This is a genomic window from Dermacoccus sp. MPR-E5 (genome assembly GCF_058809565.1).
This window is the reverse complement of record NZ_JBXASS010000014.1, coordinates 1-40,887: the sequence shown is the minus strand read 5'-3', so window position 1 is coordinate 40,887 and position 40,887 is coordinate 1. Positions and strand designations below refer to the sequence as shown.

The 40,887-nt window shown below is 70.1% G+C and carries 34 protein-coding genes, 2 tRNA genes, 1 pseudogene and 1 riboswitch; of the genes and pseudogenes, 23 read left to right on the top strand and 14 right to left on the bottom strand.

Translation table 11 applies throughout. The features are described from left to right. Positions 1 to 61 precede the first annotated feature (61 nt). Both AC1RS9_RS11375 and crcB read left to right on the top strand, forming a co-directional pair. Positions 62 to 448 carry a FluC/FEX family fluoride channel gene (locus AC1RS9_RS11375; protein ID WP_235181999.1) on the top strand — a complete coding sequence of 129 codons (387 nt, stop codon included), beginning with the start codon at positions 62 to 64 and terminating at the stop codon, positions 446 to 448. Further along, positions 445 to 795, top strand: coding sequence for a fluoride efflux transporter CrcB (gene crcB, locus AC1RS9_RS11370; protein ID WP_235181998.1), 351 nt, complete (start codon positions 445 to 447; stop codon positions 793 to 795). Before AC1RS9_RS11375 ends, crcB begins: the two co-directional genes overlap by 4 nt. A gap of 70 nt (positions 796 to 865) precedes the next feature. Here the strand turns inward: crcB and AC1RS9_RS11365 are convergent, their stop codons facing one another. Both AC1RS9_RS11365 and AC1RS9_RS11360 read right to left on the bottom strand, forming a co-directional pair. Continuing rightward, the gene (locus AC1RS9_RS11365) at positions 866 to 2,392 is read right to left on the bottom strand and encodes a sensor histidine kinase (protein WP_136788798.1); all 1,527 of its coding nucleotides are present in this window, start codon (positions 2,390 to 2,392) and stop codon (positions 866 to 868) included. Beyond that, complete coding sequence (locus tag AC1RS9_RS11360; RefSeq protein ID WP_038566843.1) at positions 2,389 to 3,117, bottom strand: response regulator transcription factor; 729 nt, start codon at positions 3,115 to 3,117, stop codon at positions 2,389 to 2,391. The genes AC1RS9_RS11365 and AC1RS9_RS11360 overlap by 4 nt, the downstream gene beginning before the upstream one ends. Positions 3,118 to 3,428: 311 nt before the next feature. On the opposite strand from AC1RS9_RS11360, the gene AC1RS9_RS11355 reads away from it, so the two are divergent. Further along, positions 3,429 to 4,493: a DUF8548 family protein gene (locus tag AC1RS9_RS11355; protein WP_131940510.1), complete on the top strand. Its 1,065-nt coding sequence runs from the start codon at positions 3,429 to 3,431 to the stop codon at positions 4,491 to 4,493. Here AC1RS9_RS11355 and AC1RS9_RS11350 read toward each other — a convergent pair. After that, a complete protein-coding gene (locus AC1RS9_RS11350; RefSeq protein WP_286697371.1) occupies positions 4,484 to 6,775 on the bottom strand; it encodes a bifunctional metallophosphatase/5'-nucleotidase in 2,292 nt (763 codons plus the stop codon). The genes AC1RS9_RS11355 and AC1RS9_RS11350 overlap by 10 nt on opposite strands. A gap of 267 nt (positions 6,776 to 7,042) precedes the next feature. Between AC1RS9_RS11350 and AC1RS9_RS11345 the strand changes: the two genes are divergently transcribed. After that, complete coding sequence (locus AC1RS9_RS11345) at positions 7,043 to 8,092, top strand: pirin family protein (RefSeq protein WP_286697372.1); 1,050 nt, start codon at positions 7,043 to 7,045, stop codon at positions 8,090 to 8,092. An 81-nt stretch (positions 8,093 to 8,173) separates the two neighbouring features. Here the strand turns inward: AC1RS9_RS11345 and AC1RS9_RS11340 are convergent, their stop codons facing one another. Further along, positions 8,174 to 8,815 (bottom strand): hypothetical protein, encoded by a 642-nt coding sequence (locus tag AC1RS9_RS11340; RefSeq protein WP_492921547.1) that lies wholly within the window; start codon positions 8,813 to 8,815, stop codon positions 8,174 to 8,176. A 254-nt stretch (positions 8,816 to 9,069) separates the two neighbouring features. Here AC1RS9_RS11340 and AC1RS9_RS11335 point away from each other — a divergent pair, with 254 nt between their 5' ends. Genes AC1RS9_RS11335 through AC1RS9_RS11325 form a run of 3 tightly spaced genes read left to right on the top strand, consistent with a single transcriptional unit; the run spans position 9,070 to position 10,461 of the window. Then, positions 9,070 to 9,534 (top strand): hypothetical protein, encoded by a 465-nt coding sequence (locus tag AC1RS9_RS11335; RefSeq protein ID WP_492921545.1) that lies wholly within the window; start codon positions 9,070 to 9,072, stop codon positions 9,532 to 9,534. Beyond that, positions 9,531 to 9,965 carry a lysoplasmalogenase family protein gene (locus tag AC1RS9_RS11330; protein WP_492921543.1) on the top strand — a complete coding sequence of 145 codons (435 nt, stop codon included), beginning with the start codon at positions 9,531 to 9,533 and terminating at the stop codon, positions 9,963 to 9,965. The genes AC1RS9_RS11335 and AC1RS9_RS11330 overlap by 4 nt, the downstream gene beginning before the upstream one ends. Before the next feature lie 10 nt (positions 9,966 to 9,975). Next, positions 9,976 to 10,461, top strand: coding sequence for a hypothetical protein (locus AC1RS9_RS11325; RefSeq protein WP_062255792.1), 486 nt, complete (start codon positions 9,976 to 9,978; stop codon positions 10,459 to 10,461). Positions 10,462 to 10,633: 172 nt separating this feature from the next. Here AC1RS9_RS11325 and AC1RS9_RS11320 read toward each other — a convergent pair whose 3' ends face one another. Together AC1RS9_RS11320 and AC1RS9_RS11315 are read right to left on the bottom strand one after the other, a co-directional pair. Next, entirely contained in the window at positions 10,634 to 11,047 is a 414-nt protein-coding gene (locus tag AC1RS9_RS11320) for a YqfO family protein (RefSeq protein WP_082740386.1), read from the bottom strand. Between the two features lie 6 nt (positions 11,048 to 11,053). Beyond that, positions 11,054 to 12,100 carry an ATP-dependent 6-phosphofructokinase gene (locus tag AC1RS9_RS11315; RefSeq protein WP_006945748.1) on the bottom strand — a complete coding sequence of 349 codons (1,047 nt, stop codon included), beginning with the start codon at positions 12,098 to 12,100 and terminating at the stop codon, positions 11,054 to 11,056. 212 nt (positions 12,101 to 12,312) lie between these two features. Between AC1RS9_RS11315 and AC1RS9_RS11310 the strand changes: the two genes are divergently transcribed. From AC1RS9_RS11310 to AC1RS9_RS11300, 3 genes are all read left to right on the top strand, one after another. Then, positions 12,313 to 16,485 (top strand): Pls/PosA family non-ribosomal peptide synthetase, encoded by a 4,173-nt coding sequence (locus tag AC1RS9_RS11310; RefSeq protein WP_492921540.1) that lies wholly within the window; start codon positions 12,313 to 12,315, stop codon positions 16,483 to 16,485. Beyond that, entirely contained in the window at positions 16,485 to 17,864 is a 1,380-nt protein-coding gene (locus AC1RS9_RS11305; protein WP_062255798.1) for a M1 family metallopeptidase, read from the top strand. The genes AC1RS9_RS11310 and AC1RS9_RS11305 overlap by 1 nt, the downstream gene beginning before the upstream one ends. A 97-nt stretch (positions 17,865 to 17,961) precedes the next feature. Beyond that, positions 17,962 to 18,804 (top strand): thioesterase family protein, encoded by an 843-nt coding sequence (locus AC1RS9_RS11300; protein WP_115296585.1) that lies wholly within the window; start codon positions 17,962 to 17,964, stop codon positions 18,802 to 18,804. A 23-nt stretch (positions 18,805 to 18,827) separates the two neighbouring features. On the opposite strand, the gene AC1RS9_RS11295 is transcribed toward AC1RS9_RS11300, so the two are convergent. The 3 genes from AC1RS9_RS11295 to AC1RS9_RS11285 form a co-directional block, all read right to left on the bottom strand. Next, complete coding sequence (locus AC1RS9_RS11295; protein WP_006945740.1) at positions 18,828 to 19,991, bottom strand: ABC transporter ATP-binding protein; 1,164 nt, start codon at positions 19,989 to 19,991, stop codon at positions 18,828 to 18,830. Between the two features lie 140 nt (positions 19,992 to 20,131). After that, entirely contained in the window at positions 20,132 to 21,805 is a 1,674-nt protein-coding gene (locus tag AC1RS9_RS11290) for an ABC transporter permease (protein WP_492921537.1), read from the bottom strand. A 10-nt stretch (positions 21,806 to 21,815) separates the two neighbouring features. Further along, positions 21,816 to 22,910, bottom strand: a complete 1,095-nt coding sequence (locus tag AC1RS9_RS11285) for a thiamine ABC transporter substrate-binding protein (RefSeq protein ID WP_286697381.1) — start codon at positions 22,908 to 22,910, stop codon at positions 21,816 to 21,818. A 55-nt stretch (positions 22,911 to 22,965) separates the two neighbouring features. Beyond that, a riboswitch (TPP riboswitch) is annotated at positions 22,966 to 23,074 on the bottom strand. A gap of 270 nt (positions 23,075 to 23,344) precedes the next feature. Here AC1RS9_RS11285 and AC1RS9_RS11280 point away from each other — a divergent pair. From AC1RS9_RS11280 to AC1RS9_RS11265, 4 genes and pseudogenes are all read left to right on the top strand, one after another. Next, positions 23,345 to 23,680: a DUF4235 domain-containing protein gene (locus AC1RS9_RS11280; protein ID WP_006945679.1), complete on the top strand. Its 336-nt coding sequence runs from the start codon at positions 23,345 to 23,347 to the stop codon at positions 23,678 to 23,680. A gap of 288 nt (positions 23,681 to 23,968) precedes the next feature. Beyond that, positions 23,969 to 24,733, top strand: a pseudogene (locus tag AC1RS9_RS11275) (DUF72 domain-containing protein). Positions 24,734 to 24,757: 24 nt separating this feature from the next. Beyond that, complete coding sequence (locus AC1RS9_RS11270; RefSeq protein ID WP_492921534.1) at positions 24,758 to 26,287, top strand: circularly permuted type 2 ATP-grasp protein; 1,530 nt, start codon at positions 24,758 to 24,760, stop codon at positions 26,285 to 26,287. A gap of 198 nt (positions 26,288 to 26,485) precedes the next feature. Continuing rightward, the gene (locus AC1RS9_RS11265) at positions 26,486 to 27,769 is read left to right on the top strand and encodes a DUF4921 family protein (RefSeq protein WP_040014711.1); all 1,284 of its coding nucleotides are present in this window, start codon (positions 26,486 to 26,488) and stop codon (positions 27,767 to 27,769) included. Between the two features lie 12 nt (positions 27,770 to 27,781). On the opposite strand, the gene AC1RS9_RS11260 is transcribed toward AC1RS9_RS11265, so the two are convergent. Next, a complete protein-coding gene (locus AC1RS9_RS11260; protein ID WP_040014727.1) occupies positions 27,782 to 28,213 on the bottom strand; it encodes a nucleoside deaminase in 432 nt (143 codons plus the stop codon). Between the two features lie 64 nt (positions 28,214 to 28,277). Here AC1RS9_RS11260 and upp point away from each other — a divergent pair, with 64 nt between their 5' ends. Then, positions 28,278 to 28,928, top strand: a complete 651-nt coding sequence (gene upp, locus AC1RS9_RS11255) for a uracil phosphoribosyltransferase (protein WP_006945708.1) — start codon at positions 28,278 to 28,280, stop codon at positions 28,926 to 28,928. 106 nt (positions 28,929 to 29,034) lie between these two features. On the opposite strand, the gene AC1RS9_RS11250 is transcribed toward upp, so the two are convergent. Beyond that, positions 29,035 to 30,126, bottom strand: coding sequence for a small ribosomal subunit Rsm22 family protein (locus tag AC1RS9_RS11250; RefSeq protein WP_062255809.1), 1,092 nt, complete (start codon positions 30,124 to 30,126; stop codon positions 29,035 to 29,037). 192 nt (positions 30,127 to 30,318) lie between these two features. Here AC1RS9_RS11250 and AC1RS9_RS11245 point away from each other — a divergent pair, with 192 nt between their 5' ends. The 8 genes from AC1RS9_RS11245 to AC1RS9_RS11210 all read left to right on the top strand — a co-directional run bounded on the left by AC1RS9_RS11245 (position 30,319) and on the right by AC1RS9_RS11210 (position 36,998). Beyond that, positions 30,319 to 30,495, top strand: coding sequence for a hypothetical protein (locus tag AC1RS9_RS11245; RefSeq protein WP_006945715.1), 177 nt, complete (start codon positions 30,319 to 30,321; stop codon positions 30,493 to 30,495). A 4-nt stretch (positions 30,496 to 30,499) separates the two neighbouring features. Then, a complete protein-coding gene (locus AC1RS9_RS11240) occupies positions 30,500 to 31,534 on the top strand; it encodes a PH domain-containing protein (RefSeq protein ID WP_165583816.1) in 1,035 nt (344 codons plus the stop codon). A 39-nt stretch (positions 31,535 to 31,573) separates the two neighbouring features. After that, positions 31,574 to 33,142 (top strand): APC family permease, encoded by a 1,569-nt coding sequence (locus AC1RS9_RS11235; RefSeq protein WP_062257539.1) that lies wholly within the window; start codon positions 31,574 to 31,576, stop codon positions 33,140 to 33,142. A 257-nt stretch (positions 33,143 to 33,399) separates the two neighbouring features. Continuing rightward, complete coding sequence (gene def / locus AC1RS9_RS11230; RefSeq protein WP_006945693.1) at positions 33,400 to 33,975, top strand: peptide deformylase; 576 nt, start codon at positions 33,400 to 33,402, stop codon at positions 33,973 to 33,975. A gap of 59 nt (positions 33,976 to 34,034) precedes the next feature. Continuing rightward, positions 34,035 to 34,910: an SMP-30/gluconolactonase/LRE family protein gene (locus AC1RS9_RS11225; protein WP_006945667.1), complete on the top strand. Its 876-nt coding sequence runs from the start codon at positions 34,035 to 34,037 to the stop codon at positions 34,908 to 34,910. A gap of 359 nt (positions 34,911 to 35,269) precedes the next feature. After that, positions 35,270 to 35,342, top strand: a tRNA-Arg gene (locus AC1RS9_RS11220). A gap of 106 nt (positions 35,343 to 35,448) precedes the next feature. Next, positions 35,449 to 36,168: a sulfite exporter TauE/SafE family protein gene (locus AC1RS9_RS11215; RefSeq protein WP_115296591.1), complete on the top strand. Its 720-nt coding sequence runs from the start codon at positions 35,449 to 35,451 to the stop codon at positions 36,166 to 36,168. A gap of 194 nt (positions 36,169 to 36,362) precedes the next feature. Continuing rightward, positions 36,363 to 36,998 carry a hemerythrin domain-containing protein gene (locus AC1RS9_RS11210; protein WP_006945733.1) on the top strand — a complete coding sequence of 212 codons (636 nt, stop codon included), beginning with the start codon at positions 36,363 to 36,365 and terminating at the stop codon, positions 36,996 to 36,998. A gap of 221 nt (positions 36,999 to 37,219) precedes the next feature. On the opposite strand, the gene selB is transcribed toward AC1RS9_RS11210, so the two are convergent. The 3 genes from selB to AC1RS9_RS11195 all read right to left on the bottom strand — a co-directional run bounded on the left by selB (position 37,220) and on the right by AC1RS9_RS11195 (position 40,829). Continuing rightward, a complete protein-coding gene (gene selB, locus AC1RS9_RS11205) occupies positions 37,220 to 39,037 on the bottom strand; it encodes a selenocysteine-specific translation elongation factor (protein WP_006945707.1) in 1,818 nt (605 codons plus the stop codon). A gap of 118 nt (positions 39,038 to 39,155) precedes the next feature. Beyond that, positions 39,156 to 40,511: an L-seryl-tRNA(Sec) selenium transferase gene (selA, locus tag AC1RS9_RS11200; protein WP_492921528.1), complete on the bottom strand. Its 1,356-nt coding sequence runs from the start codon at positions 40,509 to 40,511 to the stop codon at positions 39,156 to 39,158. A gap of 225 nt (positions 40,512 to 40,736) precedes the next feature. After that, positions 40,737 to 40,829: transfer RNA gene (locus AC1RS9_RS11195), tRNA-Sec, on the bottom strand. Between the last annotated feature and the right edge of the window lie 58 nt (positions 40,830 to 40,887).

The window sequence follows — 40,887 nt, the reverse complement described above, 5'->3', positions numbered from 1 at the left end:
GCGGCTCACCCGCGCATCAGGTGAGCCGCCGGCGTCATGCGTCATGGCCTAGGCTCGGGCCGTGAGTTCGCCCGCCTTGCATCGTCGCGTCTCGATGGTCGCTCTCGTCGCCCTGGGCGGCGCAGCGGGGGCGATGGCCCGCGCCGGTGTTGCGGCCGCGATGCATGCGCCGTGGGCGACGCTGACGGTCAACCTCGTCGGCGCGTTCGTCCTCGGCGGGCTGCTCGAGTTCTTCACCCGCGCAGGCGACCGCCCGGCCTGGCGTCTGCTGCTCGGCACCGGGTTCTGCGGGGCCTTCACGACGTACAGCACGTTCGCGCGAGAGGTCGCCGAACGCTCCGCTGGGTCGGGAGTGGGCCTCGCCGCCGCGGAGGTCGCGCTCGGCCTCGCAGCCGCGGCGGCGGGGGCCGTCGTCACCGCCCGTTGGGCACCTCGGAGCAGCGCATGATGACGTGGCCGCTCATCGCCCTCGGTGGCGCTGTCGGAGCCGTCCTGCGCTTCGTCCTCGACGGAGAGATGAAGGCCCGCGGCCCACGCACGTGGCCCCACTCGACGTTCGCCGTCAACCTCCTCGGCTCGTTCGTGCTCGGCGTCCTCACCGCGCATCCTCGCCCAGGATGGTTGAGCGCCCTCGTCGTCACCGGCGTCTGCGGCGGCTTCACGACGTTCTCCACCGCGAGCGTCGAAACGCTCACCCTGCTGCGCGCACGGCGCGCGGCCACTGCTCTCGGGTACGCGGTGGGCAGCGTCGTCGCGTGCGTCGCCGTCATCCTGTTGGCCCACCGCATCGCCTGACGGCCGGGCTCGGGCCGGCTGTCGAGCCGCGCGGCGCGCATCCGACACCGCGACCGGCTCGAACCGAAGCTCACTCAGCCCCGAGCGCTGCGGGGCGGCGCGGCAACGTCACGATCGCCGTCGTGCCGGCAGTGCTGGAGTCGAAGTGGATGCTCGCCTCCATCGACTCCGCGAGTGCCATCGTGATGGCGAGGCCCAGCCCACCGCGACGACCGGTGTCCGAACGCGCCGCCCCCTTGAAACGTCGCCCTGGTTCGGCGGCGACGGACGCGGGCAGCCCCGGCCCGTCGTCGGCCACCTCGACGACGACGCTGTCGCCGGCGTCGCGCACGCTGAGCTGCACGCGCGTACCAGCGGGCGTGTGGCGTCGCGCGTTCGTCACCAGATTGACGATGACGCGGCGCACCCCGTTCTCGTCGCCCACGATCTCGCACGCCTCGTCCGGCGCGTCGAACGCCCACAGGTGCTGCGGCGCCATCAGTTTCGCGTCGGACAACGCCTCCAACGCGAGGAACGTGACGTCGACGCTCTCCTGTGCCGCGCGTTGGCCGGCGTCGAGGTGGGCGAGGAGCAACAGATCCTCGACGAGGCGCGCCATCCGGATGCTCTCGCGTTCGATGCGACGCAGCGATGGCGCCAGCTCGAGCTCGAGCGCGCGGACGTCACTCGCCGCCCTACGTCCGTGGTCAGCGCCGCCATCCTGGCCCTCAACGCCCGAGAGGCCCGCGCCGGCAGAGTCGCCCGCCGCCTCGGATCGCTCGGCCTCTACGGCGCGCGTGAGCATCGACGCGGACAGCTCGGCATGCGATCGCACGACGGCCAGCGGCGTGCGCAGTTCATGGCTGACGTCGGCCAGCATGGTGCGCAGGGCGGCCTCGCTCTCGTCGCGGCGCGCGAGGGCCGCCTCGACCTGACGCAGCAGATCGTTGATGGCGTGCGTGAGCACCCCCACCTCGTCGGCGGCTCGTCGCGGTTCGGGCACACGGCGGCTGACGGCGTCCTCCACCGATTCCGCGGGTGTCTCGGCGATACTGCGCGCGGTGCGCGTGACGGCCTGCAGGGGCCGCACCTGACGTCGCGTCAGCCACACGCCGACGGCGCTCGCCACGATGCCCGCGGGCACCCACAGTGCCAGTTGCCACGCGGCGAGGCGGGTGAGGTCGCGCTCCGCAGGTTCCATGCTGACGGCAGCGAGCACCTCGGTGCCGGGCTGCCTCAGCGTGGCGACGCGCATGTCGTCGCGTTCGGGCAGCTTGACGTCGCGCAGGCCGTCCGGGCGATCGAGCTCGGTTCGCAGCGCGGTGGCGTCCTCCGCCGCCACCACGCGGTCGGGGCCGTTGGCGCGCACGTCGAGCCGGTCGCCACGTCGCACCATGACGATCGCCCCGGACGGTAGTTCTTCCGCCAGCTCCTGCGCCGACGTGTGCTCGTGGTTGACCGCAACGTGCAGGGTGTCGTCGATGCTCGCGTGGATGACGGCGCGTGACAGCAGGAACGAGGCGATGCAGCCGATGGCGGCGAGCACCATCGTCAGCGTCATGACGAGCACTGCGACGCGGGTGCTCAGCTTGCGTGGCCGCAGCCGTGCGAGGTTCATCCCGCGGCGGGTCGCATGGTGTATCCGAGGCCCCGCACCGTGTGGATGAGCGCCGGATGCGACCCGTCGATCTTCTTGCGCAGGTAGCTGATGTAGAGCTCGACGACGTGCTCACCGCCCTGGAAATCCTCGCCCCACACCGCGGCGAGCAACTCCTGCTTCGAGCACACGCGACGCCCGTTCTGCGCCAGGTGCCGCGCGAGCGCGAACTCGGTGGCGGTCAGACGGATCGGTTCGCCGGCGCGCGACACCTCGTACGTCAGGGTGTTGATGACGAGGTCGTCGACGACGAGATGCTCGCCCTGCCCCTGCGCGACCATGCCGCTGCGGCGCATGAGCGCCTCGGCGCGGACGATGACCTCCTCGAGGCTGAACGGCTTCGTCAGGTAGTCGTCAGCGCCCTGCCGGATGCCACTCACCCTGTCCTCCAACGCATCCCGCGCCGTGAGGAAGATGACTCCCGCCTCGGGCAGGATCGAGCGGATGCGGGCGAGGACGTCGAAACCGTCCGTGTCCGGCAGCCCGATGTCGAGGACGACGACGTCCGGGCTCTCGCGCCGCGCGAGGGCGACGGCCTGCGAGCCGGTCGTCGCCGTCAGCACCTGCCAGCCCTGGAACGTGAACGCCGCCGACAGCGACGTGAGCAGGCCCTCCTCGTCGTCGACGATGAGGACGCGCGCTGCACGTCCGGTGACGTGACGAAAGGATGCCTCGCGGGTGTTCATGCTCCCACGATAGAAGCCGCCGAGACGCGCGAAACAGACCACAGTTCCATGAGAGGGAATTCTGAGGAAGGGGCGATAGTTTCATCTTCGTGCCCAGGAAGGTGCTCCCGTTCCCCCCTGGTGTGATGCGTCCTGGGCACCCCAGCGGCGGTGGAGGTCTCGACCTTCACCGCCGCTTTCTTCTCACCGCGGGCGCGTCGTCCACAGGCCGTGACGGCGGGAGCGCTCTTTCCGCTGCCGGAGCAGGCTGATCCACAGGGTGGCCGTGCTGACGTTGGCGCCGCTCATGGCCCGCCCGCCACGCTCGAGCCATGAGCGACGATCTGGCACCCGGCCCCCTGTTCGACACCCCCGCGCCTGACACCTCCGACGACGCCGCACCGACGCTCGTCGGCGCGTGGATGAGCCCCGGCCTCCTGACACATGACGGTGTCGTGCCGCATGACGAGCGCCTGCCGGGCGATTTCGGTGCGACCGGCCCCGGGGCGGACGATCCCGACGCGGGCGGCCCGGCGGAAACCGGCCTCGGGTCGGACGAGGCGCCGTCGGCCAGCCAGCCGTCCCCTGCTGACCCGACGGCCGGTGAGTCGGCCGCTCCCGAAGACGCGCCTGCTCCGGAGAACGAGCCAGCTCTCGAGGACGGTCTCGTTCCAGGGGACGATCTCGAGTCGTGCGCGGCGACCCTCGCAGTCGCCGTCGTGCTCGAGCGCGGCGCTCCGTCTGCATGGCGCGCCGTGCCGGTGCGTCAGGGCCTGAGCAGCGCCGTCATCGATGCGGTGATGACGCCCCGCGTCATGACGAGCACCGTCGACGCCGTCGTCGCCCGCCACGAGGCCGCGTTCGGGGCGGGCACCGCGTCGGAGCTGCTGCACGCGTTCGATCTCATGGGCGAGACGACGTGGCGGGAGGAGATCGGCACCGGCCACCGCACCCGCGCCAGTGTGGACGCACCCCACAAGAGCGCCGTCATCCGTCAGGCGGCGGCGCTCCTCGCGGGCCGAGGTATCGAGTCATGCGCCGACCTGGTGGCGGCCGCCCACGACGACGACCTCCGACGGGCCTGGTGCGCGCTGCCCGGCCAGTCGTCCGGCTCGACGTGGCGTCACCTGCTGCTCGCCGCAGGGTGCGACGACGTCATGTTGTGCCCCCTCACCCGATCCTTCGCGCGCCGCGCCACCGGCCACACCCTCACCGCCGACGAGCTCCACGCCGTCATCGTCTCCGCGGCCGTCCAGTTGGGCATCACGCCCGCCGCGATCGAGCACCAGATGTGGCGCGGCGCGCTCACGGCGAAGCGCCGCCGCCCCAGCGTGAGCGACGACGGCGCTGCGCGTGAGGGGGCCGATGAGCCCCCTGCTGTCGACGATCAGCTCTGACGGCGCAGACGCATCGCGATGCCCGCGCCGGCAGCCACCACGACGACAGCCAGGCCCGCGAGGCCTGTGACGGCGCGCTCGTTGCTCACGCCATCGGTGTCGACCTTCGGCCCCGTCGTCGTGCTCGGGGACGTGCCGTCGGAAGCGGAACCGGTCTCCGTCGCGCCGGTGGTGGAGCTCGTCGAACCGGCCGGCGGCGGCGTGGGCTCGGTCGTCGGCGTGGTCGGCTCGGTCGTCGGCGTCGTCGGTTCCGTCGTCGGCGTCGTGGGCTCGGTCGTCGGCGTCGTCGGCTCGGTCGTCGGCGTCGGGGTCGTCGTGGCGCCGGCCTCGAGCGTCACGGGGAAGCTGCCCGTCGTGCCGGATTCCTTGGCCCTCAGCGTGATCACGGCGTCGCCGGCGGCGAGGTCGCTCGGGGCGGTGAACGAGATCGTGGCCTCACCGTGGTTGGCCGGGTAGGGCGGGGTGGCGGCGCTCGTCGCGCTGATCGGGAACGTTCCGACCACGTGGCCACCGATCGAGACCTCGACCGAGGTGTTCGTCGGCGAGTTCTTGCTCGTCATGTCGAAGCCGGAGGCGGTGAACTCGACCTTCTCCCCGGCCTTGACGCTCGTCGGCTGGCCATGGATGGACAGCGACTGCTTGGCGTACGACGGCTTCACCGGGCTGTGCGCCTTGAGCCACTCGACGAACAGGCCCTGGTCGATGAGACCGGAGTCGGAGATCGGGCCACCCTCGTTGAGGGCGGTGAAGTTGTCGCCGCCGGCCATGAGGAAGGAGTTGGACGCGACGGTGTACTTCGCCGCCGGGTCGATGGGCTTGCCGCCCACCATGACGCTGGTGATGCGCGAGCCCGCGGGCTTGGTCTCGTCGAACGTGTACGTGACGTTGCTCGACAGGCCCATCTTGAGGAACGGGCGGGAGGCGCCGTCGGGCTGCCACTGCTGCTCGAGGAGCTTGACGAACGTCGAGCCCGAGATCTCACGCGTCGCGACCGTGTTGTTGAACGGCATGACGGCCGCGGCCTGCGCGAACGTCAGGTTGCCCGCGGCGTCGGGGACGAGGTCGGCGCGCACGCCGCCGGGGTTCATGATGCCGATCTCGACGCTGCCCGGGCGACCGGGCGCGTTGAGGGAGTCGACGTAGCTCTGCGCGATGGCGTTCGACAGGTTCGACTCGGCGAGACGGTCGTCGCGCGAGCCGTCGGGCTTGAGCGCCGAGGTGATCGGGCCCGTGGCCTGCGCGATGACCTGCTGACCGATCTGCGCGGCGCGCGCGTTCGCCGAGTCGACGATGGAGGCCGCCGCAGTGTAGGCGGGCAGCGACGCGCAGGCGTCCGTCGGCGCCGTGACCTTGCGGTTGACGACGGAGTACTGCTTCACCTTCCCCGAGGCCTTGTCGTAGCCGAGGTTGAGGATGCCCAGGTTGTGCGCGTAGAAGTCGGTCTGGATGATCGGGCGCGTGCCGTCGCCGTCAGGCATGGGAGCGTCCCAGTCGTACAGCTGGTGGGTGTGGCCGGTGAAGATCGCAGAGACGTTCGCGCTCGTCTTCGTCACGATGTTCTTGAAGACGGGGCTCGCGGATTCCATCTGCTCCAGCGTCGCGCTGCCGCCCTCCGGCGCACCCTCGTGGTACTCGGCGACGACGACGTCGGCCTCACCGTTCGACGGGTCGCCGTCCTTCAGCTTCGCGGCGACACGGTTGACGGCGGCCACGGGGTCACCGAAGTCGATGCTCGCGATGCCGTCGGCGCCGACCATGTTCTTCGTGTCCGTCGTGACGGCACCGACGACGGCGACCTTGACGCCGTTGACGTCGAGCACCTTGTACTCGGGCAGCGCGGGCGTCGTCGTGCCCTTCTCGTAGACGTTGGCACCGAGGTAGGTCCACTGCGCGCGCGACTGGACGTGACCGGTCAGGTCGTCGAAGCCCTTGTCGAACTCGTGGTTGCCGACGGAGGAGACCTGCAGCTTCAGGGCGTTGAGGTAGTCGATCGACGGGTTGTCGTCCTGCGAGGCCGACTCGAACGGCGAACCGCCGACGTTGTCACCGGCCGAGATGAACGCCGAACCCGGGAACTCCTGCTCGGCCGAGGCGACGGTGCAGGCGAAGTCCTTCGTGAAGTGGCCGTGGAAATCGTTGGTGCCGAGCAGCGTGACGGGCGTGAGGTCGGCGTCGAGCGTGGGAACGACGGTGGCGGCGTTCGCGGCAGGCGTCAGGGCACCGGCGAAGGCGAGTGCGAGCACACCGGAGAGGGCACAGGTGCGCGCGATGCGGTTGGTCATGAGGTTCCTCGAGGTTCGAAGTGTTCGGCGGACGCTCGGCCTGGGGCACGTCGCCGCGGGGAAGGACAGCGCCTCATTGTGCGCAGGCTGGCCGCCCCCTGGGTGCCCCCAGCGCCCCCTGCGCGTGATGTTCACCAAGTGTTCGCCTGACGTCGTCGACCACGGGCGAAACCGCGGCGGCGGCCGTCCACCTCACCCACCCCGCCAGGCGGAATAGTTGAAATGTAAACTAGGTTGAATCAGGCAACCGATCGCCAGGAGGATCACATGCCCGCCGTCACCGCAGACACGCTCACGCTGCCGCGCCTCGCCGCACCCGCGGCCACGGCCCGCGAGCGCCGCGTCACCCGTCACGTGGCCGGCCCGAAGGGGTACGAGGGCGAGGGTTTCCCGGTCACGCGCGCCTTCGCCGGCATCCCTCACGACGAGCTCGACCCCTTCGTCCACATGGACGAGATGGGCGCCGTCAACTACGCCCCGGGCGAGCCGAAGGGCACCGACTGGCACCCGCATCGCGGTTTCGAGACCGTCACCTATATCATGGACGGGCGCTTCCAGCACCAAGATTCGCACGGTGGTGGCGGCATGATCGAGAACGGCGCCACCCAGTGGATGACGGCCGGTTCGGGCGTGCTGCACATCGAGACGCCCCCGGCCGAGCTCGTCGTCTCGGGCGGCTTCTTCCACGGCATCCAGCTGTGGGTCAACCTGCCGGCCGCGCAGAAGTTCGCCGACCCGCGATACCAGAACATCGACGGCACGGACTCCGAGCTCGTGACGACGCACGACGGTGCCGCGCTCATCCGCATCATCGCCGGCTCCATCGGCGGCTTCCGCGGCCCGGGCAGCACGCACACGCCGATCACGATGGCACACGCGACGATCCCTGCCGGCGTGCGCGCCGACATCCCGTGGGAGGCGTCCTACAACGGCCTCGTGTTCGTCCTGTCCGGTTCGGGCACCATCGGCAGCACGCCCGCTGAGGGTTCGTCGCCCCGGCCCATCTCGGCGGGTCAGACGATCGTCACGAGCGCCGGTGACCTCATGACGCTGACCGCCGACCCCCGCCAGGACGTCGAGACCCCGTCGCTCGAGGTGCTGCTGCTCGGCGGTCGCCCCATCAAGGAACCCGTCGTGCAGTACGGTCCCTTCGTCATGAACACGAAGGCGGAGGTCATGGCGGCGTTCGAGGACTTCCGCTCAGGACGCCTCGGCCGCGTCCCCGCGGACGCCCTGCGCCCCTACCGCGCGACGGAGGCCGAACTGCGCGACGCCGTGGCCGCCATGCCGCACGGGGGCACCATCACGACCCCCTGACCACCGCGCCGCCGTCCCCATCGGCGATTTTCGTCCACCTTCGAGGCCGGCTCGTCGCCCACGACGGGCCGGCCGGCGTCGTCACCCAACGGGCAGAGCGGGCATCTGCATGACGAACCACACCGCGAAGCCGACGGCCAGTGCGAGGGTGACGATCGCGACGACGGCCGTGACCGCGGGCGCCGTCCGAGGGCGTGGGCGCTGACCGCGCGGGGCTGCGATGACCTTCGGCAGCCGCCACACGTAGGCGAGGACGTGCGTCGCGGCGCAGATGATCCACCCCCAGAACGACGCCTCGTGCAGCGTCAGCCAGATCGTGTCCGGTTCGTACAGCGTCACGATGCCAGTGCCGATGACGCTCGCAGTGAGCACCACGAGCAGCGGCCCAAGCAGTCGCAGGACGATGAACGGTGGCCCTGACGCGACGTAGCGGCCGTCGCGCGTGTAGTAACGCACGAGCCGGTAGCCGGTGGAGGTCAGCTTGACGAGGACGACGACGCCCGCGGCGATGCCCAGCGCCGCATGCCACTCGATGAGCCCCTCGACGTCGAGCAAGGTGACGCCGACGGCGCTCAGGACGAGGACGAGCGAGGCGCCGAGCGTTGCGGTCAGGCGTGAGTTGGCGACGACGCCGTCGTCCGCGGCGGGCTTGTCGACGCTTTCGGGGCGGAACAGCTCGGCGGGGAAGAGCACCTCGTCGAGCGGTTCGGGCAGGCGATTCATGCGCCGATCATGCGGCCGCGCAGCGAGATGCGCCAACCAGTGCAGGCAAACCTGAGCTCGCCACCTCGTGCTCACTCCGGCGACACAGAACCCGCCCCGCGAAGCTGCCTGCCCGTTATCCACGCCCGCGGGGTCGATATCCACCGCGAGGCCATCGCGAAGCTGCGATGCTGAGGGGACGAGAACGGCGCTGACGCGCCCCGAGACCGAACCCGAGTTCGAGGAGAGATGACGATGACGCACGGTGAGCGGGCATGAAACTGCGTCCTCTGCGCCACCGTTCGGCAGGCCGCGCAATCACCTCACTTCCCGGCGCGGCCACGCGCCCTGCCATCGCTCGCCTCGCGACGACGCGCCCCTCGGCCGCGGCATACGTCGTCGTCGCTGCGACGACCAGCCTCGGGGCTCTGTTGCCCGACGATCGCCTCCACGCCGTCACCAAGCATCTCGTCGCACCGCTCGCCGCGCTCGACGCCGCGACTCGCCCGGGGGCGTGGATCCCGCGTCGCCGTCGTACCACCGGCACGCTGCTCGTCGCCCTCACCGGCTCGGCCATCGGCGACCACCTCATGCTCGCCGAGTCGCGCAGCGAGGGCGCGGCGGCTCGCCGTCATCTGCGTCGCGGCGCGGCCGCATTCGGTGTACAGCAGCTCGGCCTGCTCACCGTCATGCGCACGCGCGCCAGCGCTTCACGCCGCGCACGATCGCAGTCGGCGTGACGACGCTCGCCGCGCTCGCCGTGGTCGATCACGTTGCCGCCCGGCGCGATTCCGTCTCGTCGATCGTGCCGGACGACAGCGCTCCGAGCGCCGCTCACAACCCGGACGCCGCCAGGGTTCAGCCGCGCGCCCCCGAGCCGCGCACGCCCGACGCGCCATCGTCCGCACTGCCCGACCCTGTCGTCGCGACCTACGGGGCGCTCCTCGTCGCCATGGCCATGCTCGCCCAGGACGACGCCCGTACCGCCCGTGGCGGGGCCCTCTTCCTCGCGAGCGACGCCCTCATCGTCACCCGACAACTGCTGCCGCACAGCAGGCTGCGGCGCGTCGCCGACACCGCCGTCGTGGCGACGTACACCGCGGCGCTCGCGATGCTCCTCGACGCGTTGGCCGCCGACGACATCACTCCCGCGCGATGTCACCGCGGGTGATAATGCAGGCATGGCTCTGCAGATCGACTACTTCGCCGCCGCGTCCGACGAGGAGGCCGCGGCGCTCGTCAACCTCGAGACGGGCGTGCGCTCGATCCCGTTCGACGACGAATCCGACGCTCCGGCAGTCGAATACGACGTCGTCCCCTCCCAGGTCGTCGATCCGGGCCTCGCGCTCGGCTACCTCAACGAGCTGTTGACGGGCGTGCCCGTCGAGGAGTTCGTGACGAACGGCTGGCCCGCGCTCGTCGCGACGAGTGACGACGAGCAGAAGTTCGTCCTGCAGGTCGACCCGGGATTCGTCGCGCTCATGTCGACGCGCGAGGGGCCGTTCGGCGACCTCGCCGCCCAATGGGCCGCCGTCGAAGCACCCGAGGACGCCGACGAGTGGGAGGCCGACCCACGTGAACTCGGCGAGTTCCTGGCCCAGTTCGTCGCGCTCGCGCTGACGGCCGGCGACGAGGGCAAGCACGTCTACTGCTGGCTGTGGCCCTGACGGGTCTGGGTGCTCGCCGGCCCGGCGCCGCAGGAGACGCCCGCCGGATGGCAGGTCACTCACACGTAGGCGCGCAACTGCGTGCCTCCCTGTTCGCCAGTCGCCATCCTGCATCACGCGAGGCCACCGCAGCGCGTCATGCGAGGCCGCCACGCCGCATCACGCGCAGCGATCACCTCGCAAGATCCTCCCGCGACAGCGCACGGTAGGCGTGCCAGGCCGGTTCCTCGTACGGGTGCGCGGCGAGCATGGCGTCGAGCGCCCGCACGGCGTCGCGCCGCGGGCACACGACTTCGATGCGCTGCTCCTGCACGACCTCGGGGCGCCCTACGGCGCCGATGTGGGGCTGCGCGCCGGCGAGCGGTTCGAAGCGCCCTTCGCCGGTGACGCTGAACGAGCACGCGCGGTAGTCGCCGATCGCACCCGCCCCGGCCCGCGCCGCAGCGTCACGCACCGCGTCGACGTGGCTGACAGGGGCGAACACGACGATGACGACGAGGCCGTCGCGGCCGCCCGCACCCCCGTCACCGGCGCCGAGGTACTGGCCCCCACGCCGGACGGCGCGCGCCCAGCGCGTCTCATGCACCGTCGATCACCCGAACAGGACGGCTGCCTCGTCCCACTGCTTGCGCGGGACGGTCTTGAGCTCCTTCGTCGCCTCGGCCATCGGCACCGTCACGATGTCGATGCCCGAGAGCGCCACCATCTGACCCCACTTGCGCTGCATGACGGCGTCGATGGCGGCGTGCCCGAAGCGCGTGGCCAGCACGCGGTCGTAGGCCGTCGGCACACCGCCGCGCTGCAGGTGGCCGAGCGTCGCCGCGCGCGTCTCGATGCCGGTTGAGCGTTCGATGAGCGGTGCGAGCGCCTCACCGATGCCACCGAGGCGCGGGCGTCCGGCGGCATCGAGGCCGCGTTCGGCCGCGATGTCCTCGAGTTCGCCCTTGTCGTTCTTCAGCTGGAACCCCTCGGACACGACGACGACGGGTGCACGCCCGCGCGCCTGCGTCAGCAGTACCCATTCGGTGATCTGCGCGAGCGTCACCGACACCTCGGGGATGAGGATGGCGTGGGCGCCGCTCGCGAGCCCGGCGTGCAGTGCGATCCAGCCGACGTGACGGCCCATGACCTCGACGACCATGCAGCGGTGGTGCGCCTCCGTCGTCGTGCGCAGTCGGTCGATCGACTCGGTCGCGATGGAGACGGCGGTGTCGAAACCGAAGGTGTAGTCGGTGCCCGACAGGTCGTTGTCGATGGTCTTCGGCACGCCGACGACGGGCAGCCCGTCAGCGGCGAGACGCGCGGCACCCGACAGCGTGCCCTCGCCTCCGATCGCAATGATCCCCTCCATGCCGTGCCGTTCCATGACGGCGCGGATCGCGTCGGGGCCTCCGACGCCGTCGATGCCGTTGTAGGGGTGCGTTCGGGAGGTGCCGAGGATGGTGCCCCCCTCCTTGGACAGCCCACGCACGCGACGGCGTGGAAGGGAGAACACGTCGTCGACGATGAGGCCGCGCCACCCGTCACGGATGCCGGCGAACTCCTGCTCATAGATCTTGTCGCCCTTCATCACCGCGCCACGGATGACGGCGTTGAGGCCGGGGCAGTCGCCGCCAGAGGTCAGGATGCCGATGCTCATGCGCCTAGTTTCTCCCATGCGCGGCGGCAGGGGGCACCCGCACCGCCGGGTGGGACGTCGCGTCTCTCCCTACGGACGAGTAGACCCGCAGCCATGTGGACGGGACGGCAGCCGGCGCGACGCATCGCGCGTGCGCGGAGGACACCCGTCGGGAGGAGCCTTGCCCATTACGATGAGGTGTCACCACACCTCGACGGCAGGAATCCGTGAGCATGACGCGCCCCGACGACACGACGCCTCAAGCCCCTGTTCCCACCGAGCCGGAGGCTGCGGAGCCAGAGCCATCCGGAACCCGCGACCCGTTGCTGCGTGGCGATCTGGCTCCCGCGCCGCGCACACTCGTCGACATCCTGCGCGCGAGCGTCGCCGCGCACCCGGACGACCCGGCCGTCGACAACGGCCAGGACGTGCTGACGTACGCCGAATTCGCCCAGGCCGCAGAGCAGTTCGCCGACGCCCTGCACGAGCTGGGCATCGGTTCGGGTGAGCGCATCGGCATCCGCATCCCGTCGGGAACCCTTGATCTGTACGTCGCGATCGCGGGGACGCTCGTCGCGGGCTGCGCGTACGTGCCGGTCGACTTCGACGACCCCGACGAGCGCGCCGACACCGTCTTCGGCGAGGCCGACGTCGCCGCCATCGTCGGCAAAGACCTCGTCATCAGCCCCCGCGCGCCGCACGCCGACGACGCCGCGGCGCATGACGACGTGCGCACCGGCGACCCTGCCCTCACCGACGACGCGTGGATCATCTTCACCTCGGGTTCGACGGGCAAGCCGAAGGGCGTCGCCGTCACGCATCGCAACGCTGCGGCGTTCGTCGACGCCGAGGCCAACCTGTTCCTGCAGAACGCACCCATCGGGCCGGGTGATCGCGTCATGGCGGGTCTGTCCGTCGCGTTCGACGCGAGCTGCGAGGAGATGTGGCTCGCGTGGCGCTACGGTGCCTGCCTCGTGCCCGCACCGCGCAGCCTCGTGAAGTCGGGCATGGATCTGGGGCCGTGGCTGACGGCGAACGACATCACGATCATCTCGACGGTGCCGACGCTCGTCGCGCTGTGGCCGCACGAGGCGATCAAGGACGTCCGCCTCGTCATCCTCGGCGGCGAGGCGTGCCCGCCCGAGATCGGCGCCCGTCTCGCGACCGAGGCCCGCGAGGTGTGGAATACCTACGGCCCGACGGAGGCGACCGTCGTCGCCTGCGCCGCGCAGCTGACGGGTGAGCCACCCGTGCGCATCGGCTTGCCCCTCGACGGGTGGGATCTCGCCGTCGTCGACTCCGAGGGCAACCCCGTGCCGCAGGGTGAGGCGGGCGAGCTCATCATCGGCGGCGTCGGCCTCGCGCGCTACCTCGATCCGGCCAAGGACGCGGAGAAGTACGCGCCGATGCCGACGCTCGGGTGGGATCGCGCGTACCGAAGCGGCGACATCGTCGTCAACGATCCGATTGGTCTGACGTTCCAAGGCCGCGCCGACGACCAGATCAAACTCAACGGCCGACGCATCGAGCTCGGCGAGGTCGACTCCGCGCTGCTGCAACTGCCGCACGTCAGTGGTGCGGCTGCGGCGGTGCGTACCTCGGAGACGGGCAACAAGCTGCTCGTCGGCTACCTCACCGTCAAGGACGGCTTCGACCGCAAGGCCGCCACCGCGCACCTGCGCGAGACGATGCCCGCGGCGCTCGTGCCGCAGCTCGCCGTCGTCGACACGCTGCCGACGCGCACCTCCGGCAAGATCGACCGCGATGCGCTGCCGTGGCCCCTCGAGATCCCGATGGGTGACGGCGACGGCGAGACGTTCACGGGCACGGCGGCGCGGCTGCAGGAGCTGTTCGCCAGCATCCTGGGCACTCCCCCGACGTCGCCGGACGACAACTTCTTCGACCTCGGCGGCGGCTCGCTGACGGCGGCGCAGCTCGTCGCGCGGCTGCGTGAGACGAACCCGGAGATCACCGTCGCCGACGTCTACGAGGCGAACTCGATCACCGAACTCGCCGCGACGATCGACCAGATGTCCTCTCCCACCGGGCGATTGAACGACAACGTCGTCAAGGTGCGCCGCAGCACGCAGACGTTGCAGGTCGTCGCGTCGCTCGCTGTACGCCAGTTCTCGGCGCTGCGTTGGCTGACGTGGTTGGGTGCCGGCGCGAACCTCGCGCACGCCTCCGGCATGACGTGGGTGCCGACGCTGAGCTGGTGGTGGATCCTCGTGGGCTGGGTGCTGTTCGTCGCCCCGCCGGGGCGGATGCTGCTGGCCGCCGGATTCGCCCGCACCATCCTCGCGGGGGTGACGCCGGGCGCGTACAGCCGCGGTGGACGCACCCACCTGCGCGTCTGGCTCGCCGAACGCATCGCCGACGAACTGGGCGCCACCAACCTCGCCGGTGCGCCGCTCGTCAAGTTCTACGGCCGCCTGCTCGGCTGCGACATCAAGAAGCACGTCGACCTGCACAGCCTGCCGCCCGTCACCGGCTTCCTCACGCTCGGCAAGGGCTGCTCGATCGAGCCCGAGGTGGAGCTGCGCGGGCACTGGATCGACGGTGACACGTTCCATCTCGGACGCATCGAGGTCGGACCGAACGCCCGCGTCGGCACGCGCTCGACGCTGCTGCCCGGCGCCCGCGTCGGCAAGCGCGCGGAGATCGCTCCCGGTTCGGGCGTGTTCGGTCGCGTGCCCGCCGACCAGCTCTGGTCCGGGGCGCCCGCCGAGCACATCGGCACCGCACGCGGCCCGTGGGACGAGCAGGCGCCGCCGAACAAGCCGATCTGGCTCGTCGCGTACGGCGCGACCGGCATGGCCGCGTCGCTCATCCCCGCGGTGGGTTCGGCGGCCGGGCTGGCCGTGCTGTGGCCCTGGCTGCGTCACGCCGACTCGGTCGCGGACATCGCCCGCATCGGCGCGATCGGCGTCATCCCAGCGACGCTCGTCGGTTTCGTCGTCACGGCCCTCGTCATCCTGGCTGCGGTGCGCGCCCTCGGCCGCGGCCTCGTCGCCGGTCACCACGCGATTCACGGCGGTCAGGGCTGGCGCGCGTGGACGACCATGCGCATCCTCGACGAGGCCCGCACCTGGCTGTTCCCGCTCTACTCGAGCACGCTGACGCCGAACTGGCTGCGCGCGCTCGGCGCGAAGATCGGACGTGAGGTCGAGGCCTCGACCGTGCTCATGCTGCCGAAGATGGCGGACGTCGGCGAGGGCGCGTTCCTCGCCGACGACACCCTCGTCGCCAACTACGAACTCGGCGGCGGCTGGATTCGCATCGCGCCCGTCAAGGTCGGCAAGGGTGCCTTCATCGGCAACTCGGGCATGGCCGCGCCCGGGCGCAAGGTGCCGAAGCGCGGCCTCGTCGCCGTACTGTCGGCCGCGCCCGCACGCGGGGCGGCGAAGAAGGGCACGAGCTGGCTCGGCTCGCCGCCGCAACGTCTGCGCCGCCAGGCCGGTGAGACGGACGCCTCCCGTACCACCGCGCCGCCGACAAAGCTGCGTGTCGCGCGCGCCGTCGTCGAGGCGCTGCGGATCATCCCGCAGTCGCTGCACTCGGCGCTCATCGCCGGTGCAGCGCTGACGATGCTGTGGGTCGCCGACACGCACTCGTGGTGGCTGGCGGCGCTGACGGCAGGATTCGTGCTCGTCGGTTTCGGCGCGCTCGGCGGGGCGTCCGCCGTCATCGCGAAGTGGCTACTGGTCGGGCGCCTGCGCGTCACCGAATACCCGCTGTGGAGTTCGTTCGTGTGGCGCAACGAACTCGCCGACACGTTCACCGAGGTCGTCGCCGCGCCCTGGCTCATCCGCGCCAACGGCGGCACGCCGGTGCTCAACCTGTGGCTGCGCGCGATGGGAGCGAAGATCGGCCACGGCGTGTGGTGCGAGACGTACTGGCTGCCCGAAGCCGACCTCATCCGCCTCGGCGACGGCGCCTGCGTCAACTCGGGTTGTGTCGTGCAGACTCACCTGTTCCACGACCGCATCCTCGCGATGGACACCGTCACCCTCGGCGCCGGCGCGACGCTTGGCCCCAACAGCGTCGTCCTGCCCGCTGCGAAGATCGGCACACACGCGACCGTCGGGCCGACGTCCCTCGTCATGCGCGGCGAGAGCGTGCCTGACAAGACCCGCTGGCTCGGCAATCCCATCGGCCCGTGGATCGAGGACGAGAACCCCGCCGACGCCCGCCGCGACGGCGGCGAGATGGAAACCGACGCCGTCGCGCACGATGACGAAGCGGCGCGCACTTCGCAGGGCGCGACCCACGTCGAGTTCCACGACGAACCGTCCTCACCGGTAGCATCCGACGAACACCCCGGCGACGGGCAGCCCGTCACGAACGGCGCCTCCTTCGAGGGACGCGACGCCACGCCAACCGCACGACCCGAAAGCGATTCCTGATGTTCAGCAGCACTCCGAGCGGCGGCGCCGACCCCTACGTCCCGGGTCACGGCGATCTGGCGTTCGGCGTCGATTCCTACGATCTGACCCTCGACTACACGCCCGCCGGTAACCGTCTCGACGCCACGGCCGTGCTCGCCTGCCGCATCGTCGACGACGTGCCGGAGGCCTCGCTCGTCGACGGCGGGGTGCGCCGGATCGAACTCGACCTGCATCACCGGCTCAAGGTCGCGAAGCTGACGGTGTCGGGCGCGAAGATGGCGCGGTTCGGCCAGGAGCGTTCGCGGCTGTTCATCCGGTTCGCGCAGCCGCTCGCGCCGGGCGCGCGCTTCACCGTCACCGTCGCCTACAAAGGTTCGCCCGGTCCGATGCGCGGGCCCGATGGCGACGCGGGCTGGGAGGAGCTGGAGAACGGCGTCATCGTCGCGTCGCAGCCCCACGGTTCGCCGACGTGGTTCCCGTGCAACGACCGTGCCGCGGACAAGGCCGTCTACCGCTTCGCCGTGACGACGGATGCCGAGTACCACGTCGTCGCCAACGGCACTCTGCTGCGCCGCCGTCACACGGGCCGACGTGCGACGTGGACGTACGAGTGCACAGCACCCATGTCTCCGTACCTGGCGACGTTGCAGATCGGGCCGTACCAGACCCGTCAGATCCAGGCGAAGCCGACGGACGTCCGCCTCGTCTTCCCGCCTCGTCTGCGTGAGCCGGTCCGAGAGGCGTTCTCCGACCAGCTGCACATGATCGATTTCTTCTCCTCGCGCTTCGGCGCGTACCCCTTCGCCTCGTACACGGCCGTCATCACCGACGACCCGCTCGAGATCCCCCTCGAGTCGCAGACGTTGTCGACGTTCGGTTCGAACTTCGCGAACCGCGGCTGGGACGCGCAGCGCCTCATCGCGCACGAACTCGCGCACCAGTGGTTCGGCAACGCCGTGACGGCGGCGTCGTGGGAGGACATCTGGCTCCACGAGGGTTTCGCCTGCTACAGCGAGTGGCTGTGGAGCGAGGAGATCCATCTCGGGAGCGCCGACCAGCGGGCGCGCGAGGCGTGGCTGCGCCTGTCGCGGCTGCCGAAGGATCTGCGCCTGCACGATCCGGGCCCGAAGGACATGTTCGACGACCGCGTCTACAAGCGCGGAGCGCTGACGCTGCACGCCCTGCGCCTGACGATGGGTGACGCCGCGTTCTTCACGCTGCTGCAGCGATGGGTGGCCGAGAACACCGGCAAGACGGTGACGACGCAGCAGTTCGTGCGGCTCGCCGACGAGGTGGCTGCCGCAGCCGGCGTCGAACCCGTGGGCGCCCTCATCGCCGAGTGGCTCGAGACCCTCCCCCTGCCGCAGCTGCCTGGGCCAGGCTCCACGCGCGTCTGACCCGCTCGAGCCACTGAATGTGGACAGGAATCGCAGATGGGTACGCGGCGCCGCCACCGAAGCGATCCAGGTCACACCAGATGGGTAGGGTGAGGGCATGCCAGCTGATGCACCTGAGCTTCCCGCGTTCACCCCGCGCGAGGACGTCGACGCCTACTTCATCTCCCGCCTCGGGACCCCCGAAGGAGCCCCCGAGGGCGCGCGCCTGTTCGATCCGACGATCCACGTGCAGGGCGCCTGGAACGAGGGCGAGCAGCACCTCGCCGCGTCGGCAGGGCTCATGGTGCACTGCATCGAACAGCACGAGCCGCGCGACGACATGCAGCTTGCGAAGATCACCTTCGACGTCCTCGGCTTCATCCCGCTGCGTCCGACGCTCGTGTCGGTGCGCACGATCCGCCCCGGCCGCACGATCGAACTCGTCGAAGCGACGTTCAGCGTCGACGGACGAACCATCATCGTCGGGCGCGCGTGGCGTCTGTCGAAGCAGGATTCCTCGCCGGTGGCGGGCGCCGACGTGCCCGCCATGCCGGCCCTCGAAGAATGCACCCCCTACAGCATGTCGAGCATGTGGCCGGGCGGCTTCATCCACTCCCTCGACGGCTACGAGGCCGAACCCTACGTGCCGGGCCGACACCGCGTCTGGCTGCGCACGCAGCTGCCGATCGTCATGGGTGAACAGATCACCCCGACGACGCACTTCCTCTCCGTCATCGACGGCGCCAACGGCATCGCCGTCCGCGTCGATCCGCGCGAGTGGATGTACCCCAACGTCGATTTGACGGTGCACCTCTTCCGCCAACCCGACCCCACCGCAACGGGATTCGACACCACCGTCGCGATGGGCGAGAGCGGGCTCGGCGTCACGATGACGTCACTGCACGACATCCACGGCCCCGTCGGACGCATCGCGCAGAGCCTGACGGTCCGCAAGCTCTGACGCGCGATGTTGCCCGGGAATCGTCAGTGGGTGAACTGCACGCCCTGGGAGGCGTCGAGCACGACGCCGACGCGGGCGCCGGGCTCGAGCGCGGCCGGTTCGACGTCGCCGGGGTAGGCCACAGCAGCCAGCTCCAGCATGGGCAGCGCATCGAGCCGGACGCTCACGCGCGTCAACTCGTCCGCCACCGCGCTGTGCACGATGCTCGCCGCCAGCGCGCGGGGGGCCCGGGCGTCACGCGCTCCGGCCGCTTCGCCCCACGAGGAACCATGCGTCGCCCCGGCGTCACGCATTGCGACACCGTCTCCCGAAGAGGAGCCGGACGCCGTTCCTGTCGCAACCACCCGTAGGGCACTCTGACGCAACTTCCAACGCCCCGGCGCGAGGCCCACCGCTGTCGCCTCGTCGGGGTCCAGGGTCGTCGTGAAGCCGAGGAAATCGGCGGTGTCTTCGTCGGACGGCACGGCCCACACCTCAGGCGCGGCACCGTGCTGGACGATGCGTCCGTCGCGCATGACGGCGATGTCGTCGGCGACGGTGAGCGCCTCGCCGTGATCGTGCGTGACGAACAGTGCGGTCGCGTTCTCGGCGGTGAGGATGGCCCGCAGATCGGTCGACAACCGCTCGCGCAGGCCTCTGTCGAGGGCCGAGAGCGGCTCGTCGAGGAGCAACAACCGCGGTCGCACCGCGAGGGCCCGCGCGAGCGCCACACGCTGCTGTTGACCGCCGGAAAGCGTTGCGGGAGAACGCTTCTCGTAGCCAGGCAGCCCGACGAGGTCGAGCAGTTGCCCGACGCGTGCGGCCTGCTCGGCGCGCCCCACACCACGTCGCGCCAGCCCGTAGGCGACGTTCGCGGCGACGTCGAGGTGCCCGAACAGTTGGCCGTCCTGGAACATCAGCGCGAAGTCGCGCTTGTGCGTCGGCACGCGCGTCACGTCGTCGCCGTCGAAGCTGACGCGCCCCGCGTCGAGACGCTGCAAGCCTGCGACGGCGCGCAGCAGCGTCGACTTGCCGCAGCCGCTCGGGCCGAGGACGGCGAGCACGCGCCCGGCGTCGACGGTGACATCGACGTCGTCGAGCGCCGGTGACTCCTGGCCGGCGAACGTCACGCGGGCGCCGCTGACGACGAGCCCGCGCGCCGCCTCCGCGGCCCGCTCACCATCGGCCCGCTCGCCACCAGACGTCATCCCCTCGGACCGCGTCCCACCGGCTCGCAACCCGTCGGACCTCTCGCCACCAGACGGCATCCCGTTGGCCCGCTCTTCACCGACCGGCGTCCCACCAGCCCACGCCGGACCGGCGTCGCCTCGCCTGGGTCGTCCCACCATCAGCCCATCCTCCCTGCGGCGACGCCGCCGATCTTGTCGACGGCCACCATGACGAGGCCAGTCACGGCTGCGAGCACGACGGACGCTGCCATCGCGCCACCGAAGTTGGCGTCACCGGGGCGCCCGATCAGCTGGTAGATGACGACGGGCAACGTCGGCGAATCAGGTTGCGCGAGAAAGGCCGTCGCGCCGAACTCGCCGAGCGAAACCGCGAGCGCGAACCCGGCTGCCGCGACGAAGGGTCGCCACAGCACCGGCAGATCCGCCGTCATCCATGCCCGGACCGGCGAGGCCCCGAGCGCGGCGGCCGCCTCGCGCGGACGGGGGTCCAGCGAGCGCAGCACGGGCGTCAGCGTGCGCACGACGAGCGGCAGCGCGACCATTGCCTGCGCGATCGGAATGAGCGCTGACGACGAACGCAGGTCGAGAGGCGGCCGGTCGAGCGTGATGAGGAAACCGAAACCGACGGTCACGGCCGAGACGCCGAGCGGCAGCATGAACGCCGCGTCGAGCAGCCGGACGACACTCCGCCCCTTCGGGCTCGCCGCGCGCCACGACACGACGACGCAGACGCACACCCCCAGCACGAGCGCGAGCAACGCAGCGTCGATCGCGATGCGCCAGCTCTGCGAGAGCGCACCGACGACCCCGAGGTCACCCAATCCGCGATAGTGCTGCACCGTCCAGCCGCCATCGGAACGCAGCGAGCGCACGAGCAGCGTCACCAGCGGCGCCAGGATGAGCGCCCCGACAGCGGCGGTGAGCGTCAGGGCAGCCGCGTCACCGCGCCCAGGACGTCGCAGCGCCGTCTGCTGCGTCACGCCACGCCGCACCCGCTCGTCATGACGCCCGATGCGCGAGCGTTCGCTGACGACGAGCAGCGCCGCGACGAGGACGAACTGCGTCACCGACAGCACCGCCGCGGCTCGCAGGTCGAGGAATTCGACGGTGAGGGAGTAGATCTCCGTCTCGAGCGTCGAGTAGCGCAGGCCACCGAGCATGAGGACGATGCCGAACGCCGTCGAGCAGAACAGAAACACGACGCTCGCGGCGCTGACGACGGCGGGGCGCAGCTGCGGCCACGTCACCGTCCGGAAGACCTCCCGCGGTGATGCCCCGAGTGCCGCCGCCGACTCCGCCGTGCGCGGGTCGAGCGACGCCCACATCGGCCCGACGGTGCGCACGACGACGGACACGTTGAAGAACACCATCGCGAGCAGCACCGGCTGCCACGAGCCGTCCCAGCCCAACCAGGCAAGCGGGCCGCCGTCGGCGAACAGCGACCGGAACGCGACGCCGACGACGACCGTCGGCAGGACGAACGGCAGGACGACGAGCGCGCGCCACACCCCCGCCCCCGGCACGCGCAGCCGGTACAGGGCGTGCGCGACGGGCACACCGAGCAGCACCGAGCACGCCGTCGCGAGCGCCGCCATCCACACGGTGAACCACAGCACGCGCAGGATGCGCGGGCGCGTCAGGACGTCCGTGAATCCGCCCAGATCGACGTGCCGACCCGGCGCGAGCCCACGCACCGCCATCGCTGCGACGGGCCACGCGAAGAAGATCGCGAGGAACACGAGCGGGACGACGGCAAGCGCGGCCATGACGAACGGCGCGCGAGCGCCCCGGGCTCGTGCGCCGCGACGCAGACCATCACGGGTGCCGTTCATCGCTCGGGCGTCACTTGGACGTGACGTCCTTCCACTTCGTCAGCCATTCGGAACGGTTCTTGTCGATGTCGGCGGGCGACACCTCGATCGGCTTCGTCGGCTGCTTCGCGTTCGCCGCCCACGCCTTGGGCAGTTCGACGCTCGAGTCGACGGGGAAGACGTACATCGAGTCGGGCAGCGACTTCTGGAAGCTCGCACCGTTCATGAAGTCGATGAGCGCCTTCGCGCCGTCGGGGTTCTTCGCCCCCTTGAGCACACCGGCGTACTCGGTCGATCGGAAGCACGTGTCGAGCAGCGCCGACGTCGTCGACGTGCCCGCCTTGTCGACGGTGAACGCCGGCGAGCTGTCGTAGCTGACGACGATCGGACGCTTGCCCTTGCCGCTGCCGGTGAAGTCGACCTCGTACGCGTCGCTCCAGCCCGACGTCAGCTTGAGCCCGTTCGCCATGAGCTTCTTCCAGTACGCCTCCCAGCCGTCCTGGCCGTAGTGGCCGACGGTCGCGAGGAAGAACGCCATGCCCGGCGAGCTCGACGACGCGCCCGGCGCGACCATGAGGTTCTTGTACTCGGGCTTGACGAGGTCGTCGAACGACGCGGGCTTCGTCTTGTGGTTCTTCGTGAACCACGCGTCGTCGACGTTGACGCACACCGACGCGGTGTCGATCGGCGACAGCTGCCCCTTGCCCTGGCCGTCCGGCAGCTCGTACTTCGACGCCGACGCAGGCGCGCCCTTCGGGCTGTACGGCTCGAGGACGTCGTTCGTCGTGACACGCGAGGCGAACGTGTTGTCGATGCCGAACACGACGTCACCGAGCGGGTTGTTCTTGCTCAGCACGAGCTTGTTCGCGAGCTCACCGGCGTCACCGGACTTCACGACCTTGACGGTGTAGCCCGTCTGCTTCGTGAACTCGGCCATGACGTTCTTGTCGGGCGCCCACGACTCGTGCGTCACCAACGTGACCGTCTTCGACGCGCCCGAACCCGACGCACCCGAGCCGCCCGCTGAACTCGACTTCGAGCCCGACGAGTTGTTGTCGACGCTACACGCCGCCAGCGCACCCACGCACGCGAGCGCCAGCACGGCGCGGCCACCACGAGACATCATGTGAACGTTCCTCCTCACGGCCAGTGAGGGACGTCGTCGCCCGCACGTACGCGCGACGAGTGAGAACTCGACTTCCTCCGCCGGTGCTAACCGGGTCAGGTTCGAGGGTTTGGTGCCGGATGCGGCACGATCTCAGCGCACACTGCGCTCCCCTGTCGTTCGAGCGTGAGATTAGCACCGACCACCGACGGACGACACGCTTCGGCCCGCTTCGCACTCCGGCATCCCCGCTGACGGCTCGTGCGCACCTCACGCCGACGCCGGATCCCTCGTGCACGAGCCGGCCGCCACGACGCCCACCCCCGTCAGACCGGGCTGATGACCATGCCGACTGGCGCAGCGACACATGCACGCGCGAGGATGGACCCAAGACATCAACGGCCCGAGGCTCGACGACGCCTCACGACGGCCGACGACACGTAAGGGGAAACACCATGGGCAACCTCGTGTGGAAGGTGCTGAGCATGGGCGCCGGCATCGTCGCGAGCAAGATCGCGACGACCACCGCCACCAAGACGTGGAAGATGACGACCGGCAAGAGCCCGCGCAGCGCGAAGGACCCGAACGCCAGCATCATCGAAGCCGCGATCTACGCCGCCATCTCCACCGGCGCACTCGCCGCCGCCAAGATGTACGCCGAACGCCGCGCCGCCGACTACTTCACCAAGTCCGCCGGCCACCCGCCGCAGGCCCTCGTCAAGCGCGCCGAAGAAGAGGCCAAGGAAGCCCAGAAGGGCAAGAGCCAGGCGCCCGTCGTCGTCATGAAGTAATTCCCCTTCGTCCGCTTTCCGGCGTGGGAGCCTCGCGGGCTCGGCTCCCACGCTCGGTGCAGCAGACTCGGGGGCGTCCATGTCGCGCATGGAGCCGTCCGCTTGGAGGGTCAGGTTCTGCCTGGCCCTCCTCGCGTGTCTCTGGCCGACGCATCACTGAGCGTCGCGAATTTCGTCCACACCGGCGAATTTCGCCCACATTCGCGATTCACGTCCACCTCGGCGGATCTCGTCCACATCCACGTCCCGGCCGAACATCACGCCGCGCTCCGGTGGCATGCTGACGCCATGAGCACGGCCACCCGAGCGCAACTGCGCCTCGGCACGTCAGGGTGGACGTACGCCTCCTGGAAAGGCACCGTCTACCCCGCAGGCGTCGCCGACCGCGTGCGCCTCGAGTACTACGCGGCGAACCTCTTCGACACCGTCGAACTCAACGCCGGCTACTACCGCTGGCCGGCACTCACGAGCTTCGAGAGCTGGCACCGCCGCCTGCCCGACGGCTTCCGCATGACCGTCAAGGCCCCCAAGGGCCTCACCCACGTCGGCCACCTCACCGCCCTCGACGAATGGCTACCGCACATCACCCCCGCCCTCGACGCGCTCGGCGACCGCCTCGGGCTGTTCCTCGTCCAACTCCCCCCGGCTCTGCAACGCGACGATGCGCTGCTCGACGCCTTCCTCACTGCGATGCCGAGCCGCTTCGACATCGCCGTCTGATTCCGCCACGACAGTTGGCTCGACGACGAGGTCTTCGCGCTGCTCGAACTCCACGACGCGGCCTACGTCGTCATGGACGGGCCCACCCCGAAGACGCACACCGCCGACGTCCGCGTCACCTCCTCGAACGTCTGCATCCGCTTCCACGGCCCGAAGGGCGCCAAGCTCTATGGCGGCAGCTACTCGGACGACGCCCTTCTTGCATGGGCAATCGGCATCGACGGCCGGCTCACCGAGAGACGCACCGTCTGGGCGTACTTCAACAACGACATCGACGGCGCCGCCGTCGCCAACGCGCAGACCCTGGGCCGCCTCGTCCGCGAGCGCACGTGAGCCGTCTGCCGTAACGTCGTCCCCATGACCACGGCACAGGGCACGAACCCGACGAACGACGAGGGCGCAGAGGGCGAGATCGTCCCCGTGGCGTTCAGCGAATACCGCGAGCACGAACCCGAGACCCCGGGCGTGCACGACGAATCCGTCACCGACGATGCGGAGCTGCGCCCCGACTACGCGGCCGTCATCGAGCGCATCGAGACGCTCGGGCCCGACGAGGTGTCGCGCCGCCTCGAAGCGGCCGGCAAGGGCCTGACCGAGCTCGGCGTGACGATCAACTCCGAGGACGGCAACCGCCCGTACCCGATCGACATCGTGCCGCGCATCATCTCGGCCGAGCGCTGGGCCGAGCTCAGCGCCGGCGCCGAGCAGCGCGTCCGTGCGCTCGAACTCTTCCTGCGCGACGTCTACGGCCCCGGCGAGATCATCAGGGCGGGCCGCGTCGACGCCGACATGCTGCGTCGCTCGCCCGGCTGGTCCGAGGACGGCCAGCGGGTGCCCGCTGACTTCGTCCGCGCCGGCATCTGCGGCCTCGACCTCGTCTCGCCCGCGTCCGGCGAGTGGATGGTGCTCGAGGACAACCTGCGCATGCCCGGCGGGCTCGGCATGACGCACATCAACCGTGAGGTGCTCGAGAACCACTTCGCCGAGATCCTGCCGCCCGCGGAGACGCTCGAGCACCCGACCCGGACGTACGGGCTGCTGCACGAGTCGCTCATCGCGAGCGCAAGACTCGTCGACGGTGGCGTTGCCGAGGCCGAGATCGGCCTGTGCATGGTCTCCCCCGGCCCGACGGACACGACCTGGTACGAGCAGAACCTCGTGAGCGGCCAGGTCGGCGCCGCCATCGTGACGGCAGACGCCCTCGTCGTCGACGACGGCAAGCTGTGGCGCCTCGACGGCGGCGAACGTCACCGCGTGCACCTGCTCAACCCGCGCATGGGTGAGACCGAGCTGTTCGAAGCGAAGGGCGCGGACGGTCGTCCGCTCGGCGACGCGCTGCGTGACGTGCTCGCGGCGGGCGCGGTCGCCATCGTCAATGCGCCCGGCAACGGCCTCGCCGACGACAAGGCGACGTACGCGCTCGTGCCCGACATCATCGATTTCTACCTCGGCGAGAAGCCGCTGCTCGCGCAGGTGCCGACGCTGCTGTGTGCCCGCGAGGACCACCGCGAGGAGGTGCTCGATCGCCTCGACGAACTCGTCGTCAAGCCGATCGACGGCTACGGCGGCAGCGGCATCACCGTCGGCCCGGAGTGCTCGGCCGACGAGCTGGAGACGCGCCGTCGGGAGATCCGTGAGACGCCGGAGCGCTTCGTCGCGCAGGACATCGTGCCGTTGTCGACCCTGCCGACGCTCGTCGACGGCTCGTTCGTGCCGAGCCACGTCGACCTGCGCGCGTTCGTGCTGCAGCGCCCGGACGGGCAGGACGCCTCGCGCACCGTCGCCGTCACGACACCGGGAGCGATGACGCGCGTCGCCCCAGCGGGCACGATGATCGTCAACGTCTCGGCCGGCGGCGGCGCGAAGGACACCTGGATCCAACGCTGACGCCCGCATCGCGGCCCGGTGCGACGCTCGAAGCGCCCTGACGCGATCGTCGACGGCCGCGCCAGCGTGCGCAGAGTTACGCCAACCTGCGCAGAGTCGCGCCCGGTCGCGCAGCCCCATGCCTCTGCGTGCAAGTGCACCCAGGTGCACTTGCACGCAGAGGAGACGGGGCGCGGCGCCGTGGGTGAGACTGAAGACATGACGCGCGACGCCAGCCAGCAGCCGACCGAGTTCATCCGCACGATGGCGGACGGCACGACGAAGCAGGTCAACCCGCTGAGCGGTACGAAGGTGTGGACGGTGCCCGGCCGCGGCGACCGTCCCCTCGGGCTCGTCCCGCCTGATGTCAAAGACCTCGTGGCGCAGGACTTCACGTCGTCCTGCGCGTTCTGCTCCGACCGCTACCTCGAGACGCCACCGGAGAAGGTGCGCTCGGTCCTCGCCGCAGGTTCCGCCGAGGGGTCGCGCTTCGTCCGACTGCGTGGTCTGACGCCGGCCGAGGTGACGTCGCAGGTCGCCGAGTTCCGCCGCATCCCGAACCTGTTCGAGATCATGTCGGTCGACTACTGGCAGGCCAACCACGGCTACACGTTCGACGACGCGATCGAGGCCCGCCGCCGCGCCTACGAGGCTGCTGACGGAGGGCGCGAACACCTGCTGCGCCTCGCGCGGGTGCGTCTCGGCGAGCGCGCCGAGGCCGCCACGGACGCCGAACTCCTCGACGCTGCAGGCGATTTCTTCGCGAGCACCCATGACGTCATCGTCGGCCGCCGCCACTACGTCGACGGCGCGACGCGCAGCGACCAGCTCGCCTCGTCAGGCGCCCTGACGCCGACCGAGCACCGCGAATACCTCGACCTGACGATCGACGCGATGGCCGAGCTGTACGCGACGAACCCGCACGTGCGCTACGTCGCGGCCTTCCAGAACTGGCTCAAGCCGGCGGGCGCGTCGTTCGACCACCTGCACAAGCAGATCGTCGGCATCGACGAGTTCGGCACCTCGACCGACCTCGACATCGATGCGGCGCGTCGCGATCCGCGCGTGTTCGAGGAACTCATCGCCTACGCGCGCAGCCACGATCTCGTCGTCGCGGAGAACGCTCACGCGATCGCCTTCGCCGGGTTCGGCCACCGCTACCCGAGCATCGAGATCTGGTCGACGTCCGGCACGTGCGAGCCATGGCTCATGACCGACGACGAACGTCACGCAATGGCCGACCTCGTCCACGCCGCGCATGCCGCGACCGGAGCCGACGTGCCGTGCAACGAGGAGTGGCACCACCGTCCGCCGTCCATGAGCGAGGTCGAGATCCCCTGGCACGTCGTGCTCAAGTGGCGCATCGCCAACCTCGCCGGGTTCGAGGGCAGCACGAAGATCTACCTCAACACCATCAGCCCCGCGGGCGTCCGCGACCGCGTCGTTCCCGCGCTCCGCCGGTTGCAGGACGAGGGCCGCCTCGCCCCCGGCATCCGCCTCTGATCGCTGCGCGCGTCACCGTCGGGTCGCGAAGAATTCCTTGAGGACCGCCGAACACTCGTCCTCACGGATGCCGCCGACCACCTCGATGCGGTGGGTCGAGCGTGAGTCGCGCACGACGTCCCACAGCCCGCCGCAGGCGCCGGCCTTGCGATCCCACGCCCCGAGGACGATGCGCGGCAGCCGCGCCTGAACGGCTGCCCCCGCGCACATGAGGCACGGTTCGAGCGTGACGACCAGGGTGCAGCCGTCGAGGCGCCAGCCCCCTCGCGACGCTGCAGCGCGCCGCATCGCGACGATCTCCGCATGACCCGTCGGGTCGCCGTCGACCTCACGAAGGTTCGCGCCGACGCCGATCACCTCGCCGTCAGGATCGACGACGAGCGCTCCGACCGGCACGTCTCCCGCCGCGCCCACCTCACGCGCCAGTTCGAGCGCGCGCCCCATCCACGCGTCGTACGTGAGCTCGATCGCTGGTGCCACGGGAAGATCCACGGGTTAAGTTTGTCCCATGCGCGTCATCGTTGCCGACCACCCGCTCATCTCGCACAAGCTCACGACGCTGCGTGACAAGCGAACCGACTCCCCGACGTTCCGTCGCCTCGTCGACGAACTCGTCACGCTCCTCGCGTACGAGGCGACGCGTGACGTCCGCGTCGAGGAGGTCGACGTCGAGACGCCGGTGACGACGGCGCGCGGCATCAAGCTCGCGACGCCGCGTCCGCTGCTCGTGCCGATCCTGCGCGCCGGCCTGGGCATGCTCGACGGCATGATGCGGCTCCTGCCGACGGCCGAGGTCGGCTTCCTCGGTCTCGTGCGCAACGAGGAGACGCTCGAGGCGACGACGTACGCGAACCGTCTGCCCGACGACCTGTCGGGCCGTCAGGTCTACGTCGTCGACCCGATGCTCGCGACGGGCGGCACCCTCGCCGCGACGATCGACTACCTCGTCGAGCGCGGCGCCGACGACATCACGGCCGTCGTGCTCATCGCCGCGCCGGAAGGCCTGGCGAAGCTCGAGGAGTTGACGTCGCACATCGAGGTGCCCATCACCCTCGTCACCGGTGCGATGGACGAGAAGCTCAACGAGAACGGCTACATCGTGCCCGGCCTCGGCGACGCCGGCGACCGTCTCTACGGCATCGCGACGCACGACGCGTGAGCGCCTGAGCCGCATTCTCGATGGGGGCCGAAATCCTGCAGTGCAGGGTTTCGGCCCCCATCACGCTCATTCGGGGCTGAAACACTGCATGGCAACGTTTCAGCCCTCAGCCCCGAGCACCCAGGTCGATGGCGTCGCCCCAGCCAGCGTCACGAGCCTGCTTGTAGGCCGGGCCGGCCTTCTTCGTCACGACGGCGCGTCGCACCTGGCCGGCGAGGCCTGAGGCGTCGAGCGCCTCGCACACCTGCAGCTCGACGAACCCCTTGTTCTTCTTCGGATGCCGGATGATGCGGGCGTCGCGCTCGCTGGGGCGCTGCGTCAGATCGACGCCGTCGCGCAACGGCACACCCTGCGCCACGTGCGCGGGCTCACGCACCATCGCGACGTACGAGAACTTCTCGTCCTCGTGCGACAGCTCGCCACCCTTGATCTGCCGGTGCACCGACGAACGGTTGACGCGCGCCGCGAAGTGGCACCAATCCGGTTCCGTCTTGGCGAGCAACGGGCACGCCCCCTGATGCGGACATGGCGCCGCGACCGACCACGACTGCTCGAGCAGTTGATCGCGGGCTCGCAGGATGCGCGCGTAGCCGTCCGGCGTGCCGGGTTCGACGATGACGACGGCGCGCGTCGCCGCTGACGTCGCCTCGGCGACGATGCGATCGGCCTGCTGCGGCGACAACTCGCTCAACACATAGGAGACCGTCGCGAGATCGGCGCCGCCACCGGATGGCGCACCGACCGTCACGTTCCACGACCCGACGCGGCCCTCCTGCCACACGGTGCGCTCGAGGGCGGGCACCCCACTGGCGCGCGCGAGCCGCTGCCCCAGGTCGAGCGCGGCCGGCACCTGGTCGAGGACGCTGATGTCGCGCAGCGTCTCGAAGACGTCCGCCGCCGCCCAGGCCGCGGCGCCGGTGCCGCCGCCGAGGTCGACCATCGACGTCACCGAATCAGCGTCGAACACACCGGAATCGGCGAGGGCGCGCAGCGCCGAACGCACCGCACCGAACGTCGCGGGCATGCGGTAGTGGGCGTACGCGAGCACGTCGACGGGGCGCGCGAGAATGGGCTCGTCAGCCGCCGCGACGGCCCGATACCGGGTCGACAGGCGCGTGACAGCGTCACTCAACTGCTTGATCGCCGTACCGGAGGCTTCTCGTTCGAGCGCATCGCGCAGACTCATCGCCAGATCCACGCCGTCAGCGTACGCACCACCAGCGACAGCGGCGCGCGCGTTCCACGGCGGGCCTGACGGCGCGCACCCGCCGGCGAGCGCCGCGAAAACGGTTCGGCGCGCCTGCGCCGCAGCATGGGTGAACCCTGCAAGGATGCGAGAGTTGCCCGTGCCTTCCCCCGCGCGCTCCACCCACCAGAAAGAGACGACGCCATGGACAAGATCAACTTCAAGTCGATCCTGAAGTTCTTGTTGTTCGCGTTCATCATCTACGCCGTCTTCTCGAGCCCCGCGAAGTCGGCCGACGTCGTGCGCGCCGTCGGCGACGTGCTGCGCAACGCTGTCACCAACCTGCGCGAATTCTTCGACGCGCTGCTCGGCAAGAACTGAACCCATGGGCCCACTGCGCCCACATCAGGCGAGCGACCGCGTCGCCGGTTATCTCGCGCGCGGTGAGGACGTCGTCCTCGAGATGAAGCAGCACTGGGCGCGCGTGCTGCCCGCCATCACCTCGTGCGTCGTCGGGTTCGTCCTCGTCATCGTCGCGGGCATCTGCGCGCCCGCCTGGATGGGCCCGCTGACGAACGCCGCGTGGTGGATCTGGCTCGTCCTCGCCGCGCACCTCGCCTGGCGCGTCGTCGAATGGTGGGACCAGACGTTCGTCATCACGAACAAGCGCCTCATCCTGGTGCACGGGTTGTTCGTCAAGAAGGTGGCGATGATGCCGCTGTCGAAGGTGACGGACATGTCGTACAACCGCTCGCCCGCCGCGCGGCTGCTCGGCTACGGCACGTTCAAGATCGAGTCGGCGGGTCAGGAGCAGGCGCTCAACGTCATCGACTACGTGCGCAACCCCGACGAGAAATACCGCGACATCTGCGGGCTCATCTTCGGTTTCGAGGACGAGGACGACCCGCGCCCCAGCGGGCACGCGGACGCGCGGCACGCCGACGACGAGGGCTACGACGACGAATGGCGTGACCCGTGGGTCGAGGACGACTGGCGCGACGAGTCGCAGCATGACGAGTCGTGGGATGGCGTCGGCTGGTCCGACGACGAACAACGCCGCGAGACGCCGCGCCGCGAATCGCAGCGTCATGAGTCGCAGCGTCACGGCCCGTCAGGCGGCGACGACACCCGCCCCCTCGCGGTCCGTCAGCCCCGAGCTCGCTACGGCCGCGGGCAACGTCGAGCCGCCGAGGACGACACCGATCCTCACGGATTTGTCACGGTTGACCACCCAAACCCCCACAGTGACACCGATCACACGTACCGTCAGCGGCATGACAGGGACGAGACGTCGCCCGAGCAGGGTGACGAATCGGCCTGGTGGGTGAGCCGTGAACACGCGACCTCACCTCAACCCGTCCGCCGACGAGGTCGCGACCACGATGTGGACGATGGCTCCACATGGCGAGACGGAACGTAATCTCACACGGTTCCAACCATCCGGTGAAAGGGCGCTCACATGAGCCTTTTGCGCACCAAGTCGATCGAAGCGTCGATCGCAGACTCGGAAGCCTCCGAGTTCCAGCTGAAGAAGAACCTGTCAGCGCTCGACCTGACGGTCTTCGGCATCGGCGTCATCATCGGCGCCGGCATCTTCACGGTGACGGGGCGAGCCGCGCACACGATGGCGGGCCCCGCCATCGTCATCTCGTTCCTCATCGGCGCCTTCTGCTGCGGTCTCGCGGCCCTGTGCTACGCCGAGCTGTCGTCGGCGGTGCCCGTCTCGGGCTCGGCCTACACGTTCTCCTACGCGACGATGGGCGAACTCATCGCCTGGATCGTGGGCTGGGATCTGCTTCTCGAGCTCATCCTCGCCGCGGGCGTCGTCGCCCAGGGTTGGAGCGCGTACTTCAACATCCTGTTCGGTGAGTGGGGGTTGAAGCTGCCCGACAATCTGCAGGGCGGCACCGGCTGGTTCACCCACTTCGACATCGCCGCCTTCGGCCTCGTCGCCGTGCTCACCTGCGTCATCGCGACGGGCATCAAGGAGTCGATGCGCGTCAACCTGACGCTCGTCGCCGTCAAGCTGTTCATCGTGCTGTTCATCATCGTGATGGGCATCCAGTACATCAACACGTCGAACTACACCCCGTTCGTGCCGCCGGCTCAGCACCTCGAGAGCACGTCCGACACGCTCAAGCGCCCCCTGTGGGAGCTCATGACGGGCATGGAACCGCAGGCGTTCGGCGTCATGGGCGTCATCTCCGGCGCAGCCCTCGTGTTCTTCGCCTACATCGGCTTCGACGTCGTCGCGACCACCGCCGAGGAGACGCGCAACCCGAAGCGCGACCTGCCGATCGGCATCATCGGCTCGCTCGCGATCTGCACGATCCTCTACGTCTCCGTCTGCCTCGTCATCACCGGCATGGTGAGCTACGACAAGATCGACCCCAAGGGCGCACTCGCCGCGGCCTTCCGCGATCACGGACATCCCGGGTACGCGCAGATCATCGCAGCCGGCGCCGTCGCGGGTCTCGCCACGGTCGTCATGACGCTGATGATCGGCGCCACCCGCGTCATGTACGCGATGTCGCGCGACGGCCTGCTGCCGATGGGCATGGCACGCACGAACCCCAAGACGGGCACGCCGGTCCCGATGACGCTCGTCATGGGCTTCATCATCGCGGTCGCAGCGGCGACCATCCCGATCGGTGAGTTCGAGGAGATGGTCAACATCGGCACCCTGTCGGCGTTCTTCCTCGTCAGCCTGGCCGTGCCCGTGCTGCGCAAGAAGCGCCCCGACCTCGAGCGCCCGTTCAAGGTGCCGGGCAGCCCCGTCCTCCCGTGGGTCGCCGCCGCTGTGTGCCTCTACCTCATGCTCAACCTGCCCGTCGAGACGTGGCTGCGTTTCGTGGTGTGGCTCCTCATCGGCTTCGCGATCTACTTCTTCTACGGCCGCGGCCACTCGCGCGTCGGTCGCAACCCGCAGCTGCAGGGCGGCGTCGGTGACGGCGTCTACGCCACCGACCTCGACACGTCGGTCGGTGACGGCGCCGAGGCGCTGCGCAAGAACGAGCGACGCTACTGAGCACACTCGCCTCGTTTCATCTCGAAGCCCCTCACCCGCATCGTCGGGTCGAGGGGCTTCGACGTGCTCCGTCGCCTCTTGTCGCAGCTCACCCGCGCCCGCGATCGAGCGGAATCGGTGGGATCGAGCGTCGGGGCACTCGATCCCGCCGATTTCGCTCGATCACGTCGGCGAGCACCCATGCACCCGGTCGCCCCACCCGAGGGCCCTAGAATGATCGACGCCCACCCGCCGACCCGCGTTCTTCGAGGTTCCTCATGGCTGTTCGCCCCATCACCATCGTCGGCCACAAGGCCCTGCACGCACCCACGAAGCGGGTCAAGGAGATCACCGACGACACGCGCGCCCTCGTCGAGGACATGTTCGAGACGATGGAGGCGGCGAACGGCGTCGGCCTCGCAGCCAACCAGGTCGGCGTCAAGCAGCGCATCTTCGTCTTCGACTGTCCCGACGACGAACTCGGCGATAACCGCCGCGGCGTCGTCATCAACCCGAAGCTCGAGAAGGGTCGCGTGCCTGCCGGCGAGGCCGACGAGGAGAACGACAACGAGGGTTGCCTGTCGGTGCCCGGCGAGCACTTCCCGACGGCGCGGGCCGACTGGGCGAAGGTGACGGGCACCGACCTCGACGGGAACGAGATCGTCATCGAGGGGCACGGCTTCTTCGCCCGCATGCTGCAGCACGAGACCGACCACCTCGACGGCTACCTCTACCTCGACCGCCTCACGCCGACGATGCGCCTCGAGTCGCGCGAGGCGGTCAAGGACCGCGGCTGGCAGTACGACGGCATCACCAAGTGGGACCCGACCGAACTCAAGGCCGAGGACGTCTGAGCCGACAGCGGCATCCGAGCATCGTCGCGGAGCGTTGCCGCCCGATATAGCCTGACGTCATGAAGGCTGAAGCTGTCGCGAAACCGCACGCCTACCACGGTGAGGGCGTCATCTGGGCCGACGATTGGGGCGGCGGCCACCCGGCGCTGCGCTACGTCGACATGCTGGCCGGGGACGTCCTCGAGCTCCAGCCGGGCGGTGATGTCACGCGATTCCACGTCGGGGACGTCGCGGCAGCGCTGCGTCCGCGCGCAGGTGGAGGCGCGATCGTCGCGACGGAGCGTGGTTTCGCACTGACGCGTTCGGTCGACTTCGCCGATCTGGAGCACACCGCCGATCTGTGGCCGTCGACGCACGAGCCGCGCACCCGGTTCAACGACGGTGGATGCGCCCCCGACGGGTCGTTCTACATGGGGTCGATGGCCTACGACCAGAGCGAGGGCGCGGCATCGATGTGGCGGCTGGCGCCGGACCGGTCGACGAGCCATGTCTTCGGTGACGTCACCATCTCGAACGGCCTGTGCTGGTCGCCCGACGGCACGCTCGCCTACTACAACGACACGCCGACCCGCATCATCTGGGTGTTCGACTGGAGCGCCGAGACCGGCCTGACGAACCGTCGGCCCTTCGTCCGGCTCGAGGACGGCATCGGCCACCCCGACGGGCTGACGGTCGACGCCGAAGGCGGAGTGTGGACGGCGCTGTTCGGCGGCTCCGCCGTGCGTCGCTACGACGCTGACGGCTCGCTCAGCGAGATCGTCGAGGTGGGGCCGAGCCTGGTGACGTGCCCGGCCTTCGGCGGCGACGACCTCGACCAGCTGTTCATCACGACCTCGCGAGAGAACCTGCCGGACGACGCGGAGCCCGACGCCGGCGCCCTCTTCGTCTGTACGCCGGGTATCCGCGGTCAACGCACCCTCCCCTTCACCGGCTGACCGCACCAGTCCGTCCCCATGTACGATTCTTGACCCTTCCGCGAACCGCGTCCACATCGGCGATTTACGTCCCCATTCAACGGACGTTGCCACCAGGGCGACCCGTGTCACGACGACTCGCGCCGACGCGTGCGAATGTGACGCTGATTCGCAGATGTGGACGCCGTTCGCGCGTGTGAACGTGGATCGCGGATGGGGACGCGATTCGCCGATGTGGATGAAAATCGCAGGTCATGACAGGCGGGGCTGGCGGAGGAGCACAGGCCGGTTCACAAGGGGCGGCCGAGCCGATTAGCGTTCCCCCGAGGATGCGTGTAGAGTTCTATCTCGTTGCAGAGGCCGCTGAGGCCGAGCAGCAAGCACCCGTAGCTCAACGGATAGAGCATCTGACTACGGATCAGAAGGTTTGGGGTTCGAATCCCTACGGGTGCACTCTGTGTTGAGACAGAGGAAAGAACCCCCGGCTCGCCGGGGGTTTTTGCTATGTCCGGGCCTTGCTCTCCGCGCGGCCCGACAACCTTCGCCGAAGTGGGGTCCGATGCCGCTCACCACCCTGCTGGTCCTCGGTCTCGTCGTCGGCGTCGGCGCCTTCGTGCAACGCATCGCCGGGTTCGGCCTCGCCGTCGTCGCAGCGCCGTTCGTCGTCATGGTCGCTCCGCAAGTCATGCCGGCGGCACTGCTATTCGTTGTCCTGCCACTGCCCGTGCTGGAGATGGCTCGGGCCCACCGTGACATCCGGTGGCGGCCGTTCGGGTGGGCGATGGCAGGCCGCCTCGCGACGATGCCACTCGGCGTCTGGCTCGCGGCCAACGCGTCGCACACCGTCACGTCACTCCTCGTGGCCGGCATGGTGCTCGTCGCCGTCGCCGGATCGCTCACGCGCTGGCGCGTACGCCCGTCGTCGGGCATCGCCCTCGGCGCCGGAGCCTTGACGGGCATCTCGGCGACGACGGCGTCGATCGGCGGCCCGTTCTTCGGCCTCGCCCTGCAGGAACTCACACCGCAGCAGGCACGCTCGACACTCGCGCCGTTCTTCCTCTTCGGCTCACTGAGTTCACTGCTCGGCCTCGCGATCGGCGGCCAGATCAGCGCTGACGGTCTGCGTGCCGGGCTCGCGTGGCTGCCGTTCATGGCCGTGGGCGCTCTCGCGGCGCAGCCGTTGCGGCACTCGATCGACGCGGTGCGCTTCCGCCACAGCATCCTCGCGCTCGCGACGGTCAGCGCCCTCGCCGTCATCGTCCGCGTCGCGCTCACCTGAACGCGTCCCTCTCGACGGCGAGCGCCACGCCGTCCGCGTCCCGCGCGTCGTCATCGAGCCCGCGACGCTGGGCGCGACGTCCCCGTCACGAACGCTTTGTCGCATAGGTGCACCTTGCTGGCGCAACGCCCTTCGTCAGCGTGAGATTGAGGGCAAACAGCCCCCGATTCCGGGGCCGTCTCACGGAGGTAGCCATGGACATCACCGAGATCATCCTGCAGCAGCACACCGCTCAGCGACGCGCGTTCGCCGTGCTCGAGGAGTGGCCGCGCGACGACACCGACGGTCTGGCCGCGCTGTGGAGCCAGCTGCGCATCTTCCTCGAGCTGCACGCTGAGGCAGAGGAGCTGTACTTCTACCCCGAACTCGTCAAGATCGGCACCGGCGGCGCAGACGCCGAGAGCAACGACGAGCAGGTCGAGGACGCGATCCACGACCACAACCTGCTGCGCGACGCCATCAAGCGCGCGGACGCCGCCACGACCGGGTCGAAAGACTGGTGGGAGGCCGTCGTCCAGGCCAACATCGCGAACTCCGACCACATGGCCGAGGAAGAGCGTCAGGACCTGGCCGACTTCCGTCAGCAGGCGAGCCTCGAACTGCGTCACCAGGTCGGCATCAACTTCCTGCGCCACCTCGCGGCGTCGTGGTCGAAGCCGCTGACGATCGAGGACAAGAACCCCGAGCGCTTCATCGCCGACGCCGAGAAGGCCGGCCCGAGCGGCGCCGTCCGCGCCGCAGCTGCTCAGGCGAAGGAGCAGACGTCGACGCGCGTCAGCGCCCACCCCGAGCCGTCGCTCAAGGCCGACGACCCGGAAGGCGACGACTGAGCTCCCCTGATCGAACGCAACGCGCCATCGCTGGGTCCTTCCCAGCGGTGGCGCGTTGCTACGTCTGTGCGGCTGGACGCACGTCGAAGATCGGCCCCGAGCGGCGGTCGGTCGGCGCCGGGCGCGGGTGGTGCGCCCCCGGCGCGCTCGGGTGGGCCTCAGTCGGTCGCGATTCCGACGCTCCGTCCGACGGTGCTGCGCTCGGCCCCGTCCAGCACGATTCAGCGCACGACGACGCGCGCGTTGCCGTCACGCCGCGTCCAGCCTCGCGCGTCGAGATGCTCGAGCAGGGGGATGACGACGCGGCGCGTCGTGCCGAGCGCCTGGCGCGCCTCGCTCGTCGTGAACGGTTGCGGCAGTCTTGCGAGCTCGCGCATCGCTCGCGCGGGCGCGTCGGGCAGCAGGACGATGTCGGCGGGCTCGGCCTTGAGTCGCAGGATCGCTCCGCGCTGTGCAGCCGCGGCGAGCTGCCGGTTGCCGAGGCCGAGCGCCACGAGGTCATCGGCTTCGGGGGCATCGAACGGGTTGGCGCGCAGCCGTTCTCGAAGTTGCTCCAGGGCCGCTTCATCGGCACCGAACGATGAGCCGTGGCGTGAGCCGACAACCCGCCCGTCGCGGATCACGAGACCCGCATCAGGGTTCGTCACGCCGCATGACTCGACGAGGGCGGGCAGCAGACGTCGGGGCACGCCGAGGCGCGTCTCGATGGCGCCTGACGGCAGCCCGGGGCTCAAGGGGTCGGCGGCGTCAGCGGTGACCGCCTCGATGATCGCGGCGCGCCAAGCCGTCGCCTGTTTCTCGTGCACGACGAGTCCCTCGACACGACCCAGGCCCTCCCCCGGCAGGGGCAGCCCCTCGCGCAGCACCTCGGGGCGGCGGGCCCCGACGGCGGTGACCCACTCGTCGCGCACCCAGCCGCGGTCGGCGACGAGTGGTTCGAGCTGCGCGACCGCGTGGCCGGCTAGGACACGTGCGCGCTCCCGACCGGCGCCGCGCCTCGTCAATGCCGCCGGGTCGAGGTCGAGCACCGTTGCCCCGCAATGGATCCGCCCCGCTGACGCATCACGCACGATGATGCGATCCCCCAGCCGCAACGGCAGCGGATCGCTCAGCGTCAACCGCGCGTGACGCTCGTCGAACGGTCGCACCCGCGCCTCGACGGACGCTGTGCCGATGTGGACGCTGACCTCCGCCGACGCATCCTGCCACTCATGCCCGCCCTCGCTGCGCACGTCGAGGACGTTCACCCACGACGCCGACCCCGGCGTCAGCAGGGGCGTGCCGCGCGGCACGTCGTCGGTGTGCAGACCTCGCAGAGCGACCGCGACGCGCGAGACCGGCGCGACCTCGTCATGACGCTGCCCGAGCACCTGCAACGAACGCACGACCGCTCGTTCGTCACCCACCTCCAACTCGTCCCCGAGACGCAGCGTGCCCGCCGCGAGCGTGCCGGTGACCACGGTGCCGGTGCCCTTGACGGAGAACGAACGATCGACCCACAACCGCACAGGGGAAACCGTGTCCACGGGTGGCATCTGCGCGACGAGATCGTCGAGGGCGCACCGCAGTTCGTCGATGCCACGGCCGCTGACGGCGTCGGTCTCGACGACGTCGACAACTTCGAGTGACGTCGCGGCGATGTGGCCGAGCGCTGTCTCACGCACCTCGGCGACGCGCTCGGGCGTCGCCAGGCCACAGCGCGTGATGACGAGCAGGCCGTGCCTGAGACCGAGTGCGTCGATCGCGTCGAGGTGCTCGCGCGATTGCGCCTGCCACCCCTGATCCGCGGCGACGACGAGCATGACGGCCGGCGCCGGCCCGAGGCCCGCGAGCATGTTGCCGATGAAGCGACGGTGGCCGGGCACGTCGACGAATGCGAGCTTCTCGCCCGACGGCAGGTCGAGTCCCGCGAACCCGAGATCGATCGTCAGGCCACGCTTCTTCTCCTCCTCGAGCCGATCCGGGTCGGTGCCCGTGAGAGCCCGCACGAGGGTGCTCTTGCCGTGGTCGACGTGACCGGCCGTCGCGACGACGCGCATCAGCACTCACTCCCCGCGAGCCGCACCGCGCCGCCGCTGCGCTCGGCGACGTAGCCCCTGGCGGGGAGGAGCGGTGTCGTCGCCGACGGGGCCGTGGCATCACGCCGCGCGTTCATCGTCATGCGCGTCCTCCGTCGTCAGCTGGGGTGCCGGATTCGTTGCCTACAGCGACGGCCCGGATCGCGGCGGCGACGTCGGCGTCCGAGGACGCAGGGACGCACCGCAGGTCGACGAGGCAGCGTCCAAGCGCGGTGCGGGCCAGGACGCACGGGCGTCCGAGGCGTAGCGCCTCCGCGAAGGGCTCCGGCAGGGCGACGGCGAGGCTCGGCAGCTCGAAACCAGGCGCGCCTCCCCCACCGACGCGTCCGATGACGTCGACGACCTCGGCGCCCGGAACGACGTCAGCGATGGCCGCCGCAAGGTGTGTCGTGCGCTGACGGAGCGAGTCGCGCGTCTCGTGCAGGGCGCGGGTAACGGGGGGTTCGGGGCCGCGCAGGGTGGCTTCGAGAGCGGCGAGCGTCAGCTTGTCGACGCGCATCGCGCGGGCCATCGGGTGGCGGCGGACGCGTTCCACGGCGTCGGCGTCGCCGAGAACGAGCCCCGCTTGCGGCCCGCCGAGTAGCTTGTCGCCGCTCGCGGTGACGACCGTCGCGCCATCGCGCAGCCAGCTCGTCGCGTCGGGCTCGTCGGGCAGCACCCGTCCGGGGGCGAGCAGGCCGCTGCCGACGTCCGCGATGACGGGGACGCCGAGCGCCGCGAGATCGCGCACGCCTGGCACCCCGGCGAACCCTTCGACGCGATAGTTGCTCGTGTGGATCTTGAGCACGGCGCCCACCCGGCGGCCGTGACGTTCGGCGTCGACGATGGCGTTCTCGTAGTCGCGCAGATGCGTGCGATTCGTCATGCCTACCTCGACGAGCCGGGCCCCGGCCGACTGCAGCAACTCGGGCAGACGGAAGCCGTCGCCTATCTCGATGAGTTCGCCGCGGCTGACGAGGACGTCCGTGTCCCCGGCGATCGCGAGGCAGGCGAGCAGCAGTGCCGCCGCGCCGTTGTTGACGACCAGTGCGCCGCCCGCGTCCGGCACCCGCTCCTGGAGCGCGTCGAGCGTTGCGCGGCCGCGCTTGGCGCGCGTGGCAGTGACGGGGTCGAACTCGACGTCGACGTACCCCGCAGCGCGACCGAGCGCCTCGACCGCGGCGTCGCTGAGAGGCGCGCGCCCGATGTTGGTGTGCACGACGACGCCCGTTGCGTTGAGGATCGCTCGCAGGGTGGTGGCCGACTCGGGCAGGCGCAATGCGATGGCCGCGTCGATGCCGTCGGGGCTGATGGTGCCCGCGCGGACGTCGGCCTGGGCAGAGACGATGGCGCGCTTCACAGCGTCGCGTCCGAGCGCGCCTACCTCGTCGGCGAAGCGTGCGAGGAGCTCGTCGGTGCGCGGGATGCGTCGACGTGGGTCGTCGCTCGTGGCCATCGTTCCTCCAGGTCGAGTGCTGATGCGCCCCAACCTATCGGGCAGGTCTGACAATCCTGCGCAGCAACGGTTTTCACGCCCTTCGCCGCTCCGGCGCACTCATGGCTCGAGTGACCCTCCGTGGCACGTCGCTCCGAGCCGCGGCGGCGAGCCCACGCGGCCGGAAGACGGGCCAATGACGACACATGCGAGAAGCCCCGCCAGCTCGCGGGGCCCTGAGACTTGCGGAGGCGGACAGGAATCGAACCTGCCAAACCGAGATGCTCGGTTTCACCGGTTTTGAAGACCGGGGGGCCCACCAGGAACCCGGACGCCTCCCTTGGTGCGTGTCAATCATAGGGGCGCTGGAGTCGTGGGTGCGCCGGGGCGATGGGCG

Coding starts and splice junctions, on each gene's coding strand:
- AC1RS9_RS11235 (WP_062257539.1), top strand. CDS start 31,574: ATGAGCCTTTTGCGCACCAAGTCGATCGAAGCGTCGATCGCAGACTCG.
- upp (WP_006945708.1), top strand. CDS start 28,278: ATGCGCGTCATCGTTGCCGACCACCCGCTCATCTCGCACAAGCTCACG.
- AC1RS9_RS11345 (WP_286697372.1), top strand. CDS start 7,043: ATGCCCGCCGTCACCGCAGACACGCTCACGCTGCCGCGCCTCGCCGCA.
- AC1RS9_RS11350 (WP_286697371.1), bottom strand. CDS start 6,775: ATGACCAACCGCATCGCGCGCACCTGTGCCCTCTCCGGTGTGCTCGCA.
- AC1RS9_RS11225 (WP_006945667.1), top strand. CDS start 34,035: ATGAAGGCTGAAGCTGTCGCGAAACCGCACGCCTACCACGGTGAGGGC.
- AC1RS9_RS11315 (WP_006945748.1), bottom strand. CDS start 12,100: ATGAGCATCGGCATCCTGACCTCTGGCGGCGACTGCCCCGGCCTCAAC.
- AC1RS9_RS11210 (WP_006945733.1), top strand. CDS start 36,363: ATGGACATCACCGAGATCATCCTGCAGCAGCACACCGCTCAGCGACGC.
- AC1RS9_RS11310 (WP_492921540.1), top strand. CDS start 12,313: ATGACGCGCCCCGACGACACGACGCCTCAAGCCCCTGTTCCCACCGAG.
- AC1RS9_RS11240 (WP_165583816.1), top strand. CDS start 30,500: ATGGGCCCACTGCGCCCACATCAGGCGAGCGACCGCGTCGCCGGTTAT.
- def (WP_006945693.1), top strand. CDS start 33,400: ATGGCTGTTCGCCCCATCACCATCGTCGGCCACAAGGCCCTGCACGCA.
- AC1RS9_RS11300 (WP_115296585.1), top strand. CDS start 17,962: ATGCCAGCTGATGCACCTGAGCTTCCCGCGTTCACCCCGCGCGAGGAC.
- AC1RS9_RS11245 (WP_006945715.1), top strand. CDS start 30,319: ATGGACAAGATCAACTTCAAGTCGATCCTGAAGTTCTTGTTGTTCGCG.
- AC1RS9_RS11290 (WP_492921537.1), bottom strand. CDS start 21,805: ATGAACGGCACCCGTGATGGTCTGCGTCGCGGCGCACGAGCCCGGGGC.
- AC1RS9_RS11355 (WP_131940510.1), top strand. CDS start 3,429: ATGAGCGACGATCTGGCACCCGGCCCCCTGTTCGACACCCCCGCGCCT.
- crcB (WP_235181998.1), top strand. CDS start 445: ATGATGACGTGGCCGCTCATCGCCCTCGGTGGCGCTGTCGGAGCCGTC.
- AC1RS9_RS11340 (WP_492921547.1), bottom strand. CDS start 8,815: ATGAATCGCCTGCCCGAACCGCTCGACGAGGTGCTCTTCCCCGCCGAG.
- AC1RS9_RS11280 (WP_006945679.1), top strand. CDS start 23,345: ATGGGCAACCTCGTGTGGAAGGTGCTGAGCATGGGCGCCGGCATCGTC.
- AC1RS9_RS11365 (WP_136788798.1), bottom strand. CDS start 2,392: ATGAACCTCGCACGGCTGCGGCCACGCAAGCTGAGCACCCGCGTCGCA.
- AC1RS9_RS11325 (WP_062255792.1), top strand. CDS start 9,976: ATGGCTCTGCAGATCGACTACTTCGCCGCCGCGTCCGACGAGGAGGCC.
- AC1RS9_RS11305 (WP_062255798.1), top strand. CDS start 16,485: ATGTTCAGCAGCACTCCGAGCGGCGGCGCCGACCCCTACGTCCCGGGT.
- selB (WP_006945707.1), bottom strand. CDS start 39,037: ATGCGCGTCGTCGCGACGGCCGGTCACGTCGACCACGGCAAGAGCACC.
- AC1RS9_RS11270 (WP_492921534.1), top strand. CDS start 24,758: ATGACCACGGCACAGGGCACGAACCCGACGAACGACGAGGGCGCAGAG.
- AC1RS9_RS11265 (WP_040014711.1), top strand. CDS start 26,486: ATGACGCGCGACGCCAGCCAGCAGCCGACCGAGTTCATCCGCACGATG.
- AC1RS9_RS11215 (WP_115296591.1), top strand. CDS start 35,449: ATGCCGCTCACCACCCTGCTGGTCCTCGGTCTCGTCGTCGGCGTCGGC.
- AC1RS9_RS11260 (WP_040014727.1), bottom strand. CDS start 28,213: ATGGGGCGCGCGCTCGAACTGGCGCGTGAGGTGGGCGCGGCGGGAGAC.
- AC1RS9_RS11295 (WP_006945740.1), bottom strand. CDS start 19,991: ATGACGTCTGGTGGCGAGCGGGCCGATGGTGAGCGGGCCGCGGAGGCG.
- AC1RS9_RS11335 (WP_492921545.1), top strand. CDS start 9,070: ATGAAACTGCGTCCTCTGCGCCACCGTTCGGCAGGCCGCGCAATCACC.
- selA (WP_492921528.1), bottom strand. CDS start 40,511: ATGGCCACGAGCGACGACCCACGTCGACGCATCCCGCGCACCGACGAG.
- AC1RS9_RS11285 (WP_286697381.1), bottom strand. CDS start 22,910: ATGATGTCTCGTGGTGGCCGCGCCGTGCTGGCGCTCGCGTGCGTGGGT.
- AC1RS9_RS11360 (WP_038566843.1), bottom strand. CDS start 3,117: ATGAACACCCGCGAGGCATCCTTTCGTCACGTCACCGGACGTGCAGCG.